Annotated in this window: 60 protein-coding genes, 1 tRNA gene and 1 pseudogene; 21 read left to right on the top strand and 41 right to left on the bottom strand. The window is 50.8% G+C overall.

All coding sequences use genetic code 11. The features are described from left to right. The first annotated feature begins 48 nt into the window (after positions 1–48). Both AC13H5_RS07630 and AC13H5_RS07625 read left to right on the top strand, forming a co-directional pair. On the top strand, positions 49–1272 hold the full coding sequence (locus AC13H5_RS07630) for an MFS transporter (RefSeq protein WP_483545538.1): 1224 nt from the start codon (positions 49–51) through the stop codon (positions 1270–1272). Between the two features lie 313 nt (positions 1273–1585). After that, positions 1586–2293, top strand: coding sequence for a class I SAM-dependent methyltransferase (locus AC13H5_RS07625; protein WP_034777564.1), 708 nt, complete (start codon positions 1586–1588; stop codon positions 2291–2293). An 82-nt stretch (positions 2294–2375) separates the two neighbouring features. Here the strand turns inward: AC13H5_RS07625 and AC13H5_RS07620 are convergent, their stop codons facing one another. Beyond that, positions 2376–3287, bottom strand: coding sequence for an alpha/beta fold hydrolase (locus tag AC13H5_RS07620; protein WP_483545537.1), 912 nt, complete (start codon positions 3285–3287; stop codon positions 2376–2378). 134 nt (positions 3288–3421) lie between these two features. Here AC13H5_RS07620 and pyrH point away from each other — a divergent pair, with 134 nt between their 5' ends. Together pyrH and AC13H5_RS07610 are read left to right on the top strand one after the other, a co-directional pair. Then, the gene (gene pyrH / locus AC13H5_RS07615) at positions 3422–4159 is read left to right on the top strand and encodes a UMP kinase (RefSeq protein ID WP_483545536.1); all 738 of its coding nucleotides are present in this window, start codon (positions 3422–3424) and stop codon (positions 4157–4159) included. Between the two features lie 208 nt (positions 4160–4367). Then, positions 4368–5204: a GGDEF domain-containing protein gene (locus tag AC13H5_RS07610; protein WP_483545535.1), complete on the top strand. Its 837-nt coding sequence runs from the start codon at positions 4368–4370 to the stop codon at positions 5202–5204. An 85-nt stretch (positions 5205–5289) separates the two neighbouring features. Here the strand turns inward: AC13H5_RS07610 and AC13H5_RS07605 are convergent, their stop codons facing one another. Genes AC13H5_RS07605 through AC13H5_RS07595 form a run of 3 tightly spaced genes read right to left on the bottom strand, consistent with a single transcriptional unit; the run spans position 5290 to position 7588 of the window. Continuing rightward, entirely contained in the window at positions 5290–5958 is a 669-nt protein-coding gene (locus tag AC13H5_RS07605; protein ID WP_034777560.1) for a hypothetical protein, read from the bottom strand. 35 nt (positions 5959–5993) lie between these two features. After that, positions 5994–7007, bottom strand: coding sequence for a phosphotransferase (locus tag AC13H5_RS07600; protein WP_483545534.1), 1014 nt, complete (start codon positions 7005–7007; stop codon positions 5994–5996). Positions 7008–7060: 53 nt separating this feature from the next. After that, positions 7061–7588 (bottom strand): Rossmann-fold NAD(P)-binding domain-containing protein, encoded by a 528-nt coding sequence (locus AC13H5_RS07595; protein ID WP_483545533.1) that lies wholly within the window; start codon positions 7586–7588, stop codon positions 7061–7063. Positions 7589–7679: 91 nt separating this feature from the next. On the opposite strand from AC13H5_RS07595, the gene AC13H5_RS07590 reads away from it, so the two are divergent. The 3 genes from AC13H5_RS07590 to AC13H5_RS07580 all read left to right on the top strand — a co-directional run bounded on the left by AC13H5_RS07590 (position 7680) and on the right by AC13H5_RS07580 (position 9093). Beyond that, complete coding sequence (locus AC13H5_RS07590; protein ID WP_251128550.1) at positions 7680–8126, top strand: GNAT family N-acetyltransferase; 447 nt, start codon at positions 7680–7682, stop codon at positions 8124–8126. A 140-nt stretch (positions 8127–8266) separates the two neighbouring features. Continuing rightward, a complete protein-coding gene (gene arr / locus AC13H5_RS07585; RefSeq protein WP_214824649.1) occupies positions 8267–8683 on the top strand; it encodes an NAD(+)--rifampin ADP-ribosyltransferase in 417 nt (138 codons plus the stop codon). A 17-nt stretch (positions 8684–8700) separates the two neighbouring features. Further along, a complete protein-coding gene (locus tag AC13H5_RS07580; RefSeq protein ID WP_251128549.1) occupies positions 8701–9093 on the top strand; it encodes a hypothetical protein in 393 nt (130 codons plus the stop codon). Positions 9094–9402: 309 nt separating this feature from the next. On the opposite strand, the gene AC13H5_RS07575 is transcribed toward AC13H5_RS07580, so the two are convergent. The 4 genes and pseudogenes from AC13H5_RS07575 to AC13H5_RS07560 all read right to left on the bottom strand — a co-directional run bounded on the left by AC13H5_RS07575 (position 9403) and on the right by AC13H5_RS07560 (position 13547). Continuing rightward, positions 9403–10461: an ABC transporter permease gene (locus tag AC13H5_RS07575; RefSeq protein WP_483545532.1), complete on the bottom strand. Its 1059-nt coding sequence runs from the start codon at positions 10459–10461 to the stop codon at positions 9403–9405. Continuing rightward, on the bottom strand, positions 10461–11321 hold the full coding sequence (locus AC13H5_RS07570) for an ABC transporter permease subunit (protein ID WP_034777554.1): 861 nt from the start codon (positions 11319–11321) through the stop codon (positions 10461–10463). The genes AC13H5_RS07575 and AC13H5_RS07570 overlap by 1 nt, the downstream gene beginning before the upstream one ends. A 428-nt stretch (positions 11322–11749) precedes the next feature. Then, a pseudogene (locus AC13H5_RS07565) lies at positions 11750–12887 on the bottom strand (RNA-guided endonuclease TnpB family protein). Between the two features lie 243 nt (positions 12888–13130). Beyond that, positions 13131–13547: a hypothetical protein gene (locus tag AC13H5_RS07560; RefSeq protein WP_483546537.1), complete on the bottom strand. Its 417-nt coding sequence runs from the start codon at positions 13545–13547 to the stop codon at positions 13131–13133. A 75-nt stretch (positions 13548–13622) separates the two neighbouring features. Between AC13H5_RS07560 and AC13H5_RS07555 the strand changes: the two genes are divergently transcribed. Beyond that, complete coding sequence (locus AC13H5_RS07555; protein ID WP_483546536.1) at positions 13623–14030, top strand: hypothetical protein; 408 nt, start codon at positions 13623–13625, stop codon at positions 14028–14030. A gap of 41 nt (positions 14031–14071) precedes the next feature. Here AC13H5_RS07555 and AC13H5_RS07550 read toward each other — a convergent pair whose 3' ends face one another. From AC13H5_RS07550 to AC13H5_RS07540, 3 genes are all read right to left on the bottom strand, one after another. Further along, a complete protein-coding gene (locus AC13H5_RS07550; RefSeq protein WP_214824633.1) occupies positions 14072–14830 on the bottom strand; it encodes a DUF817 domain-containing protein in 759 nt (252 codons plus the stop codon). A gap of 8 nt (positions 14831–14838) precedes the next feature. Beyond that, positions 14839–15699: a metal-dependent hydrolase gene (locus AC13H5_RS07545; RefSeq protein WP_483546535.1), complete on the bottom strand. Its 861-nt coding sequence runs from the start codon at positions 15697–15699 to the stop codon at positions 14839–14841. Between the two features lie 219 nt (positions 15700–15918). Beyond that, positions 15919–16914 (bottom strand): helix-turn-helix transcriptional regulator, encoded by a 996-nt coding sequence (locus tag AC13H5_RS07540; protein ID WP_034777546.1) that lies wholly within the window; start codon positions 16912–16914, stop codon positions 15919–15921. 115 nt (positions 16915–17029) lie between these two features. Here AC13H5_RS07540 and AC13H5_RS07535 point away from each other — a divergent pair, with 115 nt between their 5' ends. Next, positions 17030–17875, top strand: a complete 846-nt coding sequence (locus AC13H5_RS07535) for an alpha/beta fold hydrolase (RefSeq protein WP_483546534.1) — start codon at positions 17030–17032, stop codon at positions 17873–17875. Positions 17876–17898: 23 nt separating this feature from the next. Here the strand turns inward: AC13H5_RS07535 and AC13H5_RS07530 are convergent, their stop codons facing one another. The 11 genes from AC13H5_RS07530 to AC13H5_RS07480 form a co-directional block, all read right to left on the bottom strand. Continuing rightward, positions 17899–18318, bottom strand: coding sequence for a YhfM domain-containing protein (locus AC13H5_RS07530; RefSeq protein WP_214824624.1), 420 nt, complete (start codon positions 18316–18318; stop codon positions 17899–17901). A 24-nt stretch (positions 18319–18342) separates the two neighbouring features. Continuing rightward, complete coding sequence (locus tag AC13H5_RS07525; RefSeq protein ID WP_051627729.1) at positions 18343–18744, bottom strand: YhfM domain-containing protein; 402 nt, start codon at positions 18742–18744, stop codon at positions 18343–18345. 61 nt (positions 18745–18805) lie between these two features. Beyond that, positions 18806–19519 (bottom strand): hypothetical protein, encoded by a 714-nt coding sequence (locus tag AC13H5_RS07520; protein ID WP_214824621.1) that lies wholly within the window; start codon positions 19517–19519, stop codon positions 18806–18808. Positions 19520–19545: 26 nt separating this feature from the next. Next, positions 19546–19962 carry a YhfM domain-containing protein gene (locus AC13H5_RS07515; RefSeq protein WP_034777539.1) on the bottom strand — a complete coding sequence of 139 codons (417 nt, stop codon included), beginning with the start codon at positions 19960–19962 and terminating at the stop codon, positions 19546–19548. A gap of 81 nt (positions 19963–20043) precedes the next feature. Continuing rightward, positions 20044–20331 (bottom strand): hypothetical protein, encoded by a 288-nt coding sequence (locus tag AC13H5_RS07510; RefSeq protein WP_483546533.1) that lies wholly within the window; start codon positions 20329–20331, stop codon positions 20044–20046. Between the two features lie 107 nt (positions 20332–20438). Beyond that, a complete protein-coding gene (locus AC13H5_RS07505) occupies positions 20439–21857 on the bottom strand; it encodes a sucrose-6-phosphate hydrolase (protein ID WP_483546532.1) in 1419 nt (472 codons plus the stop codon). A gap of 18 nt (positions 21858–21875) precedes the next feature. Beyond that, positions 21876–23306: a sucrose-specific PTS transporter subunit IIBC gene (locus tag AC13H5_RS07500; protein ID WP_034777535.1), complete on the bottom strand. Its 1431-nt coding sequence runs from the start codon at positions 23304–23306 to the stop codon at positions 21876–21878. Next, positions 23303–24247: a carbohydrate kinase family protein gene (locus tag AC13H5_RS07495; RefSeq protein ID WP_483546531.1), complete on the bottom strand. Its 945-nt coding sequence runs from the start codon at positions 24245–24247 to the stop codon at positions 23303–23305. Before AC13H5_RS07495 ends, AC13H5_RS07500 begins: the two co-directional genes overlap by 4 nt. A 109-nt stretch (positions 24248–24356) precedes the next feature. Continuing rightward, positions 24357–25346, bottom strand: a complete 990-nt coding sequence (locus tag AC13H5_RS07490) for a LacI family DNA-binding transcriptional regulator (RefSeq protein ID WP_214824604.1) — start codon at positions 25344–25346, stop codon at positions 24357–24359. A 47-nt stretch (positions 25347–25393) separates the two neighbouring features. Beyond that, positions 25394–25870 carry a GNAT family N-acetyltransferase gene (locus AC13H5_RS07485; protein ID WP_138859460.1) on the bottom strand — a complete coding sequence of 159 codons (477 nt, stop codon included), beginning with the start codon at positions 25868–25870 and terminating at the stop codon, positions 25394–25396. Between the two features lie 86 nt (positions 25871–25956). Beyond that, complete coding sequence (locus tag AC13H5_RS07480) at positions 25957–26820, bottom strand: cation diffusion facilitator family transporter (RefSeq protein ID WP_214763998.1); 864 nt, start codon at positions 26818–26820, stop codon at positions 25957–25959. Positions 26821–27001: 181 nt separating this feature from the next. Between AC13H5_RS07480 and AC13H5_RS07475 the strand changes: the two genes are divergently transcribed. The 4 genes from AC13H5_RS07475 (at position 27002) to AC13H5_RS07460 (ending at position 30835) form a co-directional block, all read left to right on the top strand. After that, positions 27002–27313: a hypothetical protein gene (locus tag AC13H5_RS07475; protein WP_021067357.1), complete on the top strand. Its 312-nt coding sequence runs from the start codon at positions 27002–27004 to the stop codon at positions 27311–27313. Positions 27314–27351: 38 nt separating this feature from the next. Continuing rightward, entirely contained in the window at positions 27352–28137 is a 786-nt protein-coding gene (locus AC13H5_RS07470; protein WP_483546530.1) for a class I SAM-dependent methyltransferase, read from the top strand. A 144-nt stretch (positions 28138–28281) separates the two neighbouring features. Then, on the top strand, positions 28282–30654 hold the full coding sequence (locus AC13H5_RS07465) for an immune inhibitor A domain-containing protein (RefSeq protein WP_483546529.1): 2373 nt from the start codon (positions 28282–28284) through the stop codon (positions 30652–30654). Positions 30655–30764: 110 nt separating this feature from the next. Next, positions 30765–30835, top strand: a tRNA-Thr gene (locus AC13H5_RS07460). 146 nt (positions 30836–30981) lie between these two features. On the opposite strand, the gene AC13H5_RS07455 is transcribed toward AC13H5_RS07460, so the two are convergent. Both AC13H5_RS07455 and AC13H5_RS07450 read right to left on the bottom strand, forming a co-directional pair. Beyond that, positions 30982–31311, bottom strand: a complete 330-nt coding sequence (locus AC13H5_RS07455) for a tyrosine-type recombinase/integrase (RefSeq protein WP_255176312.1) — start codon at positions 31309–31311, stop codon at positions 30982–30984. A 271-nt stretch (positions 31312–31582) separates the two neighbouring features. Then, positions 31583–31894: a hypothetical protein gene (locus AC13H5_RS07450; protein ID WP_483546528.1), complete on the bottom strand. Its 312-nt coding sequence runs from the start codon at positions 31892–31894 to the stop codon at positions 31583–31585. Between the two features lie 308 nt (positions 31895–32202). On the opposite strand from AC13H5_RS07450, the gene AC13H5_RS07445 reads away from it, so the two are divergent. Beyond that, positions 32203–32505 (top strand): hypothetical protein, encoded by a 303-nt coding sequence (locus AC13H5_RS07445; protein WP_483546527.1) that lies wholly within the window; start codon positions 32203–32205, stop codon positions 32503–32505. 149 nt (positions 32506–32654) lie between these two features. Further along, on the top strand, positions 32655–33350 hold the full coding sequence (locus AC13H5_RS07440) for a queuosine precursor transporter (protein WP_483546526.1): 696 nt from the start codon (positions 32655–32657) through the stop codon (positions 33348–33350). A gap of 35 nt (positions 33351–33385) precedes the next feature. On the opposite strand, the gene AC13H5_RS07435 is transcribed toward AC13H5_RS07440, so the two are convergent. After that, positions 33386–33634, bottom strand: coding sequence for a hypothetical protein (locus AC13H5_RS07435; RefSeq protein WP_255176316.1), 249 nt, complete (start codon positions 33632–33634; stop codon positions 33386–33388). 146 nt (positions 33635–33780) lie between these two features. On the opposite strand from AC13H5_RS07435, the gene AC13H5_RS07430 reads away from it, so the two are divergent. The 3 genes from AC13H5_RS07430 to AC13H5_RS07420 all read left to right on the top strand — a co-directional run bounded on the left by AC13H5_RS07430 (position 33781) and on the right by AC13H5_RS07420 (position 35250). Then, positions 33781–34137: a PilZ domain-containing protein gene (locus AC13H5_RS07430; protein ID WP_034777480.1), complete on the top strand. Its 357-nt coding sequence runs from the start codon at positions 33781–33783 to the stop codon at positions 34135–34137. Between the two features lie 87 nt (positions 34138–34224). After that, positions 34225–34857: a hypothetical protein gene (locus tag AC13H5_RS07425; protein ID WP_138859467.1), complete on the top strand. Its 633-nt coding sequence runs from the start codon at positions 34225–34227 to the stop codon at positions 34855–34857. Positions 34858–34977: 120 nt separating this feature from the next. Further along, the gene (locus tag AC13H5_RS07420) at positions 34978–35250 is read left to right on the top strand and encodes a hypothetical protein (protein WP_235420191.1); all 273 of its coding nucleotides are present in this window, start codon (positions 34978–34980) and stop codon (positions 35248–35250) included. Positions 35251–35319: 69 nt separating this feature from the next. Here AC13H5_RS07420 and AC13H5_RS07415 read toward each other — a convergent pair whose 3' ends face one another. Continuing rightward, positions 35320–35454 carry a hypothetical protein gene (locus AC13H5_RS07415; protein ID WP_034777478.1) on the bottom strand — a complete coding sequence of 45 codons (135 nt, stop codon included), beginning with the start codon at positions 35452–35454 and terminating at the stop codon, positions 35320–35322. A gap of 56 nt (positions 35455–35510) precedes the next feature. After that, positions 35511–38174, bottom strand: coding sequence for a cation-transporting P-type ATPase (locus AC13H5_RS07410; protein ID WP_034777477.1), 2664 nt, complete (start codon positions 38172–38174; stop codon positions 35511–35513). A 251-nt stretch (positions 38175–38425) separates the two neighbouring features. On the opposite strand from AC13H5_RS07410, the gene AC13H5_RS07405 reads away from it, so the two are divergent. After that, positions 38426–39460 carry a PTS sugar transporter subunit IIC gene (locus tag AC13H5_RS07405; RefSeq protein WP_483546525.1) on the top strand — a complete coding sequence of 345 codons (1035 nt, stop codon included), beginning with the start codon at positions 38426–38428 and terminating at the stop codon, positions 39458–39460. 41 nt (positions 39461–39501) lie between these two features. Here AC13H5_RS07405 and AC13H5_RS07400 read toward each other — a convergent pair whose 3' ends face one another. The 4 genes from AC13H5_RS07400 to AC13H5_RS07385 form a co-directional block, all read right to left on the bottom strand. Next, positions 39502–40548 carry a lipid II:glycine glycyltransferase FemX gene (locus AC13H5_RS07400; protein WP_483546524.1) on the bottom strand — a complete coding sequence of 349 codons (1047 nt, stop codon included), beginning with the start codon at positions 40546–40548 and terminating at the stop codon, positions 39502–39504. A gap of 228 nt (positions 40549–40776) precedes the next feature. Continuing rightward, positions 40777–41775 carry a Gfo/Idh/MocA family oxidoreductase gene (locus AC13H5_RS07395; protein WP_215190137.1) on the bottom strand — a complete coding sequence of 333 codons (999 nt, stop codon included), beginning with the start codon at positions 41773–41775 and terminating at the stop codon, positions 40777–40779. Between the two features lie 60 nt (positions 41776–41835). Beyond that, positions 41836–42324, bottom strand: a complete 489-nt coding sequence (locus AC13H5_RS07390; RefSeq protein ID WP_034777473.1) for a GNAT family N-acetyltransferase — start codon at positions 42322–42324, stop codon at positions 41836–41838. Between the two features lie 79 nt (positions 42325–42403). Further along, on the bottom strand, positions 42404–42829 hold the full coding sequence (locus tag AC13H5_RS07385; protein ID WP_214755019.1) for an OsmC family protein: 426 nt from the start codon (positions 42827–42829) through the stop codon (positions 42404–42406). Positions 42830–42923: 94 nt separating this feature from the next. Between AC13H5_RS07385 and cls the strand changes: the two genes are divergently transcribed. Together cls and AC13H5_RS07375 are read left to right on the top strand one after the other, a co-directional pair. Continuing rightward, positions 42924–44381 carry a cardiolipin synthase gene (gene cls, locus AC13H5_RS07380; RefSeq protein WP_214755017.1) on the top strand — a complete coding sequence of 486 codons (1458 nt, stop codon included), beginning with the start codon at positions 42924–42926 and terminating at the stop codon, positions 44379–44381. Positions 44382–44614: 233 nt separating this feature from the next. Beyond that, the gene (locus AC13H5_RS07375; RefSeq protein WP_214755015.1) at positions 44615–45520 is read left to right on the top strand and encodes a sensor domain-containing diguanylate cyclase; all 906 of its coding nucleotides are present in this window, start codon (positions 44615–44617) and stop codon (positions 45518–45520) included. Between the two features lie 44 nt (positions 45521–45564). On the opposite strand, the gene AC13H5_RS07370 is transcribed toward AC13H5_RS07375, so the two are convergent. The 10 genes from AC13H5_RS07370 to AC13H5_RS07325 all read right to left on the bottom strand — a co-directional run bounded on the left by AC13H5_RS07370 (position 45565) and on the right by AC13H5_RS07325 (position 56674). Beyond that, on the bottom strand, positions 45565–47544 hold the full coding sequence (locus AC13H5_RS07370; protein ID WP_483546523.1) for a methyl-accepting chemotaxis protein: 1980 nt from the start codon (positions 47542–47544) through the stop codon (positions 45565–45567). 171 nt (positions 47545–47715) lie between these two features. Next, on the bottom strand, positions 47716–48183 hold the full coding sequence (locus AC13H5_RS07365; RefSeq protein WP_483546522.1) for an SRPBCC domain-containing protein: 468 nt from the start codon (positions 48181–48183) through the stop codon (positions 47716–47718). 86 nt (positions 48184–48269) lie between these two features. Then, positions 48270–48662, bottom strand: a complete 393-nt coding sequence (locus tag AC13H5_RS07360; RefSeq protein WP_161787531.1) for a hypothetical protein — start codon at positions 48660–48662, stop codon at positions 48270–48272. Between the two features lie 198 nt (positions 48663–48860). Continuing rightward, entirely contained in the window at positions 48861–49382 is a 522-nt protein-coding gene (locus tag AC13H5_RS07355) for a GNAT family N-acetyltransferase (RefSeq protein WP_034777467.1), read from the bottom strand. 133 nt (positions 49383–49515) lie between these two features. Beyond that, entirely contained in the window at positions 49516–51423 is a 1908-nt protein-coding gene (locus AC13H5_RS07350) for a PTS fructose transporter subunit IIABC (protein ID WP_034777466.1), read from the bottom strand. Then, a complete protein-coding gene (gene pfkB / locus AC13H5_RS07345; RefSeq protein WP_483546521.1) occupies positions 51420–52349 on the bottom strand; it encodes a 1-phosphofructokinase in 930 nt (309 codons plus the stop codon). Before pfkB ends, AC13H5_RS07350 begins: the two co-directional genes overlap by 4 nt. Beyond that, on the bottom strand, positions 52346–53092 hold the full coding sequence (locus AC13H5_RS07340; RefSeq protein ID WP_034777464.1) for a DeoR/GlpR family DNA-binding transcription regulator: 747 nt from the start codon (positions 53090–53092) through the stop codon (positions 52346–52348). The genes pfkB and AC13H5_RS07340 overlap by 4 nt, the downstream gene beginning before the upstream one ends. A gap of 139 nt (positions 53093–53231) precedes the next feature. Then, positions 53232–54143 carry an alpha/beta hydrolase gene (locus AC13H5_RS07335; protein ID WP_232939496.1) on the bottom strand — a complete coding sequence of 304 codons (912 nt, stop codon included), beginning with the start codon at positions 54141–54143 and terminating at the stop codon, positions 53232–53234. Between the two features lie 185 nt (positions 54144–54328). Continuing rightward, positions 54329–56146, bottom strand: coding sequence for a hypothetical protein (locus AC13H5_RS07330; protein WP_483546520.1), 1818 nt, complete (start codon positions 56144–56146; stop codon positions 54329–54331). A gap of 75 nt (positions 56147–56221) precedes the next feature. Beyond that, on the bottom strand, positions 56222–56674 hold the full coding sequence (locus tag AC13H5_RS07325) for a Panacea domain-containing protein (protein ID WP_483546519.1): 453 nt from the start codon (positions 56672–56674) through the stop codon (positions 56222–56224). Positions 56675–56850 lie beyond the last annotated feature (176 nt).

Genomic DNA, 56850 nt, shown 5'->3' with positions numbered 1-56850 from the left:
TTTTTGTGACATACTGTTCAAAATCTACTTTGAACGGGGACGATGGATATGCGTACTTGGAAACAACCTTTACTTTTACTAGCTGGTGTTGGCATCTCGAACCTTGGGGCCTGGGTGTACTTCATCGCCCTCAACTTGATCGTCCTTGAGATGACGCAATCGCCGTTCGCCGTGTCGGTCCTCTACATCCTCGTCCCGCTCGCGGCCCTATGCGCGAACGTTTGGTCAGGCTCGGTCATCGACCGTACCGATACACGCCGCTTGATGATGTGGCTTGATGCGCTCCGCGCCGTCGTCGTCTTCAGTCTCGCTTTCATCGACTCACTCGCGCTCATTTATGTGCTCGTGTTTCTGCTGAACATCGCGAGCTCTGTCTTCGAATCGGCCTCCTTCGTCTATATGACGAAGCTTGTCCCGAGCAGTGACCGGCAACGATTCAACGCGCTCAAGAACTTCGTCCAATCGGCCGGGTTCATCTTAGGCCCGGCCATCGCGGGATTGTTGTTCATGATCGGCACACCGACGTTCGCCATTCAGTTGAACGCGTTGGCGTTGCTCGTGTCCGTCGGAATCCTCTCCCTACTACCGAAGCTGTTCACGGCCAGCGACGAGGTCGAAGTGTTCAACCTGCGCATGATTCTCGATGATTGGAAAACGGTCGCCCGATTCGCATCGACCATGCGTTACGTCACACTCGTCTATGGCCTATTCTGCGTCATGACGATTTTCATGTCGGGGCTCGACTCGCTCGAGGCGTCGTTCGCGACGCAAGTGCTCAACTTCTCTGAGAGTCGCTACGGTTTTCTCGTTAGTGTCGCCGGAGCCGGGATTATCACCGGTTCCATCATCAACGCGACGTTCAGTGCCCGGCTAACGTTACCGTTCCTAATCAGTTTCGGTGCCATCCTAACACCTGTCGGCTATCTCGTCTTCGCCTTCTCCGAGTCATTCGTACTCGCAGCAGTCGGGTTCTTTTTGCTCACGTTCGCTCTGTCGTTCGCGAACACCGGCTTCTTGTCGTTCTATCAAAACAATGTCCCGACCGACCTGATGGGCCGCTTCTCCGGTTTGATCAACGTAGCGGAGTCCGTCTTGATTATCGGGTTGACGTTCGGCATCGGTCTCCTCGCTGAATATGTCGGGATTCGCTCGACGTATGTCGCCTTCTCGCTCACCTTCTTACTCGTCGGCTTGGTCACGGTTCGTGTAGTGCTAGAACGTTCGAAACGAGGACTGTATGAGGCGGTCGTCGTTGAAGAGAATGTCTCATAATTCTATACCGCTTCATTTGTAACATAATTATAATAGTTGTAATAAATAGGAATCATTGCTATCGGATCATTCACCTCACACTCTCAAAAACCTTTATTTAATCGATTGTGAATAAACTGCAATGGAGGACATGGAAATTGAGTTCACGAGCTATACTCCCTTCCCTGAGGCATTTACACACGATTTTCCGGTCCATCTACTACCTTCAAATCCGAGATGAATTAACCTGAATGTCATGTACCTGATATCCTCACATTTGGAAAAAATCGTATAATTAAGGAGTGTTCAAGAAACTATAAAAGCGGGGGATACCATGAAAGAGACGATTCGAACTGAAGAAGATTTATTGAATATGTTGGACTCTCTGTTGAGGGAACCGAGTGAGTTTTGGGACTCGTTTTACGCAGATCGAGACAAGCGCATCCCCTTCTTTGTGAACAAGCCTGATGAAAACTTGGTCAGCTATTTTGAGCGGGATATCCTAGCACCGTGTCACGTTTTGGAGTTAGGGAGCGGTCCTGGACGCAACGCCATCTATTTTGCGGAGAACGGATGTACGGTTGATGCCATCGATTTGTCCATCACGTCGATTGAATGGGCCAAAGAACGCGCCCTTAAGAAACAAGTGGAAGTGAACTTCATGCATGACAATCTGTTTGATGTGAAACTAAAAGAGTCCACCTACGACGTCATTTATGATTCAGGTTGTTTTCACCATATCGCGCCGCATCGAAGAAAACAGTATATCGATTTAGTCTGGAAAACGCTAAAGCCAGACGGTCACTTTGCAATCACATGCTTCGTGGAAGGTGGCGAGCTCGGCGGCTCGGACATCACGGACTGGGAAGTGTATCGCCGAAGAAACCTGAACGGCGGGCTCGGCTTCACGCCTGAAAAACTTCGGTCCATCTTCCATTCGTTCGAGGAAGTCGAGATTCGCAAGATGCGACAGGCCGACCGTTCTGAAGACGTCTTTGGGGTCCCGGCACTCTGGACGGCGCTGTTCAAAAAAACGGACTGAATTCTTATACTCGACACAGAAAGAGCCGATTGAGACCATTCTCTCAATCGGCTCTTTCTTAGTTGTTGCGGCGACATTCGGCTTATTGTATCGCTTCAGTCATCTGATCAATGTGTTCTTCTACCACAGCAATAATAACATCCGGACGATCTAAATGAATGGCATGCGATGCCTGTTCCGCAATCACCAGCTTGCTAGTCGTTGAGAGCATCGTTTGTTCACGAATGAGTTGATGCCACGTTGCTTCTAATAACCTTAACTCAGATTCAGGAAAACCGTTTAACATGCCTTGTTCGACTTCATGGTCGGCGTCGCGTCCAATCACATATAACGGCATCACACCGAGGTTTCCTAACTGTTTTATGAACCGGGCATCCGCATGCCAGTTCTTGACTTCATCAATCATCGTTTTATACAGATTCGGTCTTTGGAAAAATTGAATCAATTCTGCTTGAACATCACTCGGAAGCTTCAGCTGATTGGGTGTCAATACGGTTTGGATACGTCGCGTTAACGCTGATTCGGTTTGCTCTGCATACGCCTCACATTGTTTCAGCCAATCCTCATCCGACGCTCCCTCATTCATGATTGGCAAGTCTAGCGTATCAAGTCTCTCCAAGTCATGCGATGTGGAGTCAACGAGCACGAGTGCAGCCACATCAGATGGGTAACGCTTCGCGAAATGCTGGGCGCAAAGTCCGCCGTAGGAATGTCCGAGTAAAATGACGGGCTCGTCAATATCCAAAATATGCAACAGTTCTTTTAACTCACGCACAGTCGCCTCGGTGTTGCGCTCACGTTGACTCTGCTCACTTCTGCCAACCCCTGGCCGGTGATACAAGATGACCCGATTCGTTACACTTAGCTTCTCTGTCACCTCATGCCACTCCTCGAATGAACAACCCATTCCAGTCATGATGACAATCGGTGTACCATGCTCTCCTTTAAGCTTCACTTCAAGTTCTGTCTCAAACACTTTCACAAAATGCTTCATGTATATGTCCCCCCAATTCCTCTCCCATTTCCAACAATCTCACTTTCAATTATAGCTGGCTGTTAAAACTATTGCTAATTAATTGGAAAACCTATATAATTTTGGAGATTTGGAATCAGAAAGGGAGTGTAGCGTTGAACAACTATCAAAACGTGCTCATCAAGTTGAGCGGGGCGGCCATCGCCGGCGAGGACAACTCAAATTTCGATGCACACAACCTCGATCAAATTGCGGATGAAATCCTGTCATTGATCGACATGGGCATCAACGTCTCCCTGATGATCGGCGGAGGGAACATCTTCCGAGGCAACATGGCCGACGCATGGGGCATCGATCGCGTCGAGGCCGACAACATCGGCACGCTCGGTACCGTCATCAACAGCTTGATGCTACGCGGTGTGCTGAAAAGCAAGACCGACCGCGAAGTTCGGGTCATGACGGCCATGCCGATTCCAAGTATGGCCGAGCCGTACATCCGACTGAAGGCACTCACCCATCTGAATAAAGGATACGTCCTCATCTTTGCAGGCGGTAACGGTCAGCCGTTCGTCTCGACCGACTATCCGGCGGTACAGCGCGCGATCGAGATGCACTGCGACGCCCTGTTCGTCGCGAAGAACGGGATCTCCGGCGTCTATACGGACGACCCGAATCGTTCGAGCACGGCGAGACAATATACGTCGCTCCACTATAACGACTTATTGCGCCACGACTTGAAGGTGATGGATCAATCGGCACTGCTGCTCGCGCGGGACAATCAGCTCCCGGTCCATGTGTTCGACTTTGAAGAGACGGGCGCGATGAAGCGTATCTGTTCGGGCGAATCAATCGGCACGTTGATTCACGATGGCCAGACCAGCCTTGCCACATAACTGACGACACCACCGGCATCTGTGTCGGTGGTGTCGTTTACTTAATCACGAAGAACGCACTCGCCCCGATTCCAAAAACGGACTCGTCGATTCAATCTGATGTTCTATAATGGATATATACATCTTTGATTGGTTATTCCCCATGATTCACGGGTAATTGAGGAGGTGGCTCATTGCGAGCTGATTTATAACAGATGGAGGGATGAACATGAAGCAATGGACCAATGACTCGATTTATTTGTTCGTGCTCATCGCTTGTATGGTTGTCGGCACGATCGCATACACCGTCCTTTTGTCCGAAAGTAACACCGGCCTTCTCGGCTATTTGATTTTACCTGCCATCGTCTTATCTTCCCTTATCTTCGGGATACGGGCCGGGTTGACCCTGTCTGTCACGCTTCTCATCTTCCTATTCATCTATTTCCGTTGGTTCGCGTCCATCTATGAAGCAGGAAACGTTCAGTTTTTCAACGGCAGAGGCATCAGTTTTACAGTTCTGCTGCTCGTCATGTCCATTTTGTCCGGCCTCGTCCATCAACTCGTGAAGAACGTGCAGCTGTCACGGCTCGAGTTAGAGGAACGGGCACGACAGCTCGTGGCCGTTGATCCTGAGACATGGCTCGATAACGCCGAACGGTTTCGGATGGATTTGACTGCAGAACGTGATCGCCTCATTCGCCACGGTGACTCCTTCACAGTGTCGTTTATTCAAATCCAAGAGCTGAGACAATTCGAGGAGCGCTATGGACGGACAGAATATGAATGGTTCTTGAACTACTTCAGCGACGAGCTCCATCTGGCCACGAGACGAACAGATCATAAGTATCGCATCGCCCTAGACACGTTCGCCATCATCTATCCACATACGTCCCCAGAGGCCGCCCGCGTCGTCCATGACCGGATTCGTCCGTTACTCGAAAAGTACGAGCTCCAAAGCGGTGAACACGTGTCGTTGACGCATGAAGATACGTTTTATGACGTGAATCGAGAAAATGGAAACGCGGTCGTTGATGAAATCAATGCGAAAATTTCGTTCACTAGTTAAAATACATCCGATGAAAAAAACCTTGAATGATCAACACTGGATAGAAGTGTACATTCAAGTTTTTTTGTGTGCTCAAATCAACTCGTCATCCCCACTGAACCGTTCCGACAGGCGAATCCAGCACTTCGATTGTCCTTAAAACCGTATCGACAATCCGGGTACGCGTATCGTTTTTAGACAGCAATATCGCCTCGCCCGTCTCATCAAAGCAATATGCCATCGGAATCGAATGGCCACAATTTCGATACGACCCATCGGCATGGCTCGTCCCGAGAATGATTGAGCGTTGTTGCAATGCAATCTTTTTCGCTTCTCCAGACCAGTCAGTGTACTGCTCTTCACTGAACATGCCGACTCCAATCGGATTGAAGATGAGTTGGATGGGTTCTTCCGATTTAAGTCCTTCCAGCCCCATGAAGATTTCTCGACAGAGCACATATCCGTATCGGTGACCATCGTCAACGACGGTTGACGGCATGAAGAGCGGCATCGTTTCCGGTGTCTTGGCACGGTCCAACAGTGTCTCCCCACGCTTGTCGATGATGAGGGCCCGGTCCACGTTCTGCTCGTTCCGATAGCCCATCACGACCGCTGTCTGAAACGTCTTCGCGAGCTTTTTGACCTTGTCCAGATGGGTAACCTGACAATAGCCCTCTGGATACAAGATCAAGTCCACCGCAGGGTTCGCTTCGATATCTTGAATGAATTGCTCTAGGTGTTGCTCCATTTTTGGTTGACCGATTAAGATTTTCATTATTGCTGACAGCTCCTCAGTACGAATTGTTATGTTTAAGTTTCTTGACGTAACCAGGTTAGTAACCGGGGAATCTGCGCGTCATATGTATGTAAATCATCGATTGTCAATAAAACTTGGCTCGTGCCTTTGGCTCGGTCCGCACTGCTCGCACTCTCGATTTGAAGGGATCGTTTTAAGTTGTACTCCAACCAGTTCAACTTCCCGAGATAGCCATGCCACAAGACACCTTGCCAATCCAAATCGTCTCGTGTTCGTTTCTGTTCATAACCTTGTAAACATGAAAAGAATTTGGTCCGGTTTACAAGGCCTGCCTCATCTCGCGACCAATAGAGTGCCGTCTCCATCAAATCCTGCATTGGATGAATCGAACCGGCCGACTCCCAGTCGATGACAAGCGGACGGTCGTCGTGCCACAGCACATTTTTCGAATCCAAGTCGCGATGGCTGATGACACGATTTGACGTGAGTATGCTTGACGATTGGACTGCCTGTCGATGCCACGTATACAAGTCTTCGATGGTGTTTCGTAAGCGTTCGGCCCACTCGGCTTGTTGTTCGATTCCTTTTTGTACATAGAAATCCCAGTCAATTTCTTTTTCTTCGTCCACCACTTCATCAAACACGAGAGCCTTTGTGTCTTCGAGGCTATGGAGGGTTGCCAAGATTTCTCCAATTCGCTCACAATGAAACGGTTGTATCTCATGTGGCGGCAAACTCCTCCCGTCCACCCAATCGAAGACGAGATAAACCTGACCGTCAATCGTTTGAATCGATTCTCCGTCTACGATGTGGGCAGCCAATGCAGGAAGTTTTTTCATGGCCAGGTTGGCAATCCGCTCTGAATTGATAAAATTTTGGAGCGCCTCAGGACGCTTTATAATTTGCGGATTCAACAGCTTGATCGCGTACCTCCCGCTGTCTGTATCAATCTGATACATATCATGCAACAATCCACCTGATACGGCGGTCGGCCGACTTCTCAACTCCCCAAGCCGAGACGCTCGGCACACCACTGTAAAGAATTCTTCATTTCGTGCCAACTTCATCATAAACCCCACCTCTGCAATCTCTACGAACGCCGCCTCTGATCAAATCCGTTTTATACCGATTCGTTCTCGGTCATGCCGACAACGTGATACGTCTTGTTTCCTTGAATCGCCTCGACCACGCCTCCGGCAATCTCTTCATGCGTCAACCAGCGGCGCTCCCCATTCACGACTTGAAAACCGAGTTGCACTTGGTGATAACGGACTTCTTGAGGGATCGTCAGCCCTTTTCTCAAAACGCTCGAGTTGGCGCGGCTACCGAGAACATGGAACAGGTCCGTTCCCTCTCGTAATGCTGACAACATACACGTTAAGGCGTCAGCTGCGTCCGAATGAATCCAGGCAACGACCAAGTCGAAATCTCCGTGATCCGCAATCGAACTTCGCAGCGCCTCCTTGAGACGCCAGTCGTCCCGATAGTCGACCAATACGGCAGACAGTCGGGCGGGTGCTTGTTCGGTCAATCGGCTCATTTTCTCGGCATTCCGTCCAATGATGGACACGTGATAGCCAACCTCTGCCAACCAAAGGACAGTCCCCGCCAGCATCCCGCTGCCGCCGATCACTAGCGCATGTTTCACGATGTATCTGTCCCTTCTGTCCGTTTATAGGTATGGAAGGAATCCTGTCTTACGAGAGCGAAATCTACATACAACATCCCCACAAGGAGGCATGATTCCCATTCCATCGACCATCTATTCCATCAAACCAATCGAGTCGCCACACGAACTCGATGAATCGTTCCCAGTCATGAACCAACTGCGCACCGACCTGACGCTCGACGCCTATCGCGAGCTCGTCGCCGCCATGCGACCACAAGGGTATGAACTATATGCGTTATACGCCGACGATGCCATCGTCTCGCTTGCGGGGATCGAGCTCCGCGTCAATCTATATCTCGAGAAACACGTCTTCATTTACGACCTCGTGACGTGCGTGAACCATCGCTCGAAGGGATATGGCGAGATGTTGCTTCACTTCGTCCATGAATACGCACGCGACAGTGGTGCCAAATATGTCGCCCTCGAGTCCGGACTGGCCCGGACCGAGGCGCATCGCTTTTATAAAGACAAAATGGACTACGCCATCACGAGCTATTCGTTCCGAAAACAGCTTTGAATTCTATGTAACAAAAAAGGAAGAGCCGAACGCTCTTCCCGTCTTTATTATATCGCGATTCTCGAACCAAAAACAGACTGTGTTCTCCTAAATCCATCCACTATACTTTGAAGACAGCCTGACTGAAGGAGAGATAAAGCATGACCGATGACATGAAACCGCTCGACCCCGGCCCGTTTTTCCACGGAACGAAAGCCGAACTGAAACTTGGGGACTTGCTAGAACCGAAGCGACGCTCGAACTACCAAGACAAGCAGTCGAACTACATCTATTTCACGGCCACCCTCGACGCCGCCAAATGGGGAGCCGAACTGGCGAGCGGGAATGCCCGTGAACGAATCTACGTCGTCGAACCGACGGGTGACTTCGAGAACGACCCGAACTTGACGGACAAGCGCTTCCCTGGCAATCCGACCCGGTCGTACCGGTCGGGCGCCCCGCTCAAAGTCGTAGCCGAACTTGGGGCGTGGGAACGTCACCCTGACGATGTGATCGCGCATATGCTCGCCTCACTTGAGAACCTGCGGCAAGCCGGAGAAGATGTGATTGACGACTGACACGAAGGAGAAGCACCTTGAACAAATCCCACAACAAACGCACATATTTCTTGATGATCGGTCTCGTCGTGGGACTGTTGTATGCAACGACGTTTATCCCGCAACGGGTCATCACGACGTCACCATCGAGCGTGTCCCACATCCACGTGTTTGACGGTCAAAGCGGTTATGAACTCAACTTGAGTGACGTCACATTTCAAAAAGGAAAGCCTAGTATCGGCTATATGGGTTACTCGTATCGGGTCACCTTATATGATCAAGACGGAGATGAGTTAGACGAATTCATCATCAACAGTGAGGACACGCTCCGCTACCACGGTTTCTTTTACGCGGCAAAGTCAGGAAAAATCGACTATAACAAGCTTGACGCGTGGATGGCGCAAGTGAAGGCACAACCTGTTGAAGAATGAAGCGATGTCTATCGAAGCGATTGATTGGCTCTACGTCTCGACAGCAAGGTAATTAGCACCAGACTGGCTATCGCTGAGATTGCAATCTTAAGCTGAAATCCATTCGTCAATCCTTCGATCACATATCCCCTAAGTTGTTGGGACAGACTCGCTTCCGGTATCCAGTCAATCACATAGCCGATTCCTAGCATTGCAGGAAGACTCATTAACAAGTACACCGAGACAAAAACGAGCATAAACGACTTCGTGTTCACCATCTTTACCTCCTTAGTTTTACGATAATCAAGTACTAAAAGAAAGCGGATGACATCAGTGTGTGATGCCGTCCGCTTTCTTTTGATTCATCTTTTGAAATGAGCCATCCGCATGCACGAGTGTGAACGGCTCCGCGAGCGACGCGGCCGCTGCCTCGGCTTGAGACATCGTCTCTTCCGTGACGACCGCTTCTTGTCGCCGTAACCGGAACGCCCGCTCGAGGCGGCTTGTCAGCAAGTTACTGAGAAAGACGAGCATCGACAATCCAATCGCAGGGACGAGGAACATGTGACTCGTCATCCAGGTCGTCGCCGTGAACTGCTTGAAATAATAGCCGAACATCGACGACCATTCAAACAGTGTCGGCATCACACCTTCGAATAAGTAAATGGTCCCTCCGAAAAAGACGCCGAACAAAGACAGATGAATGAGTAACATCAATGTTTGCACAAACTGTTGCATGAAGACGATCACCATCGTCGGGACGAGGTGCGGCCACAGGTGTCGCCTCACTCGATGCCAGACGCTGCCGCCTAACGTCTCGGCGACAATCATAAACTCTTGTTGGAGCAACTGCCGGATTTCTGTAATCAGGTACAGCGTGACGGCAGGTAGACCGAGCAACACGAAGACCGTCAATTGAAGCGTCACGCGATCAACTAGCGGTGGCACCATCGTCGAGTCTGCGAACAACAGGGACGAAAACAGCATCATCATGGCAAGAAGGGAAATCGGTAGAATCAAAAACCCATCTAACAGCATTTTGAAAATTCGGTTCACCCTTGCCCCGCGAAAGGCGAGCGGAATCCCGACTACTAATCCAAGCGCCATCCGTCCGATCGCCACGGTCGCACAAATACCGACCGTCCATTTGAACCCTTCGATCATCATTTGAAACAAATCATTCCCAGCGCGGTCGGTTCCGAGCCACTGATCTTTGGACGGTTCGAGCGGTGGAATGCCAATCAACCGTCCCTCATCGGAGTAACGGTTCAGGAATTGATCGACTTGACCATCTCGAAAAATCGTATTTCCGATGCTTAACAATAGCAAGCCCATCAAAATCGTAAAGACGATTAAGAAAACTGGGTCACGTAGCAGCGCACGACGCATCAAATCTCCCCTTTCCATGATTTCGGGATAAGCCACTCCGCCAGTAAATCCAATATGAAGATCGGGATATAGACGACCAGCAAGATCACGAGTAGGATTGGCATCACAGGATTATAGACGACAAAACGGAAAATCCCTTGTACGTTGAACAAATATTCGATGATCAGGAGACTCGATAGCACCGTGATCAAATTCGAGCGGAAAAAGAGATAGAAGCGATACACCAAATTCGGAAGCAAGTGTTTCCAGAACAACCCTGCCGGCCGGACGCCTTTGGCCCGCGCCAGCTCGAGAAACGGTGTCGCTTCCTCCTCGAGGATATGTTTCGTCAACCATTTGAGGAAGAAGAATAGAATGGTTAGCGTCAACGTCAAAATCGGTAGAAAACGTATGTATTCGGCAAACCCGCCAGCGACTTCAATTCGATCAAATCCGGTCGTCTTATGAATCGTGATTGCAAGATATTGCGAAAAGATGAGCCAAAATAAATCCGGGATCATCTCGAGCGTCTGGCTCGTTTGTTGGAGCACCGTGCGCACACGCTTCCCGCTCCGATAAAAGAAATAGGCGTACATAAGGGCGAACACGACCGAAACGACAAGTGATGTCGTAAAGATAATAAGCGTCTCTTTCATAAGCGGACCGAGATCTGGCAATAACGGTAACTCTCGTTGCGCTGTGACGTTGAAGTATGTAATCTCATCGAGTTTCGCCAACTGACTGAATTGTTGTTGAATCCCGTACCAGTAATTCGATGGCACGAACTCGAGTTGCACGACGAGCGACGGCAAAGCACTGATTGCAATCAATACAAAAATGGTGATGAAAAACTGAGCCGATTTTTGAGCAATCAAGTTCATTAAGTTCTCCCCCTCTCAAAAAACAAATACATTCTTATAACCGTTTCGAGCTTGCTTATAGACCATAAACTATAGAATCCAAAAAGCCGATTCCAAAATAAAGCATATCCCTCATCCCAAAGTAAAATTTCCCCATTTACACTGTTATGATTTTATCATAATCATTTATGAATAAAAACAATATTCCGAAAATTTCAGAAATTTAAATAGTCATTTGCTTCGACGGTTTCCACATTGAAATCGGCGTTCTTTACAACTCAACGATATCCATTGCACTCACCCTATTGCTTTATCGAAAAAGTAGATTTCAAATGATAATTGAATTCAGAGGATGAATGGCAGAAAAATCAGTGAACTACTCACCACTTGCTTGCTTCGCAACCTGAAGTGGGAGCTTCTTGGGAAGACCGTGCTTTGAACAGCCACGGTTATGGACCAAGCTCGTCGGGCAGTCCCTGCCCTGAAGACATGATATCCTCAGCGAGGCGCAACAGGTTGAGGCTCGCGTTGACGTCGCGGTCGTGGTGCGCGCCGCACGCGGCACACGTCCACTCGCGGATGTCCAACCCCTTCTTGCCGCCGTTCTCGCCGCAGCTCGAACAGACTTGGGTCGAGGCGAACCACGGGTCGGCCTTGATCAGCGTCCGCCCGTAGAATTTACATTTATATTCGAGTTGTCGGACGAACTCGCCCCACCCGGCGTCCCCGATCGACTTCGCCAGGCGGCGGTCTTGCATCATCTCCCTCGTTCGGAGCGTCTCGACCACGACGACTTGGTTCTCGTCGACGATGCGTCGCGACAGCTTGTGGAGGAAGTCATGTCGGCGGTTCCGTACTTTTTCATGCTTTTTAGCCAAAAGGAGCCGGGCCTTCTCGCGGTTCTTGCTGCCGGGCTTCTTGCGGGCGAGGGCACGCTGCACTTGTTTGAGCCGCGCCTCGGCCTGTCGCAGGTTGCGCGGGTTCGCAATCTTCTCCGTGACGAGATCGTCGTCCGTCATGGTGGCGAAGTGTTCCAGCCCGAGGTCGATCCCGACCTTGTGCTCGGCCGGGACCCACGGCTCGTCAGCCTGCTCGACGAGGAGCGACACGAAGAACCTGCCCGTCCGTGTCATCGACACGGTCGCCGAACGGATATCCCCGTCGAAGCCGCGATGCTGTGTGAACCGGATGAACCCGACCTTCGGCAGACGGACTTTTCCCGCCTCAATGCGAATCGTTCCGTGCTGGTTGTTCGTCGTGTAGGACGCGCGCGCCTTCCGTCTCGACTTGAACACCGGGAAGCCGGCCGTCCCGGCGAAGAACTTCGCGAACGCCGCGTCGAGGTGCAGCTTCGCGTTGGCGAGCGCGAGGCTGTCCGCCTCGCACAGGAACGGGAACAGCGGCTTGTAGGAGGCCGGTGTCGGCGGTTTCCGCCTCGGCCCGCCGCTCGCCATCGCCTCCTCATGGATGGCGATGCGGTCCCTCGAGCAGCTTGTTGTAGATGAAGCGGGTGCAGCCGATCGTCTTGATCAGCAACTCGGCCTGTGTAGCCGTCGGGTGGAGCCGGTATTTGTAGCCCTTCAGCATGTCCGTTCCTCCTCTGCCCGGTCTCAGGATCATCCTCGTCCCATTCCGATACCCGCGGAGGGGACGAGGAAATCTGACGGAATCACGAACTTTTGTTCGTCGTCCTGTCACAGCGGTGGCCGAGGGCGTCGGGGATGGGCAATTCATCTCCCACCTTCGCTGGGCTTCGCCCGAGACGCTTAGAGGTGGGAGAATTCTCGCCTAAATCAGTTAAAAAAGTATCTTTCTAATCAGAAGAATACTTTAGTATGTTGAAAAGAGCGGATCGCCGTCTTTCGACTTCAACACATAGTCAACTCCAGTCGAATTCACTTTCGTCAACGTGACGGTACAATCAAACAACGTGCCCGGTCCATATGCGACGTCCTCCGGTATGTCCGGAAAATCATAAGAATCCTCTTCAAACCAGAGTGTCACGCCGCCTTGTTTCGACTGATTGTCAACGACGTAGCAATTCCCGGTTTTCGTCTCATAACGGCCAAGCGCGCGATCATATGTATCAGGTACGGCAATCATAAAACAAATGATTGCGATGCATATGCTGAATATAGTTCCTAGCAATTTCATCAGTTTGCGCTCGCTCCGCCACTGTGATGCATACATAAACGTCGAGAACACACACATGAATCCGACAAACCAAAACATAAATAATTGTGCCAACCTGATCACCTCTTTCATATTATACGAGCGTTACTGAATAATGTTTCATCATCCTATCAGATTAAGGAGTCCTATATGGCCCACTTCCTCAAGTTACAATCTATCTCCATTTTGCTCGCGGTCCTGCTATTATTGAACATTCAACTGCTCGCCAACAGCGGACGGCTCTATTTGATCATGGGTAATATTTATATGATGGTCATCACAGCTATCGGTCTTGTTTCACTCGTCTTGTTCACGCGAGTCATCATCAAACGTGTCAGGCAACTCGCCACCTCTACTTGGAATCTATCGCTATACGTCCTATGGCTCCCTTATTTGACGCTGTTCACATACGTCTGGACACGGATCGTCCCCGCTCCGAATGAAGCGGCATGGCCAAGTCGGGTCGTCGGGCTATTGATCATCGCGCTCACATTCACGTTCCCGCTCTATGTGTTCATCGTCCATATGGTCGCCCGCTCCAAACAACGAACGACGTAACCAAAAAACGTGTGCAACCCGAAGCGGGTGCACACGTTTTTTCATGAGAGCTCCTGTCTTCGTTTCTGCCACGCCACCAGCAAGATGCTGATGATGACGAGCAGGAACCACGACGACAGCTTGCCGAGGTCGACGAGCACCCAACCGCTCAACTGGTTCGGATACGCCCAACCGTTGTAGAACGTGACGATATTTTCCGCGAACCAGATGAAGCAGGCAATCAAAAAGAAGGCGACGACGACGGGCATCGTGAAACGGCGGTCGTCGAGCCGGTACGTGACGATGGCACGGCCGAAGACGAGAAAGACGAGACCGATCAACACCCAGCGCAAATCGAGCCAAATGTGATGCCAAAAGAAGTTGAAATAGATGGCGATCCCGAGTCCGAATGCAATGAGCGGTGGAGGCATCTTGAGAAACTCCAAATCAAGGCGACGCCACGACTGGACGACGTAGCTGCCGACGCTCGCATACATGAACCCCGCATAGAGCGGGACGCCGAACCATTTCGTCAACGCCTCGTCCGGATAGCTCCATGACCCCATCTGGACTTTGAACAGCTCGAGGCCGAGCCCGATGACGTGGAACCAACTGATGACCTTCACTTCTTCCATCGTCTCGAGCCCGGTCTTGACGAGCACGACTTGGACGAACAGACACCAAATGAGGAGGACGTCATAGCGCGGAATCGGAAAGTCGAACCATTTCGTCAACGCGAGCGCCCCGAAGATGGCGACCGGGAAGATGCAACTGAGTGCTTGTTCGTAACCGAAGATGAACAAATAACGGATGCGCCGCATAGAATCACCTACAATTCGATGTATTCGTAAAGGAATGACGACTCACCGTCAAAGAAGCGCGGATCGTAGAGGCCGAGCCGCTCATCATCCTCGACGACGACCACGAACGGGGACCACTGTTTGAGCGTGATCGCTTCTTTATTTTCGGCGAAGAGCGGATTCAAATCGGCATCGTCCGCACTCGTCAACTCGTATTGGACCTCGGGTTCTTGATAGACCGAGTCACTGTAAATCGACACCGACTCATCGGTCTTTGTGACGACCGTGAACTGGGTCGGGATGAACGAGGCCGACAGCGCCACTTCATCGTGATCGGCGGCATACGACTGATACAAGTACGCCCCTTGCGCACTTTGAATCAAGACGTGCACGACGATTGCTGCCCAGGCGTAGCGATACACCGTATGCCTGACGTCCGTTCGCCGTGCGATCAGCCAGGCGACGAGGAAAATGCCCCAATAGACGAAATCAACGATCGGGATGACACCGAACGTGACCCGGACATCCGATAACGGTTCGAAGTAACCCGTCCCCCAGGCGTTGAACAAGTCCGCCGTGTTATGGATGAACACGGACAAGAGCGCCCACCAGAAGTAACGGATATCGGTCACCTTGAACAAGAGGCGCACGAGTATGTAAATGAGTAGCGCGAACAACGGGACGAGGAAAATCGAGTGAGTGATGCCGCGGTGCCACATCTGGTACATGCCTTCCGTGTCCCACAGCCGCGAGATGACGTCACTGTCCGGAATTTGACTCCCGACGAGCGTCGTGACGAACAAGGCCCGTTTTTCGTTTGTTTGTAAGTCTCGCTTATCGGCCGCCCCGTAGAGCGTCAGACCGAACAGCGTATGGGTAATCGTATCCACCGGTCTCCTCCTTTTGGACGGAAAAGACATCCCCCTCATGACGAGAAGGATGTCCGTCCTAGCTTATTTCTCTTGGTCCATTTTCATGGCGCGTCTTGCGACGACAGCAACAAAAATGACAGCGACAATCGGAATGATTAATGGCATCCAATCTAACATCCGCCTGTCCCCCTTCTACAAGTGTCGCAAGCAGTATATCATACCTTCATTTCAATCGTTTCAGTGAATGCTCGCCTTCGCATATCGTTCGGCCATCGCCTCGATCGTCTCGCGCAAATGGTCGCGGAGCGTGATCGGTTCGAGCACCTCGACTTGCGTGCCGAGCGACAAGAGCCAGAAGACGAACCCGTCGGATACGGCCGCATCGAAGCGGATGAGGAAGCGTTCTCCGTCTTGCGTGATCGAGACGTCTTCTCCGAGCTTGTCGAAGATGACCGGGAGGACGCGCTCGTCGACGGCAAGGACGATTTCCTCGTCGAGCCCGTTGTACATATTGAACGACTTTTGGAAGTAGTCATCCGGCAAATGATGTTTCATGCGCGGCGTATCATCCTCGACAATCTCTGAGTTGACGATGCGGTCGACGCGATAGTTTCGGATTTCCCCGATCGACTCATCGATGCCAATCAAATAATATTGCTCATGGTTCCAGTGCAAGTCAATCGGATTGACGACGTAACGCTCGCCGTCACGGCGAAGCGGGAACGTTCGCTTCGTGGCGTCAAAGCCGACGACGTCCGTATATTGGAACGAGATTGCCTTTTGTTCTTGGATCGCGCGCTGGATGCGATCGATATGGTACGGAATCTGTCCGTGTTTCTTCTTCGGTGTCTTGATGATCGACTGGAGCGTTTCCGCTTCCGGAATACTCGTCAGTTTTTGAAGTTTTTCGACGATCCGCTCTGTCACGTCCTCCGAGATGAACTTCGCCGCGACGATGGCGTCGACCATCATCCGGAGCTCATGGATTTCAAACAAACGGGCCGAATGCCAATATTTTTTGGCGAGGCCGTTCTTCTCGAGCTCATCCTGCACCTCGAACCCCGAATCGGTCAATGCTTGGATGTCGTCTTTCACTGATTTTTTTGCTAACTTAGAAGTATCTCCAATGGTAGATAAATATTCGAGCAAGTCTTCTAACGTCTTTGGATGATTATCATCTGTGTGGCGTTCGAAAAACCGTCTCACCTCGAGTAACCGTTCTCGGTTGTTCACGGTTTAATCCCCTTTCACTTCTCTATGTAAAATATGTATAAACAGACAGTAGCATGTTATTTCCATGAAATAAAGTTATTTTCCATTACAATCGGTTTAAGGAGGCCATTCCGTTTTGAAACATTACGCGCACGTCAACGGCACGAAAATCGAATATATGGACCGAGGTCACGGTCCGGTCATCATCCTGATTCATGGGACCCAGTCGTCAAGCCTCGAACCGTACCATGTGGACCGGCTCGTCGTGTCCGGTTTTCGGGTCATTGTCCCATCCCGTCCCGGTTACGGTGAGACTCCGTACTCATTTTCAGCCTCACCGCAAGCATTCGCCGCTAGCTTACGTCGCATGATGGAAGTCATGGCGATCGATCAGTATCACGTGTATGGCATCTCGGCCGGGGGACCGACCGCCATCGAGCTCGCGTCGCAGAATGAGCATGCGCTCAGTCTCACGCTCGCGGCCGCAGTGACGAGTGTCGTCGACTTCCCGTATCGGCACTACGTCAGCCGTAACGTCGCCCAACCTGCGTTCATCGCGCTACAGTTCGCCATGAGAAAGTTCGTCCTCCGGGCGATTCAAAAACAGCCGTTCGAAGCGACGGCCCGCATGATTCAATCGACGAGCCTGCTCGCACTAGATGTCATTCGTGACGAAGTGACCCCGTACGATATCTTCTTATTGAAACGGGTCGCGAACCAAATGGCGTTCGGTCTCGGTGCCCAGTTCGACCTGCGGCAACAAGTGACCGATGAAACGCTGCTCGGGGTGACGTGCCCGACGTATATCGTCCACTCCAAAAATGACAAGGCCGTGCCGGTCCGCCATGCGCATCATGCGAAGCGGCTCATCCCCCACGCCCAACTCACCATCTTGAACAGCCCTGGTCATCTGATTTGGATTGGGCGTCAAGCGCGGAAGAGCGAGCAACAGATTGAGCGCTTTATCCGCCTCAACTCGTAAGACGCCATTCCAGGCGTCTTTTTTTAGTCGCCTGACTCGAGCAGATTGATCAATTCCTCCGTCACGTCCGCCGGGAGGCGGTAACCGATGTTTGTGTCGTCCGCGTCGTACAGGCTGCTGACGGATTTGGGATCATCGTTCAGCCAGAGGTAATAGCGGTCCGTCTCCCCGTCCTCGAAGCGGATCTCAATATCGTATTCCGGCCCGACCGAATTGGCGACACCGGGAAGTTCGTCTGCCTCACGCAGCATGTCTTCGAACACTCGAATCGCTTCCGACTCGTCGAAAGTGATGACATCGCGCTCTTGGAAACTGCTAAATCCGTCCGATTCCGAGACGCGGACTTCTTCAATCCCATCCGTCCGAAAATCGTTCGAGCCGCAACCCGATAACATAAAAACCATGACGGTAATTGCCCCGATTTGCCTCATTGCTTGCTTCATCAGCCATCACCTCGCTTTGAAAGTTTACCCTTGCTCGAGCAGTCTGATCAACTCATCTGTCACGTCTGCCGGGACGAGATACACCGTATGCGTATCATTCACATCCATGATGCTCGTCGGCATGCCTAAGTCTCCGAGCCAGACGTAATAGCGGTCCACTGTCTCATCTTGATACTGGACTTCCACATCATATTCAGGCGTTGCCATATTTACGACGCCCGGTTGCTGCTCCGCATTCCGAATCATGTCCGCAAACACTTTGACGTCCTCGAGCTCGTCATATGTGATGACATCGCGCTCTTGGAAACTGCTGAATCCGTCCGATTCCGAGACGCGGACTTCTTCAATCCCATCCGTCCGAAAATCGTTCGAGCCACAGCCGGTCAAAGCAATTGTCAAAACTGTTAGAGCGACTAAAGTACCCATCCTTTCTCGCCTCATAAGTCACCTCTGCCTCTTGTAATGAATAACTAAGCACTTATGTGAATCATTTGTATTCCCAATCAAAGTAGTCTTCATCCCAATCGATGTCATCCTCTTCAACGAGTTCTCGTCTCAACAGTACTCCATTACCAAACATGATTCTCGCCTCTTCGATACGCGATTCCAGATTGGACACATCTATCTGGTCCGTCAATTGATAGAAACATCCGCTTTCGATTCGTTCTCGATTAAACCACTCGAATGCGTCAATATCATTCACATCCCCAAAGGCCAGTAAATCATCGCTCCAATAATTGAACCACGAAACTTCTTCGGGCTTGAGAAACCAAAAATATTCCCGATCATAATCATAAAGCGAAGATTTGGAACCAGGGTCCATACACATGGCGGCTCGATATGGTTTAAGTTCGATACACATCGCTTTAAATAGAGTAAGCCATCGATTCGGCCGGTCGTTGTAATGAGCTTTCGACAGACTGAGCGAGATATACACACTAGCTGTTCCGTCATAACAAGGATTGATGACTAGAAAACTTTTTCGTTTATGCAGGCGCGCAAAAAAATCAGACATACCATCCTGTTCGATACCCCACATATTCATGAATCGTTCTCGCGAAAAAGGTATGTTGATGGGCTCAAAATAGCCGAGACAGCCAATTTCAACATCGTACTTGTCACACAATTGAAGGAGCTTTTCGCCATATGTTTTGTCAGAAAGGTCTTTATCGAAGCGAAATTTCAAATCAATGTAATCCATTTTTCATAACCCTCACGTTCCTTACCTTATTCGTCCACCGCGAGCACTTGAATCAACCGATTCGTCATGTCTCCCGACACGCGGTAGATGAGGTGTCGATGGGTCACATCCATCAAATAGCTCGGTTGCTGCTTCTGACCGAGCCAAAGCTGATACTGTGCCATCACGCCGCCCTTCCAATGAAGCTCTAAATCAAAGTCCGGTTCCCCGTGAATGGAATCTTCGAGCGCATCATCTGCATTGCGCAACATGTCCGCAAACGGTCTCACTTTCTCGATTCCATTGAACATGATGAAATCCGTCTCATTGAACGAACCAATCCCTGACGACTGAGCGACTCGCGCTTGAATCATTTCTTCTCTATCCAATTCACTTTCCTCCGGCTCTATGAAAGCCTTGAACATCGCCGAAGCCACTGTCAACATGGCTCGATTTCGTTTCATTCCCTCCACCCCATTCACGTTGATAGTCATCTTTTACGAAAATCCGGACGAAAGGTTTCACAATTTTTGACATCGAATCACTCATGCCTGTTTTCGCATTCGCTCCAAGAAAATCGGCAACAGGTTCAAGATGATCGAGATGCTAGTTAGTACCCATAATGCCCGTCCCATACCTGGTATGACATCCGCCAACGCACTCCAATCCTCCGCTTCGACCCAGACAGATAAATAGCTGTAATCCGCGCATACTGTCAATGCGGTCAAGGACAACGCAAGCGCCATCGGCAGCTTGTAATCTTTCCCGACGCTGAACGTATACAAATTGAACAGTGTCGCGCCAATCGCTAGTACTCCTAAAACCATCCACACGTAAATCATCCCCTATGCTATATGTAATTTATTCCCTATTTCTAGAATAGCATATAGAGTTCATTCTGTAGGTAAACAAAAAAGCCAAGCCGAAGCTCAGCTCTTCCTTATTGATACGTCCAACCGGTCAGGCTCGCAGTCGCGCCTTCGTAGCGCAACTGTTTCTCGAGCTCGCTCGGGAAGACACGGAGCGTGGCGACCGCCTCACCGTCATTGACGAAGCATTCGACACTTGACGAGTCGACGAACACGTGAAGCGACGTCACATGAATCGCTTTCGTCCGTGTCGTGCCAAACTCGGTCGCGAACGGCTCTCCGGCATTCGTCCGGTCGATCGTCAATTCGCCTGCCGTCGCGTCGTAACGAATGACGAGTGACTCATTCTCGACCTGAAGCAGGTCGAGCGTGAAGTCTGACCCATCCGTTTTCACCTCAAGCTCATACCGGTCCGGTGTCGCGACGCTGATTGATGTGCCGGACGCGTCGAGGAATGTGTCTTGGCGAAGCGTTGTCATCTCCGCCACCGGACGTTGCTTGAGCATCCCTTCCTCAATTGTGAGCACACGCGGTAACGTCAAGGCGTGGGCCCAACCGAAGCGGTCCGTCGGATACTCGATTTCAGGGAGTCCCATCCAACCGACGAGAACGCGTCGTCCGTCCTGTTCTGTCGTCTGTGGGGCGTAAAAATCAAACCCGAAGTCGAGCTCCTCGAACGCTCCGTGGGTGAATGTTAACGTCTCAACGTCGAGCTTGCCGATCAAGAACCCAGACTGATAGATGTTGTGATAGCGATGCCCGTCCGGTTCAATCCCTTGCGGCGAGAAGACGAGGACGTGCTGCCCGTTCAGTTCGAACACGTCGGGACATTCCCACATGTAGCCGAACGAATCGAGTCCCGTCTTGATTTCACCGAGGAACGTCCAGTCATCCAAGTCGACCGAGCGATACAAGACGACGCAACCCGTCTCGTCCGTACGTTGTGCGCCGACGACGGCGTAATAGGCGCCGTCCTCGAGCCACACTTTCGGGTCACGGAAATGTTCCGTGTACCCGGCCGGCACGTCCGGAATCGCGACATTGCGACGTTCGATCTTGCCATCCCGCAACACGCCGATCACTTGCGAGGCGTGACGCGTCCAGTCATCCGTCCGGTGATTGCCCGTGTACATGACGTGGAGTTCCCCGTCTTTCACGAACCCGCTACCTGAATAGGCACCGTGTGAATCTTCGGTCGTCTCCGGGACTAACGCCACCCCGCGGTCTGTCCACGTGACGAGGTCAGGTGATGTGACATGGTACCAATGTTTGAGACCGTGTACCGGTCCGAGCGGGAACCACTGATAGAACATGTGATATTCCCCGTTATAATACGTGAATCCGTTCGGGTCGTTCAGGAGTCCCGTCGGCGGTTGGATATGGTATCCGAACCGCCACGGGGAAGCCGCCGTCTTCGTGCGGAGCGTCTCCATCTCGAGGGCACTCACGTCACGTAACGAGCGGTAACGCTCTGCCTTCGTCCAACTCATAACATCACTTCCTTTTTCTTATGCTGCTTGTTTGACTGCTTCTTTTTTCGCTTGGCGTTTCGCGAGCACGAACGTCAATCCGAAGGCGACCGCGAAGGCGATGGCCATACCGATGATATACGAGACGATTGATGCCGGTGCGATCGAGATGATCCCTGGGAGACCTGCCGCACCGAGGGCGACGGCGAGGACTTCACGTCCGACGATGAACGCCGAGGCGATCCCTGAACCAATGATGGCCGCGATGAACGGATAGCGTAGTTTCAAGTTGACCCCGAACATGGCCGGCTCGGTGATCCCTAACAATGCCGAGATACCAGATGCCGAAGCGACACCTTTCATCTTCTTATCACGTGTCAAGAAGAAGACAGCGAGTGTGGCCGCACCTTGTGCGACGTTCGACATGGCTGCGATTGGGAAGATGAATGATCCACCCGTACGTGCGATATCGGCAAGAAGTTGTGTCTCGATGGCGATGAAACTGTGGTGCATCCCTGTGATGACGATCGGTGCGTACAAGAGACCCATGACGAGACCGCCGAAGAAGCCGAGTGAGTCGTACGTCCAAACGAGACCGTCGATGATCAAGTTACCCGCTTCGCGTGTGATCGGTCCGACGAAGGCGAACGTGACGAACGCCGTAATGAGGAGCGAGAGGAGCGGTGTGAGCAAGATATCGAGTGATGCTGGCATGAATTTACGGATATTGATTTCAAGTTTCGACAAGATATAAGCAGATACGAGGACCGGTAAAACTTGTCCTTGGTAACCGAGCTTCTCGATCTCAAAGCCGAGAATGTTCCAAACCGGGATATCGCCGACCGTCGCTTGGGCGTAGGCATTGACGAGATCCGGGTGAACCATGATCATCCCGAGCGCAGCGCCGAGGTACGGATTACCCCCAAACCGCTTGGCGGCGGAGAACCCGATCAAGACGGGCAGGAAGACGAAGGCGGCGTTGGCGAACGTGTTGATCATCGCGGCGAGATCGGCGATGCCTGGGTACTGATCGATGAGTGAGCTTCCTTCGAAGAACAAATCAGGTGCCGTGAGCAAGTTGTTGATCCCCATCAAGAGACCACCGGCGACGATGGCCGGGATGATTGGGACGAAGATATCCGACAACATCTTGACGAACTGTTGGAGCGGGTTACCTTTTTTCGCGCCGGCCGACTTAACGTCGCTTGTCGACATGTCGCCGAGCCCTGTCAATTGGGCGAACTCAGCGTACACTTTGTTGACCGTGCCTTGTCCGATGATGATTTGGTACTGGCCACCGGTCGAGAACGTTCCTTTGACGACATCGAGGGCGTCGAGTTTCTTCTCATCGACTTTCGATTCGTCGTTCAAGACGAGGCGGAGCCGGGTCGCACAGTGGGCCGCGGCGGCGACATTGTCTTTTCCGCCGATCGCCTCTAAAATCGCTTCTGCTTCTTGTCTGTAGTTCATGCTGGTTTCCCTCCTAGCGTTTCAAGCACGCGTTGTTGTGTTGGTATGGCCGGAATCGCGCCGTATGCCGTGCACGTCAAAGCGCCGGTCACATTCGCGTATTCGATATCCTTCAGTAAGCGCTCGTCATCGATTCCTAGAGTCGCTAAGCGATACAAGTAGGCGCCGACAAAGGCGTCACCCGCTCCCGTCGAATCGACGCTTTCAATTTTCACTGAAGCGATGACGTCTTTGACGTCTTTCGTCGCAATCAGTGTCCCGCGCGAGCCGAGCGTGATGGCGATCCGTTTCGCACCCGTTTCGAGAAGCGACGCGATCGCTTGATATAAATCGTCAAGCCCAGTCAACAAGTGCGCTTCTTCCTCGCTCAACTTGACGAAGTCCGCTTCGGCGATGAAATGGAGCGAATCTTGTTTGAACGCCTCGAGGTCGGTCACGAGCGCGTCGCGGTAGTTCGGGTCGAACGAGACGAACAGGCCGTCACGCTTGGCGAACTGGAGCAGTTTAAAGTAGGCGTTCTTTAACTCGCCGTCGAGGAGTGCCGTCGCCGATCCGAAATGGACGATGTCTCCAGGCTTGAAGGCCGACAAGTCGATTGACTCGAAGGCATAGTCGCCATCGCTGCCGCGTCGGAACGTGAAATCTCGTTCCCCGTCTTCTTGAATCGACACGAATGCGAACGTCGTGTCACCTTCCTCCACCAAGTTTTCGACGCCGACGCCGTTGTCGACGAGCGTCTGTTTTAAAAAGCGTCCGAACGGGTCTGCCCCGACTTGACCGAGGAAACTCGAATTTCCTCCGTGTTTACTGACGACCGCCGCGACGTTTGCCGGTGCGCCCCCCGCTTTCTTCACGAATGTCGTCCCGTTGACGAGGTCGCTCGATGCGTCCTCGCAAACCCAATCAATCAATAGTTCACCAATGCAATGTACGGTGTTCATCCGTCCACCTCCATGTCTGAATGTCGTGCTTCGTGTCATTTATCGAACCGGTTCCAAAAACAAATAAAAAATGTTGCGGAACCGGTTCCGCAACACAAATGTAATCGATTTAATTTAAAATGTCAACGCTTTCTCGCAGTTTTAATTCAAAAGTTGTGAACGTTTTCATCGGGATGGTTTCGCCTGTTAACAATTGGAGAATCATGTCAGCCGCACGAGACCCTGTCCGACGGTATGGAAGATGCACCGTCGTGATCGCTGGATGGAGCACTTCGGTGAAATCATAGCCGCCGAATCCGCTCACCGAGATATCCACCGGCACCGATTTTCCGCCATTGGCGAGCCCTTTCAAGACACCGAGGGCGATGTTGTCGGTCGCACAGACGATGAGCGTCGCGTCATCGGTCGCCTCGGCGATCCGTTCCCCAATCGGGATCGCGTCGTCAATTTTGAACGTCGTCGTATACGTCGTTACGTTCGCGCCTGCTTCTTTGAACGCATGCAGAAAACCATCGCGCCGTGCCTGTCCGACGGCGATGTCGTACGGACCGACCCCGACATACAGGACATCACGGTGCCCCCAGTCCATGAACTGCCGTCCGAGAGCGTACGCCGCGTCGAAATCGGGATAAACGAGGCTATGGACGTGTTCATGCTCTTGACCGATCAACAAAACCGGGATTTGGATGTCTTGGATCGCCTGCAAGTGCCGCGGCGTCACGGTCGTCCCGAGCCAGATGATGCCGGCCACTTTCTGCTTTGCCAAATTATACAACTGCTCGATCTCGCGTTCGGTCTGTTGGGCCGTGTTAACGACAAGCATTTGATAACCGCGCTCGGTCAACCGCTCGTCGATGCCCATCATCGTACGCGAAGCCGCATAGGAATCAAGACGAGGGACGATGACACCAATCATTTTCGTCTGTTTCGACTTTAAGCTTTGCGCAAACTGGTTCGGTTCATAGTTCGTCTCTTGAATGACCCGCTCGATTTTCTCGCGTGTCGCTTGTCCGACCGAACCCCCGTTCAAATAACGAGAGACGGTACTTTTGGCGACCCCGGCAAGTTTGGCGATGTCGTTGATTGTCACTTGTTTCATCGGTAAAACCTCCATACGAAAAAACTGACGCGTCAGACGCCGTCAGTTCAGTGGTTGATTACATATCGCTTTTTAAAGTTTAAATAGTAAAGGCCGTTCCGTTTCTCGAAGCCGTTCTTCTCAAGGACACGGCGTACCGCTTCCTGATGTGGACTCGTCGGCGGGATGCCGGCGCGGACGGTATGTCCTTCTCTTAAGTCGGATTGTTCGAGCGCGAGGCGCAAGCCTTCTGTCGCATAGCCATTGCCCTTGAAGGCGTCGAACACCATCAAATCGAGCTGATAGACGCGAGCGAGTTTCAAGAGTAACACTTTTCCGACGATTTGTCCGTCAACGAGGAGATCATAATAGAAGTCCTCCCCATAACTATGCTCATCGGCCGAGTATACCTGCTCTGCCCCCATCTCGACAAAGATGCCTTTTAACTCTTCGGCTGAGATGCCGTAAGAACTTTGACCATATTTTTTAAAATGCTCATATTCGATCTCATCAATCTGACGAATAGGTTGACGCACGATTTCCATCCCGTGCCCTCCTTAACAGTTATCTCATAGTCTTTCCAAACTCATTATATACGAACGGCGGCGTGAAGCGCAAAAGATAACCGAAATCAGACCGGTTCAATGTGAATATGGACCGAATCGACAGCATGATGTTCGTCGAGCTCCCGTTCGATGTCATCACACAAATCGTGCGCCTCCTCGACGGTGAGACTTCCTTCAACGGCAATCGTCACATCGAGCATGACATGGTTACCGAGGTGACGTCCTTTGATTTCACGCACTTCCTTGACGGCATCGAAATGCTGAATCGTCTCTTCGTAGGAATCGACGAGATCCGGCGGAAATCCGTCAGAGAGCTGATGTGTCGCATCGAGAAAGATTTGAATCGCGGTCCGGATGATCATTCCCGCAATCAAGACGGCGAGAACCGTATCCATCCAAGGCAGTTTAAAGTAAGCGAAGAGAACGCCGAGCGTAGCCCCGATCGAGATCATGGCATCGGCCAAATTATCTTTCGCGGCCGCTTTCAAGGCGAGCGACCGGGTTTTCTTGGCCAAGTTCGAATTGTACGCATACACGCCGAACATGACAAGTGCACTTAAGAACGCGACGACAGCAGCAAGCGGGTTCGGTTCGACGTATTCACCACCGATTAGAGTGGCGATGCTGTTCAATAGAACGAACACCCCGACGGCGACCATGATCAGCGATGCGACGAGCGCGGCGAGTGTCTCCATTTTGGCGTGACCGTATTTATGTTCGGCGTCTCGGGGCAGTGCGGCGATGCGAATGCCGATATAGACGGCGATTGATGCGATGATGTCGGTCGTATTATTGAATCCGTCGGCGAGGACGGCCTCCGAATTGTACACCAAACCGAAGACGACTTTTAATACAGATAAGACCAAATACGTCGTGATCGATAAAATAGCGCCTTTAAGCGCTTTTGGTGGATGAGTTGTCGACTGCATCCGACCACCTCCTTTTTAGCTAAGTCAGTATACCAGTTGAGATTCATGTGGGCATAGAGAAACAGTGTTTCCCACAGCCAATAAAAATGGAATATATTCCCGGTAGTTTCGTTGTTCGAAAATTATGGTAAAGTAAATGGGAAGAGACAACAGGGTTATCCCCATAAAAGAGGTGAAACAAATGTTTACGGAACGTGATGGAATCAAGCTTCGTTTGGAACAAATTGACAGATTGCTCGCTGATTTGAACCGAGAAGCAAAACAATTGATGGCTCGTCTTCGCGAACTCGACGCGAGCGGTGAAAACCCGCATGAGGTCACCCTCAAGCCGGAAGATCGTGACACGCTCAAATCGTCAATCGATGAGACGCTCGAGGCGCTCCAGAGCCGCTCGAAACGCCCGATTAACCCGAACGACGAGAAGAAGAAAGAACTTGCCTCCCACAAGGCACTCATCGACGAGTTATCGGATTTACTCAGCAAGAAAAAATGAGACGCTTCTGCGTCTCATTTTTTCAGTAAGGAGAAACTATGACTTATATCGTTACAACTTGTTTACGCCCGACTGAGGCAACCATCGAACGGGCCGAGGCCCATGCGGCGACTTATGACGCCCATTTCGTCACCCGTCGCAAACATTCCATCGACACGTTAAAACAACGTCACCATGCCGGGGTGCTCGTATTTGATAAACGTCGCGTCGAATACACCCCTCTCGCCGGAGATGAACCGTTCTTTTTCCACCCATCGAGCTCGGTGTTCCGTGTGAAGCAGCTTGCGCGTGGCGGGAACGATCCGCTCGTCGATGCCGCCGCAATCAAACCGGGTGACCGGGTCCTCGACTGTACGCTCGGGCTCGGCTCCGACAGTATCGTCCTCAGTCATGCCGTCGGTCCGTCGGGTCGCGCCGTCGGGATCGAGAGCGAATTTGTCACAGCGATGCTCGTCAAGGAAGGGCTAACCGTTTGGGAAGAAAAAGAGCCCGCCGTCAATGAGGCGATGCGTCGGCTCGAGGTCGTTTGGACGGATGCCCTCACCTATTTGAAGACATGCCCGGACGATTCATTCGATGTCGTCTACTTCGACCCAATGTTCGAAAAGACGATTTCAGAATCGGTTCACTTGAACCCATTACGAACCCTCGCCAACACGAATCCGCTGTCTCTTGAACTGATGACGGAGGCCCGTCGTGTTGCATCCAGACGAATTGTCCTAAAGGCTCACTTTGAGAGTGAGACGTTTGAAACGTTTGGTTTTAAAAGGATTGTTCGTAAAACATCCAAATTTCATTACGGCATCATCGATGTAGAGACTTGACCCCTTAGGTCTTTAGGACCATTCGGGACGAAAGTCTCTTTTTTAAGTTATTATTTTCTGAATATTGACATTAATCAGACACAAGTTTAACGTTGGATTCAAGCTCTCACAATTTCCCATTATTTTTATAGGAGGTTAGTACAAATGAAAAAACGTTCCATCCGTCGTACGACGCTCGCCGTCGCATTGACATCGGTCATGAGCGTCAGTGCGATCCCGGCCGTCGGTGCCGCTCCACTCGCCGCCTCACCGTTGCCAACCCCAAGCTCGACCGCTCCATTCGATCACAACATCATCGATGAGGATCGGCTCGCCAAAGCGCTCGAGAAACGAGGCGTCATCAAAAAAGGGCTTTCGGCCACTGAGCGCCAAAAAGCCGTCGATGCCTATATCGAGAAGAAACAAGGCGGTGCGAAAGACGTCCATAAGCACGGCTTGAACGATAAAGCCGCTGAAGCGAAAGAGAAGATACATAACCAATTCGAGAAAGAATCGAAGCGTCTCCTCGACAAAGCGAAAAAAGGACAAGCGAACTATCGAAAAGGCAAGCCGAACGGCCAAGTGAAAGTCGACCCGGCCAAGCAAGCTGGCTATAACGGCGCCGTCCGTGAAGACAAAGTCCTCGTCCTTCTCGTCGAGTACAGCGACTTCAAACATAACAACGTCGTTCAAGAAGAAGGTTATCTCTATAGCGACAACTTTAGTAAAGAACACTACGAGCAATACATGTTCGGCGACGAATCGTTCGAACTGTTCAACGGTGAGAAAGTCCAAACGTTCAAGCAGTATTATGAAGAACAGTCGGGCGGCAGTTACACGGTCGACGGCACTGTCTCAGACTGGTTGACCGTCCCGGGCACAGCGAAAGATTACGGCGGTGACAATCCGGCCGGCGGGAATGACAACATCGGGCCAGGTCCGCGTCAACTCGTTAAAGACACGTTGAACGCTGCGGTCGCTTCAGGCATGGACCTCGCCGAATACGATCAGTACGATTTATATGACCTCGACGGTGACGGCGACTTCAACGAGCCGGACGGCTTGGTCGACCACTTGATGATCATCCATGCTGGTACCGGCCAAGAAGCTGGTGGCGGTGTCCTCGGTGACGATGCGGTCTGGTCACACCGTTGGGTCGTCGGCAACAGCCCTTACCGCGTAGCAGGTACGGAAGCAGCTGTCCCATACTGGGGCGGTCAAATGGCGGCATTCGATTACACAATCCAACCTGAAGACGGCGCAGTCGGCGTCTTCGCTCACGAATACGGTCACGACCTCGGTCTTCCAGATGAGTACGATACACAGTACACAGGTCAAGGCGAACCGGTCCAATCATGGTCAATCATGAGCGGCGGCAGCTGGGCTGGTAAAGTGGCTGGTACAGAGCCGACGAGCTTTTCGCCACAAAACAAGGAATACTTCCAAAAATTGATGGGCGGCAACTGGGCGAACATCACGGAAGTTGACCTTGAAGACATCACGCAACAAGGTTTTGTTTCGAAACTCGATCAATCGGTGACGAAATCAACCAACCCTGGATTGTTGAAAGTGAACCTTCCAGACAAGAAAGTAAAAGGCATCGAACCAGAATACGGCGAGTATTACTACTACTCGACAAAAGGCGATAACTTGCATACTGAACTCTCGACACCGACGGTCAAACTTGGAGCGGACGGTACACTCGCTTTCGACACACGTTTCGATATCGAGTTTGACTACGACTACTTGTACGTGAAAGCACTCAGCGGCGGCAAAGAAGTCGTCCTTGACGTCTACGGCGATGACAACACTGGAAACGGTGCGGAATCGACGAACGGCGCTTGGGTGAACAAATCGTACGACTTGTCACAGTTCGCTGGACAAGACGTACAAATCGTCTTCGAATACGTGACGGACGGTGGTCTTGCCCTTGAAGGGTTCGCCCTCGACAACTTGTCGATCACGTCAGGCGGACAATCGCTCCTCGCTGACGATGCGGAAGGCGCAGAGAAAGTCACGCTCGACGGCTTCGTCAAGTCGGACGGCTATGACACGAAACCGCACTACTACTACCTCGAATGGCGCAACCATGAAGGCGCTGACACAGGTCTCTTGAACGGCCGTGGCGTCAAGTACAACACAGGTCTCGTCGTCTGGTATGCGGATGATTCGTTCTCAGACAACTGGGTCGGCGTCCATCCGGGTGAAGGTTTCCTCGGTGTCGTCGACTCGCACCCTGAGGCACTGATCGGCAACTTGAACGGTCAAGAGACAGTCGCTGGCAGCACGCGTTACCAGATCGCAGACGCGGCGTTCAGCTTAGACAAGACGCTCCCTTGGTACATCGATTCACCGAGCCGTGGCATCTATGACTACAAAGCTCAACCAGGCGTGAAACAGTTCAACGACGCCAACACGTACATCAACTCGCTCATCCCAGATGCGGGCCGTAAACTTCCACAATACGGACTCGTCGTCGACGTCGTCGGCGAAGCGAAGGACAACTCGGCTGGAGCTGTTTGGGTCCGGACGAAGTAAGCTTGATTCAACTCACCCCTGCCCTTCTCACTATGAGGAGGACAGGGGTCTTATTATTCTAAAAAAGCTTGAAATTTCACGACAGACTGTGTAACATACTAGATGTAACCGCCTCTGTAGGTTAGTGGCAGACCTCAGCAATGGTAATGCTGCAGCACGAGTTCGATTCTCGTCGGAGGCATCAAATATACCGCTCAACCAAGCGGTGTAGAGCACTTCCTGTTTATGACAGGAGGTGCTTTCTTTTTGTCATTGCACAGAAATTGCACAGTTTCTAGATTTTCGTGTTGTCGACAAGGCTAAACCATTTGTCTAACTATTATTATCTCAATCAACGGTCTTTTGCTCCATCATGGCACCAAACGTTTCGGCCGTCTGCTTCTGCAGCGTCATCGTGACATGTGTGTACATATCCATCGTGACGCTGATATCCTTGTGACCCAACCGTTCCTGAACGACCTTTGGCTGTTCTCCTAGTTTGAGCAGTAGCGTCAAGCGAGTATGCCGAACGACTGGGACATCTTTAGCTGCGAAGGACGCGTTTGTGCCAATGACACAGGTATGAGCGGTGACGAGGTTTACTTTCGACTGTTTAGAAGTGTTCTCAAGCTCGTGATAGTTCGCTTTGCTTTCAGCGGTATATTCCGAATGTTGCATTTGTTTGACGGCGGTATCCTCTAATTACTCTATGAACGAATTTTTCTGTTCATTGTGCTCTTTGATGACCCGTTAGTGGATTGCAATGTGTTGATTTTTTAAATCCCGTTCACCTCTCCTTCGTGTAACAAGGGATGAAACCAAAGCTGTAATGTGTGTAGTAATTAAATTGATTTCACAGAAAAGGACGTTTCTCCGCCTCCAATCCTCCTGTATATAAACCTATCTGGTTTTCCTGGTCCACAAAAAAGAGCGCCCACTTAAGGGACACTCAGAATCGTTTGGAACGTTCTTGCTTACCTGCTAACAACTTTCCCTGCGCTTCTCGTCTTGCTTTATCTTGAATGAAAAGTTGATACTGTTCAATCATCCGCAACAGCTTCATTTTGTCTAAATCTGTATCTGGCATGAAGCACGAGTCATCTCTAGCGCAATAGACATCAATATCCTCTTGTTCTATACTGGTGTAAAATACCCACTCTTGGTCAGTCTCCTCATCTCGAATCCAGAAGTACAACTTACCTTCCTTTTCCTCCACCTTTCGGCAAACAATCTTCGAATTCCTACCCGTGTTTCTTTTCACAAAGCATTCCTCCATTAAATGAGATCGTCGCTCTTTCGAGGACACCTTTATCTCAAGCGATTGATTCAAGTACGTCAATAGTTTTTGATTATAATTTTTGTTTCGATCGATTAAAAATGAAACACGTAACCTACATGTTCGTCCGTGTGAACTAATTGACTCCATCTGACAATCGCACTTCAGCACGACGGATTTTAATCGACCAATTACAAAGATACGAACTGTTATGAACCTTGACAAGGCTAGTCGAATTCGAGCCTGATACGTTAATACGATTTTCATCCATACACAAAATGGAACGTGTTGATATGCAGCATTCCCTTGAGACCGATGATTTGAAGGTCGGCGTCAGTATCAACAATTCGCATGGAGACTTCCGTGCCGACATTAATGAGATTCTCCCGGCGCTCGATCACCTTGTCGCATCTGACGCGTCAGGCATCGACCGTGAAGGGCTGACCAGCGTATTGAATGAACTCACAACCGTTAGTGAGGGGTTGACGCAGTTTTTAGAGACTGACGATTGGGCTTATTGGGAAGATGCCCGTAGCCGATTGAATTACTTGTCATCGGTTATGAAAGGCATCGCCATTAATCTAAGTGGTGTATGACAGCATATTAACTAAATTAATCGCTCTCATCCAAAACTCGGGTGAGAGCTTTTTCCGTTCAGTCATGGAAACTGTCTTGACACGGTTTCCGTTCCTCTATAAACTTGTAAAGTTGACAGAATGAATGATTTGGAAGGAGTACGATCCCCATGCTCAATGAATGGTTATGGATTCCTTCTGCCTTGCTCACGCTCGGTCTGCTCGTCCTCAGCTACAAGCTGTTCGGACGCGTCGGACTGTTCGCCTGGATCGCGATGGCCTCGGTCGTTGCCAACATCCAAGTGACGCAGCAGATTGTAATCGGTGGTTTCATCTTTACACTCGGGAATATCGTCTACGGTTCCCTTTATTTAGCGACAGACATCTTGAATGAAAAATATGGTCGTCACACCGCCCGTAAAGGCGTCTGGCTCGGCTTCTTCATCTTGATCGTCTCGACCGTGCTCATGCAATTCGCATTGCTTTATGAGCCGTTCGAAGAGGCACTGTTCATGCATGAGAGTTTTGAAGCACTGTTCTCGATGCTACCGCTCATCACGCTCGGTAGTCTCGCCGCGTACCTCGTCTCGCAGCTATTCGACGTCTTCATCTATTCGAAGATTCGCGCCAAGACCGGTGAGAAGAAACTGTGGCTCCGGACGACCGGTTCGACCGTCGTCTCACAGTTCATCGACACGCTCACGTTCTGTACAATCGCCTTCTGGGGCATGGAATGGGACATCTGGTGGAATATCTTCATCACGACATACGTCGCCAAGTTCATCATCGCTTGGATGGCGACGCCGTTCATGTATTACGCAAAACGGACCGTCCCACAGGATGATGAAACTGAAAAAGCAGCCTAATTTAGTAAAAACCGCGAGCCAAAAGGCCCGCGGTTTTATTTTCCTCTGATATGAAGCCGCACTGCATAAGGCCGTGCATCTTCAAGCGACGATTTCTCCCGACAAACGGTGAGCGCCACGTACGCGTCGATGGCGAGCGCCTCGATGGCCTCGTCCGTCGCCTCGACCTCTAGTATGGTGTAGGGCGGCAGTTGCTCCAACTTGACCCACTGCCCGTGTAGATTTTTCGCGTAGATGATTGGTTCGTCGATCGAATAGCGTCGGAGTAAGTCCTTGACGTTCATACGATCCCTCCTCTATCCACTCTGTCTTCTCATTATAGAAAGCGATTGCATTTCTGTAAACCGCGCTTCCTAAATTTTGGTGCATTCAACGCTTCACGATTCGCCAAAAATAGCCGATAATCAAGGTAGAGAAATGAGGTGAACCGATGCGCTATCGACGACAAGAAACGTTTCGTTATATTTTACCGAACCCCCGCTTCATCCCATATCGCCTCATCTGGGAAGACAAAGAACTTCATGACGGGGAAGCACAACTGCTCAATATCAGCGCCCACGGTCTGAAGATGCGGTGCGACTACTTATTTCCACTTTCTGAAGGATTGAAAGTCCAAGTCAAACTCGACCTCGTCCCGTTGATTCAACCGCTCGACCTGACGGGTCACGTACGGCACCGTGGACAAATGGGGAGCCTGTATGATTACGGGATTCGACTCGATTCGAACTCTGACGAGACCCAGCAACTCGTGACGATGATTAAAGCGTATGCGCGCGAAAACCAATGAGAACGTGTCGATTGACACTTCTCATTTTTTGTTCGCTTGATTCCGGGGTATACTAAAAGAAACAGAGACAGACTCGAGGTGTAGGGCATGACTAGAAAGTTTTTACTCATTCCGTGGGCCGCTGCGATCGCCATCGCGCTCCTCGGTCCGAACGAACCGTTCTCGAGCCGGTTTTTGCTCGATTTCATCACGTATAATACGGACGCCTATGAAGGGTATTCGCTTTCCCTTTTCAGCATCCTAGGCGTTTACCCGCTCGCCTTGTTCCCGCTTCTTTGGTCCGAGGTGAACCAGTTGCGCCCGAACCCGCTCTTACCGGCAGCGACCGGTTTCGTCGTCGGCGGCTTCATCATCGCCCCGTATTTGGCGTTCGCGCGGCAGTCGCCTTATCCGACACCGATCAAACCGCTCCCGACACGATTGCTCGGGGTGTTGCTCTTGCTCGTCACAATCGGCTTGTTCATCGCCGCGTCGACGACCGGGAACGTGGCCGAGTATTGGTCCTACGTCGAACAGAACCAGTTCGTCCGGACGATGACGGTCGACTTCTTCTTGCTCGCCTTCATCCAAATCACGTTGATGAATCGGGATGCCAAACGTTATAAGATGAGTTTGTGGCCGCTGCCTTACATTCCCTTGTTCGGTTTGTTGTTCTGGCTGATCATTCGCCATAAACAACCGTTCAACGAGGCACCGCCAAGCCGACAAAAAATGAAATGAACCGAGCCCCTTTCGTATTCGCGTTAGGGGCATTTTTATCGAAAATGGGATGACGGTTCCCAAATCGGGCCAGCTCCTATATACTGAGAATTCAGCTTACAGACGAAAGAAGGTACACATATGAGATTTTTTAAAGTGATGACGCATACGAACGATAAAGCCGAAGAGATCATCTTGAGCGAATATTTCAAGATCAATGACAAACAGGCCGATCAATTTTTGAAAGACACGCTCGAGCTCGACATGTATGACCAGAAAGTGACACTCAAAGAATGTCAGGTCGCGAAAGACCGTTGGGAGTGCCCAGTCGGAGATTTCGTCGTCGTCGAATACTTCAATGAAAAAGAGTTCGACAAAATGAATGAGTTTCGGACCCCGGCACCGAAAAAATAATGCCATAAAAAGGCTTTCCGATTTTTGTCGGAAAGCCTTTTTTGTGGATACTCCCTCATTGAAGTCTCCTTATTTTGATTCTTTGTCGTCTTCTTCAGGTGCCGGGTCCGGATGTTGCGTCGGAGCCGGTTTTGTAGCCGGGTTTGATTCCTCATCCGGTACTGGGTCCGGGTGAACCCCTGGTTGTGATTCATCACGTTTCATTGAGCATCCCTCCTCTGCATAATGGACTAATTCCACATTAGGCAGTGGGCAAAACATCAGTGTATGTCTTTGTTGCCGATCACACGACGCGAGATGGCTTTCTCGATTTCGACGATGACAAAGACGATGAGACCGAACGCGACCGGATAAATCCAGTCTTGCAGTTCAAGTGGTGCCGTACCGAACAGCGTGTGCATGAACGGGACGTACGTAATGAACAGCTGGAGCCCGATCAAGAGTGCCGACACGAGGAAGGCGATCTTGTTGTCAAAGAAGTGACGGTTGAACGCCGGCGCGAGCTCGGTCCGACAGTTGAACAAGTGGAACAGTTGTGCCATGACAATCGTATTGAGCGTGATCGTCTGCAACTTGTCGGTCGAGTAATCGAAATCGCCGAGCATATAGTTGATGACTAGACTACCGCCCCCGATTAAAATCGAGACGAACGTGATGCGGAAGACGTAGTAGCGACTCAGCAACGGCACGTTAGCGGGACGCGGCGGCCGTTTCATCGTGCTCTCTTCGAGCGGCTCGAAGGCGATGGCGAGCGAGAGCGTGATGGCGACGACCATGTTGACCCAAAGGATTTGGACCGGACTGAGTGGTGCCGCGGCGCCCAATAAGATACTCATTGCGACAAGGAGTGCTTGTCCCCCGTTTGTCGGGAGCAAGAACAAAATCGTCTTCTTCAAGTTGTCATAGACGCGACGACCTTCACGGACGGCGTTGTAGATCGTCTTGAAGTTATCGTCGACGAGCACCATCTGTGAGGCCTCTTTCGCAACTTCCGTTCCTTTGATTCCCATCGCGACCCCGATGTCGGCCCGTTTCAAGGCCGGGGCGTCATTGACGCCATCACCGGTCATCGATGTGATTAAGCCGTTCTGTTGCAGTCCTTTGACGAGACGAAGTTTATCGTTCGGGCTCGTCCGGGCGAAGACGTCATTATGGACCGACGCCTCTTTGATTTCTTCATCGGACATGTTCGTCAATTCTTTCCCTTCGAGGGCGCCCTCGACTTCCATTCCGAGTTCTCGGGCGATGGCGACGGCCGTGTCTTTATGGTCGCCGGTGATCATCTTGATACGGATCCCCGCGTCACGACAAGCCGCGACCGCTTCGATCGCTTCTTGTCGTGGCGGATCGACGATGCCGTAGAGGCCGAGGAATGTGATGCCGTTCTCGACGTCTTCATGGTCGACCGTCTCTTTCGAGGCGTCGACGCGTTTGAAACCGCCCCCGAGCACGCGTTGTCCGCGGTCGGCAATTTCTTTTCGTTTTTCATCCCAATAGGCACGGTCGAACTCCGTGTCTTCCGCCATATCGAACAGGCGGTCCGGTGCCCCTTTGATGAAGATCATCCGCTCGCCCTTATAATCGACGAGCGTAGCCATATATTTGTACTCCGAATCGAATGGAATCTTCGAGATGACGTCCAAACGTTCGATCGGCCGCTCCGCTTTCTCAGCGAGCGTGAGCAAACATGCTTCCGTCGGGTCACCATTGACGACCCATTCGCCGCCCTCTTCATACAGCTGGGCGTCGTTACATGTTTTCCCGACCGTGAGAAGGTCGATCATCGACTCATCATCATCTAAATCGAACGGTTGACCGTTCAGTTCTAAATCACCGTCCGGGGCGTATCCACTCCCTGACACTTCGATGTCGTGTTTGGCCGTGACGACTTGTTTGACGGTCATCTCGTTTTTCGTCAACGTCCCGGTCTTATCGGTACAGATGACCGATACGGCGCCGAGCGTCTCGACCGACGGCAAGCTGCGGACGATGGCTTTTTTCTCAGCCATGTTCCGGACACCGAGCGCGAGGATGATCGAGATGACGGCCGGTAATCCTTCTGGAATGGCGGCGACGGCAAGACCGATCGTCGTCAACATCAACTCGATCGGGTCAAAGTCACGGACGAAGTAACCGAACGCGTATATGACGACCGAGATGACGAGGATGGCGATGGATACCGTCTGACCAAACTTCGTCGTCTGGCGGATGAGTGGCGTCTTGACCGTCTCGACTTCAGCAATCGAGGCGTTGATTTGGCCGAGCTCCGTGCCTTCTCCGATGGACGTGACGATTGCTTTCGCACTTCCCGTCGCCACGCTCGTACCCGAATAAATCATGTTCTTGCGATCACCGAGGACGGCGTCTTCCGGTACGACTTGAATTTTCTTCTCGACCGTCGTCGCTTCACCTGTCAACGCCGATTCCTCGACTTTGAATTTCTCGGCTTGAATGACACGGGCATCAGCCGGCACTTTATCACCGGCGGCAAGGACCAAGATGTCCCCGACGACGAGGTCGCTCGAGTCGACTTGGATTTGCTTGCCGTCACGGATGACGCTCGCCTTCGTCTCGAGTAATTTTTTGATTCCTTCTAACGCCTGCTCGGCCTTGTTCTCTTGGAGATATCCGACGACGGCGATAACCGTCACAACGAGCACGATGACGATCGTATCGATGTACTCCCCTAAAAAGCCGGTGACGACAGCGGCACCGAGCAAGACGAAGACGAGAATATCATTGAATTGACGCAAAAATTTTATGATTTCAGGTGTCTTCTCTTTCTCGGGCAGCACGTTTTTCCCGTACTGTTCCTGCCGACTTGACACTTCTCCTTTCGACAGACCACTAGATGTGTCCGTCTCGAGCGAACTCTTTACCGCATCCGGTTCGAGTGCGTGCCAGTTTTTTGTCTCCATCTGCATCTCTACTCCTCCTTGGTCATTCCTATATGGAAAGTCTTTCCCCTTTCTCTTCCCACTCCGGGCCGGACTGACACATTTGAGCTTGTTTTTTCGCTAATTTTACAGCTGAATTCGTTCACAATTTTCCAATTCGTCAGTTGGAAACGCTACCATCAAAAAAAGTCGTGTCAGATGGATGAAATGGCTTTACAGAACCGTTCGGATGGTTAACTATAGAGGAAATATAGAACAGAGAGAAAGAGGTACACCGTATGATCATTATTCAAGGTATCGCACTTTTACTGTTGATTCTTGCCTTATTCACGTTATTCAGTTACAAAGCCCCGTTCGGGATGAAAGCGATGGGCGCCTTGGCCGGCGCCGCCATCGCCAGTTTCTTGGTCGAGGCGTTCAACGCTTACGCCATCGGCGGTTTGCTCCCGCTCCCTTTATATGAGGAAGTCGGACAGGCGGCTGGTTCGTTGTCCGGCCCTGCCGCAGCCGCGCTCGTTTCGATTGCACTCGGGATCAATCCGGTCTACGCGCTCATGCTCGGTCTATCGGTCGCCGGCTTCGGCATTCTTCCTGGCTTTTTCGCCGGATACATCCTTGCCCTTGTCGGTCGTAAACTAGACCGTCATTTACCGGCCGGTGTCGACATGATTTTCTACGTGATCGTCATGGCTCCCCTCGCTCGCCTCGTGGCGACAGGAGTCGATCCGCTCGTCTCGAACACATTGTCGCAAATCGGTGCGGTCATCGAACTTGCCGCGACGCAAAACCCCGTCGTGATGGGACTTGTCCTTGGTGGGATTGTCACAGTCGTCTCGACGTCGCCGCTCAGCTCGATGGCACTCACCGCCATGCTCGGTTTGACGGGTGTGCCGATGGCCATCGCCGCCCTCGCGTTGACAGCGTCGATCTCGATGAACTTCTTGCTGTTCAAGCGTTTGAACATCGGGACGAAGAAAGATCAACTATCGGTCGCGATTGAACCGCTCACGCAAGCCGATCTCATCTCGGCGAACCCGATCCCAATCTACAGCGTCAACTTCGTCGGTGGCGCCATCGCCGGACTCATCGTCGCGATGACCGGCATGGTGAACGACGCGCCAGGTTCTGCTGCCGGGATTCCGGGATTGCTCGTCATGTACGGCTTCAATGATTGGCAGACCGTGACCGTGACGGCGCTCATCTTGTTCGGCGTCGGCATCGTGTCCGGACTCGTCGGCAGTAAACTGTTCAGTAATTTCCCTATCACTCGCCAAACCGAAAAAATGGCCGCTTCCGACGAAGAGGCCGCTTGATACAAAAAGGTTCTCACTCCATCTCGAGTGAGAACCTTTTGTTATCGTTCTGCTTGCACCTCGGCGACCGTCTCTGTGACCGGTGTCCGATAGAGTGGAAAGAAATCAGATGGTCCGTAGCGGAGCAAATGGTCTTGATTCAACCGGTGGTAAACCGCCTCATCGAGCACGGACTGTCCGATATAGTATGTGAGCGGCTCATCCCCTGAGAAGCTCTGCTTGAAGTCATAGAGTGCATCTTCTCCGGTCGCTCCGCCACCGAGATGTACGTATGCTTTCTCTTTCTCGGCCGCGCGGCGGATCATCTCGCGGAACAAGAAATGGTTCGGTCGCAGCGCCAAGTAGTTCGCATCCGAGCCTCCGAGATGATAATGCGCCCCATCGTCCCCGAACAACATGAACACGCCTGCCACGATGACACCCTCATGGACAGCGAATAACAGCTCCGTTTCGCATGTATCGCTGTTCCACAGGTCCTCGAAGTATCGGTCCGAGAAATAGTACGCCTCGTTCGCTGCTCGACGGTCCATCGTCGCCCGATAAAGCCGGATGAATTCACATAGTTCATGGGCCTGCCCTTGTACCGCCGTCACTTGTTCACGGATAGCCCGCTTCACGTTTCGTTTCGTCATTTTACTGAAGCGTTGCTCGAGTTGGTCGAACGGGTCATCGAGCCGGACGTGCACCGTTTGACGAATCGGGACGGCTTGGCCGAAGGCACACATCAAATCATGGTCGAAGCGGCAAGGATGATATCGAATCGTCTCAGTAACCGTGGCTTGATTCTCAGGACGTTTTAAAAAGAGACGTCTAGCCTCTGCGACGTCCTCGTTCGAAAAGTTGCCTTCACGGAACGGGCCGCCATAACCATACGCCGTCACGAGATCATCATGACGATGTGCAATTGGACGACGGATGTATGGATACAACAAGATGCCGTCCTCTTTGGCCGCAATATACAACTCAGGCTGCTCGCCCGGTTCACAGTTGGCCAATACATAATCGTAATGATCGTACGAATCACAACTGACCTCCCGCAACCAGTTCTCCCACTCCCATCGATTTTTCACAATCTGATTGAACATCATCCGTTCCCCTCTTCCTTTAAGTCGTCATTGTTTGAAGTGTGACAGGACAGTCTGGAGTCGTTTCCTATGTCCTGTTCCCATTCAAAGCTGACTATTTGAAGGAGGGGAATAGCTTTTTGTTGTTAACAAACATGAAGCGAGTTTGTTCATTCACAATAAAATCATAGCGATTTCTTTGAGATTTTAAAAAGGACGACCTCGCCAATGGCATCAGGTCGTCCTTCATGATTATGACTTGAAGTCGAGGACACGTTGAAGCCGTGATGCTTCACGAGCCGTTTCGATGACTCTCGTCGTCAAGAGCGCTTCCCGAAGCGGCACGAGCGGATGACGTGTCATATAACTATCCGCCAGCGCCCGGTAGAAGGACAAATACTCACCTGCTTCGATGTCGATTGTCGATTCAACGTCTGTGACGACCGTTCCACTCTCACGGTCGGGACATCGCACTTCCCCGTTCCGGAGACACGCCTCTTGCGGATCGAGTCCAAACTTCAAGAAACTGCCTTCCGTCCCGTGCACTTCGAACCGCGGCGCCTCGACGGCTATGAACGGGTTCGAACGCAGATATACCCGTTTTTCTCCATAATACAGGGTCAGATGGAAGCCGTCGTCAGACTGACCTCCTTTACGTTGAATCATAACATCTGCCGACACTTTGTCGGGTGCACCGAACAAGACGAGCGCTTGATCGATCAAATGGCTACCGAGGTCAAACAATATCCCTGCTCCCGGCCCCGCATTCTCGCGCCACCGATCCCGGACGACCGGACGGAACCGGTCGAACCGTGACTCGATCACTTTCCAATCGCCGAGTCGTTTTTCCTCGAGCAGTCGTTTGACCGTCAAGAAGTCTCCGTCCGTCCGTCGATTATGGAAGACGTTGACGATTCCGGCACTGGCCTGTTCGCGTGCAATCAACGCCTCTCCTTCCTCTGTCGTCAAGAACGCAGGCTTCTCGACGAGAACATCCTTCCCTTCCTGTAAACAACGTTCCACCATGTCCTTATGTAAATGGGACGGCGTCGTGACGATGAACAAGGTCGCCTCAGTCGCGAGAGCCTCGTCTAGCGTCGCATATACCGCGACATCGCCAAGTACGGCTTGTACGTCCTCAGGTCTTGATGAGACGACACCGGCGATCTGGAAGTCATCCAGCTCCTGTAAAAATGGTAAATGAAATGTCGTCGCGGAAAAACCGAAGCCGACAAGAATCGTTTGAATCATACCGTTCTCCTCCTATCCATTCGCTTCCCAGTATATCAAAAAAAGGAGTCAATCGACCCCTTATGCACTGACACTCTCATCCATGCTGTATTCAAACGTGTTATACCCGTCCCGTGAGTCCACGAAGACGAAGCCAAACCGTGGATAATAACTGTTCAAGAAATCATTATCAGCCACACAATCAAGCCGGACCGGCTCCTGTGTGTCGGCTTCACGTAAGACGTGCTCCATCAGTTGTTGACCGACGCCTCGCCCTTTCAGCCGTTCACTGACAACGATTCGATGGATGTATTGACCGCGCTCGCCATCTTCCCATAGGCTATGGTCCCAGTCATCTGCCGGAAGTAAGGCGATCGAGGCCAATACCGTTCCATCTTGCTCGTACACATATACATATCCCGAGGTGATGTCTGTCTGCACCCGGTCTATGAGGTCTTGCTCCAAATATTCCGCCCATTGATCGCTACCTTGTTGTTTTAGCGCTACGGCTCGTTGTTCGATTAGGTCCGCGATGTGTTTGGCATCGCGTTTCGTCGCGAGTCGAATCATAACGTCCTCCTTTGTATTACAGTATTTGAAATACAAATATAACGGACCGTTTCGACTCTTTTCAACCATCCTGCTCACATTACGTAAATGGGACGACTTCGCCGCCGTTCAAACGATAGCTGTACGTCATCGTCGCGTCGAGACTGTGCGACACCGAACAGTAGCGATCGACGGACAACTCGATGGCGCGGCGGACCCGTTCTTCGGGCATATCCCCTTCGAGGACGTATAAGATGTGGATGGCCGTGAACTTCTTCGGATGTTCCGTCGCCCGGACCCCGTCGACTTCCATCTCGAACCGCTCGAGCGGCAACCGCATCTTATGAAGAATCGAGACGATATCGATCCCCGTACAAGCGGCCGTCGCCTGCAGGAGCATCTCGGTCGGACGCGGACCCGTATTGAGACCACCGACATCTTCCCCGGCGTCAAGCGTCACATCATGACCCGAAGGCGTCGTCGTCTGAAACGCCATCCCTTGTTTCCAATTCACTTGTAAATGCATCTTTGTCTCCTCCTTACGTTTCGATAGCTTACTATTCCCTTGAATGATGTATTATTAATCTATGTAAGGAAATTGTCGTTTAGGAGTTGGTCGCATGGAATGGTCGGTCATTATTAGTTGGGGGCTGTATATCGTCCTCGGATTGAATTTATTGTTCGCGTTAGCCGTCATCTTCGCGGAGCGCCGCGATGTCGGGGCGACGTGGGCGTGGCTTCTCGTCTTGTTCTTCTTGCCAATTATCGGGTTCATCATCTATCTCTTCCTCGGCCGACAGTTGAAGAAGGACAACTTCTTCAACTTGAGCGTCGAAGAGCGCTCGTTCCACGCCCTTCAAGTCGACAGTCAAATCGAACAGATTCGCCGGAAAGAGACCGTTTTGGCTCAACCTGTGTTCGAAAAGTACGAGCAATTGCTCGAGATGAACTTGCGCTCCTCAAAGTCTTTGATTAGCGTCCACAACAAATCTGCCATCATGCATGATGGAGAACAGAAGTTCAAAGCGCTCATGGACGATATCCGCAGCGCCGAGACCGAGATCAACATCCAGTACTACATCATTCAACGGGACGCGCTCGGCAAGGCGCTGATCCATGAACTGATCGAACGCGCCAAGGCGGGCGTCAAAGTCCGGCTGTTATATGATGCCGTCGGTTCGCGCAGCCTCCGTGACTCCGACTTTAAAGAGCTGATCGCCCACGATGGCGAGGTCCGCGTCTTCTTCCCGCCGACGCTCGGGTTGATCAACTTCAAGTTAAACAACCGAAATCACCGGAAAGTCGTCATCATCGACGGCAAGATTGGTTATGTCGGAGGCTTCAACGTCGGCACTGAGTATCTCGGCCTGGTCGAGAAGTTCGGGTACTGGCGTGACACGCACCTCCGCGTCGAAGGGGACGTCGTCTACCATTTGCAACATCGATTCATTCTCGATTGGAACTATTCCGGCAGCAAACATCATGACCCGGAGAACTCATTCTGTTTCGCACGCCACGACATCAAGGACAAGTCGCCGATGCAAATCGTGACGAGCGGACCGAACTCCGACACGGAACATTTGAAAAACATGATGATCAAGATGATCATGTCGGCGAAACATCGCGTCATCATCCAGACGCCTTACTTCATCCCGGACACGAGCTTCATGGACGCCTGCAAGATGGCACTTTTGTCCGGCGTCAAGATGGACATCATGATTCCAGGGAAGCCCGACCACCCGTTCGTCATGTGGGCGTCGCTATCGTTCCTCGGCGAATTGCTCGACTACGGGGCGAACGTTTATATGTATGAGCAAGGCTTCCTACACGCCAAGACGCTCGTCGTCGATGATGAGATTTCGACCGTCGGGACGACGAACTTGGATGCCCGCAGTTTCCGATTGAACTTTGAAGTGAACGCCGTCATTTATGATCAGCGGGTCGCGCTCGAACTCGCATCGCTGTTCGAGTCAGACGTCGCCGTCAGCCGCAAATACACGGTCGACGACTATGCGGCCCGGAAATGGACCGTCCGGATGCGTGAAGGCGTGTCACGATTGCTCAGTCCAATCTTATAAGTTCTGATTACGCTAACTACCCCATCGTATCGGCCAAATGTGCCAACGCGATGGGGTATGTTTCTGTTCGGAAGTCGAGAGCTATGCACTCACACCAAGCTGTGACGATTTCTCGTCATATTCTAAAAATTGCTATCTTTTAAAAGAATACTCGCTAGTTCCTTCCCAAATTAGGGTATAAAGTATCAGTACGAACGTCCTACACTACCGCTTCGGCTAGGAAAGGAGGAAGTATGCGTTCACGCATATGTCATACAATGGCTGATCAAGAACGGACTCATCATGACACTCACACCACGAAACCCGATCCTTCCTCATGGGACCAGCTCCCGATTGGCCTGTTCGCCTTCAATCGTGACGGGCAAATCGTCAGCTATAACGAATCATTCGTTCATTTACTCGGGATGCTTCCGACCTCGAATGTGATGTTCGAGCGATGCAGCTCTTCTTCGTTCGACTTCTCAGGCGCCATTCGGAACGTCTTGAACGGGGAGACGATTCGCATGGCCGGCTGGTATAAAGCACCAGAACGGCAGGCTCGCTTCATCCGAACGACGATGTCTCCGAGTTTTTCCGCGGACGGACAACTCGATGGCGGCGTCGGCATTTTAGAAGACGCGACCGAGCAACGTCGCTATGAAGAACGCATGGAACACCTGTCCTCGCTCGATCCGCTGACAGAGCTGTATAACCGGAAGAAAGTCGGGGACGTTCTCTCGTCGACGGCTCAGGAAACGGTCGACACAAGGGCGCCCGCCGCCGTCATCATGCTCGATATCGACTATTTCAAACTCGTGAACGATACGTTCGGCCATCCGACCGGAGACCTCGTCTTACGTTCGATCGCCCAATTGCTCAGGCGCAACATCCGCAAGTCGGACTCGATCGGCCGCTGGGGTGGTGAGGAATTTTTAATCGTCGCCCCGCAGTCAACGCTTGCTGACGGGGTGCAACTCGCCGATAAGCTCCGACAAAAGATTAACGCCGAGCCGTTCGGTCCCGTCCCGCGCGTCACTTGTTCGTTCGGCGTCAGCGCCCTTGAAGATGGGAAGACGGTCGAACAGGCGCTTCAAGACGCCGATGAGGCACTGTATATTGCCAAGAACCGCGGCCGGAATCAAGTATCGAGTAAACGTTAACTAACTGATGCCACCAAAAAGAGGATGCCGCAGCATCCTCTTTTTTATACGTTGAAGCGTGAGACAAGCTCCTGCAACTCTTCCGCCATATCCGCGAGCGCCTTCGCGGACTGTGCGATTTCTTCCATCGAACCGAGTTGGTCCTCGGTCGTCGCCGCCACTTGTTTCGAGGCGACCGAGTTCTCGTCGGCGATATGGGCGATCTGTGTCGCCGCAGCCGATACTTCCTCGACGTTCGCCGCGATCTCTTCAACCGTCGCCGTCACGTCCTCGATGCGCGGCGTCATCGCTTGCGTTTGCGTCATGATTTTCTGGAAACGCTTGGCCGTGTTCTCCGTCGTCTCGAGCCCAGCTTTCGTATGGGCCGACACTTCTTTCATCAACTGGACCGAACGTTCCGTCTCTTGTTTGATATTATCAATCAACTCGGAAATCTGTTTCGTCGACTGTTGTGACTGTTCGGCAAGCTTTCTGACCTCGCTCGCAACGACGGCGAAGCCTTTCCCGTTCTCGCCGGCCCGTGCCGCTTCAATCGCGGCGTTCAAGGCGAGCAAGTTCGTCTGGGTCGCGATGCCGTTGATGACATCGACGATATTGCCAATCTCGTTCGACCGTTCGGCGAGCGAGTGAATGACTTTGCCGAACGTCTCGACCGACGAGTCGATCGCTTGCATCTGGACCACGTTCTCTGTGACAGCAGTCGTCCCGTCCTCAGCCTCGAGCGCGGTCTCGCGCGACAGCTCGGACACATCCGTCGAGCTCTCGGCGATGCGCATGATGCCGCCCGTGATCGCTTGGAGCGAGACGGCGTTATCATCAAGTTGACGTTTCGAATCATCCGCACCGGCGGCCATCTGTTGGACCGCTCCAGCGATTTGTTCCGAGGAGGCCGTGTTCTGAGCCGAGTTGGCCATCAATTCCTGCGACGAGGCGGCGACTTGTCCGATCGATTGATCAAGACTTTGAATGATAGCGCGCAGAGACCGCGTCATCTCATTGAAACTCGCGGCGACACGCCCGACTTCGTCATTCGATTCGACGACGATGTCTTCGGTCAAATCTCCGGCTTGAATTCGTTCAGCCCCGACGGTCAAACGATTCAATGGACGTAAAATCGAACGTAAGATGACGTAGAGCAGGCCAGCTGCCAAGACGAGCATCAATCCGATCACCCCGACTGTCGTCCATAAGATTCCAGACGTCTCATCTGTGATTTCCTCATCGTAGAGCGTCCCGGCAATCTTCCACCCCGTCAACTCGTTTGTCATGAAGTCCATCTGTTTGCCTTCATTCTCAAACTCATAAGCAAAGCGGCCCGCTTCTCCCGAATAGAGCGGTTCAATCCACTCGCCTTCTGCCTTCTCTCCGGCTGCCAGCGTCGGATGGGTGACGAACTGTTGCAACGCATCAAGAATCGTCACGTAGCCTTCTTTCCCGATTTGAATGCTCGCCGCGACGGCTGCGATATCGTCGACCTCGACGTCAACCGCGATGACCCCGCGACCGTCCGTCCCTGTCTGAGACAGCGTGACCATCATCTTGTTCGAGGCCGCATCGACGTACGGGTCCGTCACAACGACGTTCCCACCGGCCGCTTCGGCCGCCTCATACCATGGACGAGTCCGCGGGTCGTAATCATCCGGTAACTCTTGTGCCGGATAAATCGTCATCTCCCCTCCCGTCGAGGCGTAGTAGATATTCGTCACGTTCGGATGCGTCTCCAAATACTCAAGAAACTTCTCTTCCAAATCAAGGTTCTCTGCCCCCGACTCATAGAGGGACGAATCAATTCGTCCGGCAAAGAACGCAACATCACGTTGGATTGGTTCAATCAAGTTGGTGATTTCATCATTCATCCGCTCCACCCCCGCGTGGGCCGACTGCATGATTTGTTCGGTGATCTTTTGTTTCGCCTGATTGTAGGCGACAAATCCAATCAATAAAGAAGGGATCAATAATAGCACCAACGACATCGTAATCAATTTTTGTTTAATGGTGATCGTACGGTCGTGCTTTCGTCTCATAAAACATCTCCCATTCCCGAGAAAACTCGTTATGTTAACCTTTGTATCGGACAGTTGGAAGAGGATGTTGACACCCTAGACAAAAAAACATCACCTTTTTCTATTTTTCGTTACTGAAACCCTTTTCATACACAAAAAGACCGTCTGCTTGCACGAGGCAAACAAACGGACTCAGTCGTTGGTCAAATAGCGGGCCAGATTGTCGAGTGTGGAGCGAAGTCCGACATCATGATCTTGTTTCCGGATGCCCGGCGGCACGTTCTCACAAACGATTGTGACGCGTGTCCCTCCATCGAGCGCCTCCAAATACCACGTCTGAATCATTTCACCAGCAAAGGCCGGGTCTGCTGACTCGAATGTACCCACCTGCACAATCTTGAGACCGGGGACGAGGTCCAAAAAGCGTCCGTTCGACACATCGGTCCGGTCCGTCGTTTTGCCGGAGATGAGATCGGCTTCTTCATACGTGAGGACGAGCTGATACGTGCCGCCGACCCATGGCTCGAACACGGTCGCACGAGCCGACATCCCTTTCGGTGGAAGCCACTCGACGAGCTCATCAGAGTTGAGAAATGCTTGATAGATCCGTTCTGGAGTTGCCTCAATCCATGCCACGGCTGTATCGATACGTCGATTCATATCGGATCACTCCTTTAGCGCGTGCTACAGTACAGTCAGTCGTGCGGAACTTCCTTTTAAATTTCTTCTTAAATTTCTTCGCCAAATCAACTCTCAAGATACATATCCATGCGCAACAATTCGTCTCGAAGCGGGGATAAATCTATTACCGAATGGACGCCCATCATATAGTCGTATCCAAAGAACACTTTGAACCTATACTCTTCGTCTGACTCATTCACTTTAGACTCTAACTCAGCGTAAAGCGCATTCCTTAACATGAGTCGAAGCATGTTCGGGATTTGGTCTCGTGACAGTGCCTTCCCTGGCCTCACTTTTTTACGAAGATCTCTCATCCGGATTGGATAAAGCGCATTGAACGCGCTTTTCGAAGAGGGGCGATACGCATAATCACGTCGTTCAAGATAGGAGACAGTCAATGTCTTCACTCCTAAATAACTCATGATTCGCTCAATCGCTTCAACGTAATTCGATTCCACGCGGAGATATTCCTCCAACATGAAGACGACACCGTCAAACGTTCGGAGGATGTCCGTGATTTCCGTCCACTCGTCAATTTTTCCTCTCGTTTCAGGATGATATTTGGTTATGCTATAGATGTTCACATAGTCACCTAGCCTGTTCCTTTGTTTTGTGTGTAGTCTAAAAAAAGGACACGACAGTAGAGTCGTGTCCGATTATGCGCCGACAATCGCGTCGTGATTCCCTTTTGTCCATCCGTAGGCGACTTCACGGAGGGCAAGTTCCCCGAACAAGCGCTCTTTCGCATCGATGACTTGCCCGTCACGTTGCTCATAGAACGTGCGGTAAGGGTTCAATTCGAGCGCCCAAATGATGAGCCCGTGATTCGACATCGCTTGAATCGCTCGCTCCAGCAATAGCGAACCAATCCCGTTACGCTGATGGTCCTCTAGAATGTAAATCGCATAAATCTCATTCGGATGGTCCGGATATTCGCCCGTCCGTTCTTCCCCGTAAAGAACGAACCCGACGATTTCCTCTTCGACGATGGCGACAAACCCTTCGACTTCTCGTTTCGCGAGGGCGCTGCGGACCTTTTCAGACCACTCGATCGCGTTCGAACCGAGCTTCAAGAGAAAGTCGGCCGGCACAATTCCCCGATAGGTTGTGCGCCATCCGTTCACCCTCACCCGCGCAATCCCGTAAGCGTCTTTTGGCTCGGCTTTCCGTATGAGCATCCGTACCCCCTCCTTAGCGTAAGTTTTACAAGTATTTTACCACAAATCACCCAATCGAAATCAGACTTCTTCCAGATTTGACTGACAATCATTTGACAAAAAACGACCGTAGGAAATCCTACGGTCGTACTGGTCAAGCGACGTTACGCGTTGTTGTAGCTTGCGTCTCCGTCAATGGTTTTTTCAAGAATGAGAGGAGGAGTGCTCCAATCAAGGCTCCGGCGAGAATCGCGAGGGCGTAAAGTCCCATGCTCATGACGACGTTTCCAGCTCCTTCAAGGAGTGGGAAGACGAAGATCCCACCGTGTGGCGCTGGCAATTGGATAGCGAAGAAGGCTGACAACCCACCTGCAATCGCAGATCCGAGAATCGCTGACGGTAATACCCGAATCGGGTCGGCCGCTGCAAACGGGATGGCTGCTTCCGTGATGAACGAGGCACCCATGATATATGCTGTCTTCCCGGCTTCACGTTCTTGTTTCGAGAACTTTTGACGAGCGAACACTGTCGATGCGAGTGCGACGAGAAGCGGTGGTACCATCCCACCGGCCATGACGGCTGCCATGACTTCTTGGTTACCGGCAGTGAGTGCTGCTGTACCGAAGACGTAGGCTGTCTTGTTAATCGGACCGCCCATATCGACGGCCATCATTCCACCGACGATAACACCAAGCAAGATGGCGTTCGCGCCACTCATACCGTTAAGTGTCTCCATCAACCAAGACATGAGTGCGGCGATTGGTTCGTTGACGACGAGAAGCATGATCATCCCAGAGATGAATGAACCGAGTAACGGGTACAACAGGACCGGCTTGATTCCTTCAAGTGTGGCTGGCAATTTCGCGAGCGCTTTCTTCAAGAAGAGGACGACATAACCAGCGAGGAAACCGGCGATGAGTCCACCGAGGAATCCGGCGTTCCCTTGACTGGCGAGTGCTCCGGCGACGAGACCTGGTGCGAGACCTGGACGGTCGGCGATTGACATCGCGATGAAACCAGCAAGAATCGGGACGAGGAATCCGAACGCTGCGCCACCAATCGTCATAAGTTGGGCGGCGAATTCGTTGTACGACGGGTCATCCGGGTTGGCGGAGTTGATGCCCCAGAAGAAGCTGAGGGCGATCAAGAGACCACCAGCCACGACGAGAGGAAGCATTGCAGATACCCCGCTCATCAAGTGCTTGTAGATACCGGTCCGCTGTTCTTTTTGCTGACCTGATTTACCAGTCGCTTGGTAGACAGGTCCGTCTTGTTTCACGGCCCGGTTGATCAACTCTTCCGGCTTCCGGATGCCTTGGGCGACCGGGACTTCGATGACATGTTTGCCAGCAAAACGATCCATTTCGACGGCTTTGTCGGCTGCGACGATGATGGCAGTCGCTTTCGCGATATCGGCTGCTGTCAATTCGTTTTTGACGCCAGTCGATCCGTTCGTCTCGACTTTGATGTCGACGCCCATCGCGTCTGCTTTTTGCTTCAAGCTGTCGGCGGCCATGTACGTGTGGGCGATACCTGTTGGACACGCCGTGACGGCAAGGATGTAAGGAGCATCAGCTTGAACCGGTTTCGAAGCGACAGGAGCCGCCTCGGCTGCTTCTTTTTCTTCGATGGCCCGGATGACGTCATCTTCTGACGTGGCCGCATAGAGACGTTCTTGGAAAGCTGGGTCCATAAGGAAGACGGATAATTTCGAAAGTGTTTCCAAGTGTTCGTTATTGGCGTGTTCTCCGGCTGCGATCATGAAGAACAAGCGGCTGTCTTGGCCGTCGAGTGCCTCGTAATCAATGCCTTCCGAGCGTCCGAAAGCGATGGCCGGTTGTTTGACGGCTTTCGTCTTCGCGTGCGGGATGGCAATCCCTTCACCGAGTCCAGTCGTGCTTTGTGCCTCACGTGCGAGAATGGCGTCGCGATAGCCGTTGCGGTCCGATAGTTTGCCGGCGCGGTCGAGCACGTCGACGAGTTCTTCGATGACTTCGGCTTTCGAACGGCTGCGGAGATTCAGTTGAATCGTGTCTTTTTTAAGAAGATCCGTGATGTTCATGTTGTTTCCTCCAATCGAGATAGTGGGGTGACGCTGACTTCGCCGACCAAGCGGTCCACGTCTTGTTTTGTGCACAGCCCGAACGTATATGCAGACGCGCTGCCGGTCGTGACCGCATAGCGGAACGCCTCGGTTGCGTCGTGGTCGAGAATGTTGGCGACGAATCCGGCGACGAGTGAATCGCCTGCGCCGACCGAGTTGACAAGTTTACCGCTCGGTGTATTCGCCGTATAAGCGCCTGAAGCGTTGACGAGCATGGCACCACCACCGGCGAACGAGACAATCACGTTTTGAGCACCGCGTTCGACCAACTGCTCCGCGTATGGGAGCGCCTGTTCAAACGTCTCGATGTCTGTATCGAACAGTTCACCGAGTTCATGGTGGTTCGGTTTGATCATAAGCGGTTTGAGTGCGAGCACTTCGAGCATTGCTTCCTTCGTCGTATCGACGACGAACTCGGCACCGTTCGCGCGGACCGTCTCAGCGAGCGTCCGGTAGAGCGTATCCGGCAGGTTGCCCGGGATGCTTCCAGCGAGCACGACGATGTCGCCCGGTTGGACGTGATCGAATTGACGCGTCAACTGTTCAAGTTCCGTGTCCGAGATGACGGGACCACTTGCGTTCAATTCCGTTTCTTCTTGCGCCCGGATCTTGACGTTGATCCGCGTTTGTCCGTCGACTTCGACGAAATCGGTTTGGACGCCTTTGTCCGTCAACGCCTTCTTGATGAAGTCTCCAGTCGTACCGCCGACGAATCCTAACGCGACCGTGTCGACATCGTATTCGCGTAAGACGAACGCGACGTTGATTCCTTTTCCGCCGGCACGCTGTGTCGTCTCTTGAATTCGGTTGACTTCTCCGAGGACGACTTCAGGGAGAGTGACGTAGTAATCGATTGAGGGATTGAGGGTTAATGTGTAAATCATTGGGCGTTCACCACCTTTGTGATTGATTGGATCGAGCTGATGTATGGCGTGTCACCAAATGTGACGAGTGTGGCTGCATCGAGTGATGCCACACGGCTGAACGAACGTTTCCCGAATTTTGAATCGTCCGCCAAGATATACGCCTCACGGGCCAAGTCGATCGCTGTCTTTTTGACGAGTGCCTCTTCCGGGTCCGGGGTCGTGTACCCGGCTTCTAAGTCTACGCCGTTAATTCCGAGAAAGGCGAGGTCGACCCGATAGTTCATCATGCTCTCGCGAGCGTTATAGCCGACGAGTGCCTGTGTCGACCGTTTCAACTCGCCGCCGATCACGAACGTTTTAATATCGAGATCGAACAAGTCGTTGGCGATCGGTAAACTGTTCGTCACGACGATGACGTCTTTTCCGTTTAAGAAAGGAACCATCGCTTGCGTCGTCGTCCCGGCATCGAGATAGACGGACATCCCATCTTCGATGAATGTCGCGGCCTTCCGTGCGATCGCGACTTTCTCATCGACGTGTTGATCTCGTTTCTCCTCGAACGTCGGCTCTTCTTCGTAGCGGGCCACGAGCGTTGCACCGCCATGAACCCGTTCGAGATAACCTTCGGCTTCAAGGTCGGTCAAATCCCGGCGAATCGTCGACTCCGACGATGCCGTCAACTCGACCAATTCTTTCAATTTGACGATCTTTTGCTCCGACAGACGTTGCAAAATCAGTTGATGTCGTTGTTTCGTTAACATCGTATTCCCTCCGTAGCTCTAATATAAAGCGTTTTCATTTAAAAAACAATCATAAACATTCAAAAACATTCATCTTTTTTTACGTTGTCACAATTATAACATAAAAAACGGTCACTAAGTGACCGTTTTTGACAGTTCGTTATCGTTTCATCAACCAATCGTTCAATCGGCGGATGAGTTCGGGGTGTAGCGGCGCCTCAATGGCGTCCCGATATTCCTTATGCAACGTGAGCAACGCGTGCGGACTCGTCCGTTCAACGAGCAAGTGGTTCATGTCGTGGATGATGTGGCTGTCGACGTCCCCTTTGGTCCGAATCGAGTGGACATGTTCCGGTGGGACTTGGACGTCGCGATCACCGGTGAGAGCGAGCACGGGAACACGCACATGTTCGAGCCGTTCGCGGACGTCGTACGAGGCATGCTCGCGAATCCATTTGGCGTTCACGACTTGGCCGCGGTACTTGAAGGCGGCGACGTTCGTCCGCAGCGACCGTTCGAGCAAATCGTCTTGGCGCTGGCGAATCTTCTTCGGGACGCCGGTCAATCGATAGAACACGCCCTTGAGTCCTTTCACCGAACCGACTTCAGTTGCGAGTGCGTCGGCTTGCAGCAAGAACATCTTCTTCGAGGAATCGTTGAATCCGGCGAGAAGGATCAGCCCGGCCGCATTCGTCTCGAGCTGAACAGCCGGGGCGATGACGGCCCCTTCGCTGTGACCGAGCACATACATATCCCCTGCGTCCGGCTCCTGTTTGATGGCGTTGACGACGGTGATCGCATCTGTCACCAAATCGTGCAGCCCGACTTTATTGAAATCACCGTCCGATGCACCGATGCCTTGTTTGTCATAGCGGTAGACGTTGACACCCATCTCAAAGAGCGCCTCGGCCAGTTTTTTATACGTGCCGAACTGGGATGGTCCCAAATTGCCGTCCCGGTCGCTCGGCCCGCTCCCGCTGAGCAGGACGACCGTCTTCCGGGGTTCGCCGTGGGTCATCCACGTACCGGCCAGTTGTCCATAATTGGTTGTCACGTTCAGTTGTCGTTCCATCGTATCGCCTCCCCTTTCATCATACCGGACATCGCGAAGCGTATCGAGTAAAACTACAGCGTTCACGCATCGGTTACCTCAACGTGAAATTGTAAGGAACGTATAAAATTTTTGTTAACTGTATTCTCACAAAATAAAAAGTCCTCACTATTTAAAGTGAGGACTTTGCAATACATATAGTAAAATCACTGTTTTACTTCTCTGGACTCTTCGTCTAATTTGAACAACTTTCTTACCAGCAACAGCGCAGTGGCTGAAATATTACTTTCAGGCTCTTTTGATTCAGGATATTTAAGTCTTAGCTCTTTATATACACTCCTGATAACCGTTTCATCTTCAAAGAAGAGCAAGCCATATTTGCCAGAGTCAACTTTAACTTTCGTTAAAATGTACTCCGCATATTCACACTCTTCAAATTCTTTTCGCAGCTCAATCTCTTTTCCTGTTTCTTTTTCATCTACATACCATAATTTATTTTGTATAGTGAATAAATGTTGGCCGTAAAGCAAAATGAAAGCTTTTTGATAGCAATAGGTAAAAGTTTCTCCGTTTGATACTATAGCATATGCTTCATTTTCGTTAATTCCTTCAATTACCTCTTTGTCTTCCAGCACACTCGTAAATGATTTCGGATTTCTCTTTAAGCTTTTTAATCCCCTGCTTACTTCTTTACCTGCAAAATTTGTAAATAAAAATTTCACAAGGAAACCTGTAATAGCTGGATTTGAAATCTCGATACTTTTTAATAAATTTTGAATAATTATAATTACCACTGATATTGTATATAATTTTTTCTTTTGAATATTGTTTTTAAAAATATAGACAACATTCGTAAGATTTTTCAATTGATTTTTGTTGACCAATTTCATAAGTAAAAAATTAAATGCTACATGTGTTTTGTTTTCAGGTAATGCTTTTAAACACTCAACATATATAGATATTTGTCTTTCATCATTAACATCAATTACATCTAAAAATTCTACTAAACTCTTTTTATATATTTTTACCAATTCAACATCATTTTCGTTATACATTTTAGTATGCAGCGAAACTAAAGTTTTGGCTTTGTTGTAGTGCTGATTTTTTAGCATACTTGCTATCAATGACAAATTACTTCTTATCGCTGATTGATATGCTTGAGAAAATTTCACTTCATCATGATTTAGTAAATATGTCGATATATGAATTGCTTCTTTTTCTTCTGAGACTGTATTGTTTAAAAAATCAAATATATTTTTAAACTCTTCAATGTTTTCTTCAAATTCTTTATTCATATTATGATCTGCAGCAAATTTCAAATTTTGAAAAACGCTTTCCAAACTAAAATGAATTTTTTTATAACTGTCATCCAATAATTCTGCATACTTATCTATTCTATGAAAGTGATATATTGAATTTAAAATTTCAAAAGTCTGTTCAACTGAATCAGATAGCATTTTATCTACTTGCATAGTACGGAACAAATACTTTATCAATATTAAAATTTGCCAGATTAAAAATATGATAGATATTCCAATTACAATTAGTTTCAAAATTAAGTGCTCTGTAATTCTTAAAGAAACAAAATAATCAGGTGCGCTTAACAAATTATTGTACTCATTAGTTATTAGCCAAGTAAAAGTTAGATTTAAAATAATTAAGGATACTACTTTCGCCACAAGTGTATTTTTATATACATCAGTTGAAGCTGAAGGAGATATAGTTTTTTGCTCTCTGTATGTGAAAACATATATAGCTGAAAGCAATGAAATCAATATCGTAAAAGAGCCGGTTAAATAAGTAATTGTTTTAATTATTAAACCATCATTCAAATTGTGAATTCCAAATAAATTCGCAAAAAATGATAAATCATAATTAATGTTAGGAACTGCCTTATAAGTTAATAAAACAATTATAATGACTGCTAGAAAAGTAACTAAAATATTTTTTTGAATACAGTTTTGAATTATTTTATGCTTCCAGTAAGCGTTGCGAGTTTGTTTACGTCTTTCTTTTTCACTCACTATATATCTCCTTTATGCGGAAAATTTGGAATTTAAATTTAAGCAAATAAAAGAGGCAATAAATTGCCCCTTTATTTAATGCTGATATTGATTTTCAAAATATTCTCGAATCAACTCAACGTCAATTTTTTCGTTTATGTCAGTGTTTAGCCAAGGATCTTCTTGATGTGTTAATTCCTCAAGAGTTTTTCCGTCTAAATTACCGAAAGCGTCCCACACTTCATCAATTGTGGCTATTTCTTCTTCACTCAACAATTCATCTCCAAAAAGTGGGTCTTTATTAACGAATGGTTCAGATGGGATTACATGATACCCAAAACTTCTGTAATCATTGTATATTTTACGCACAACGGGACCATGAGTCCAAGCTTCTAATTCAGCTTTGAAAAGTCGGTCACCTGTATTAATTAAATGAAATCCTTGAGCATAATAAAGCAACTTTTGCAATTTCAAAGGAGTGATAGCATAAGGAGTACTTTCAACACTTAAGTCGATAAAGTATCTTGCTACATCTTTGACTTCCGCCATTAATATCTCCTCCTATCTATAACTATTGTAATACATATGTTCCTATTTGTGAATTTTTATTTAATTCAATTAGTAATAGTTCGGTTGACATTCTACATGTAAAAGTCTAAGTAGACGGGATACTGTCTTTCTAATATCCCATTTCAGCTACTCCGATTTTGCCTGTTTTAAAACGC

This window comes from Exiguobacterium sp. FD-YE-25-4, assembly GCF_057004685.1.
The sequence above is the reverse complement of the archived record's forward strand: the minus strand, read 5'-3'. Positions and strand labels throughout refer to the sequence as shown.

What these genes read in the sequence shown, in the direction of transcription:
- AC13H5_RS07530 (WP_214824624.1), bottom strand. Translation starts at nt 18,318, where the DNA reads ATGAAGCAAGCAATGAGGCAAATCGGGGCAATTACCGTCATGGTTTTT.
- AC13H5_RS07340 (WP_034777464.1), bottom strand. Translation starts at nt 53,092, where the DNA reads ATGTTAACGAAACAACGACATCAACTGATTTTGCAACGTCTGTCGGAG.
- cls (WP_214755017.1), top strand. Translation starts at nt 42,924, where the DNA reads ATGGAATGGTCGGTCATTATTAGTTGGGGGCTGTATATCGTCCTCGGA.
- AC13H5_RS07440 (WP_483546526.1), top strand. Translation starts at nt 32,655, where the DNA reads ATGCTCAATGAATGGTTATGGATTCCTTCTGCCTTGCTCACGCTCGGT.
- AC13H5_RS07390 (WP_034777473.1), bottom strand. Translation starts at nt 42,324, where the DNA reads ATGATTCGACTCGCGACGAAACGCGATGCCAAACACATCGCGGACCTA.
- AC13H5_RS07410 (WP_034777477.1), bottom strand. Translation starts at nt 38,174, where the DNA reads ATGCAGATGGAGACAAAAAACTGGCACGCACTCGAACCGGATGCGGTA.
- AC13H5_RS07480 (WP_214763998.1), bottom strand. Translation starts at nt 26,820, where the DNA reads ATGCAGTCGACAACTCATCCACCAAAAGCGCTTAAAGGCGCTATTTTA.
- AC13H5_RS07385 (WP_214755019.1), bottom strand. Translation starts at nt 42,829, where the DNA reads ATGCATTTACAAGTGAATTGGAAACAAGGGATGGCGTTTCAGACGACG.
- AC13H5_RS07370 (WP_483546523.1), bottom strand. Translation starts at nt 47,544, where the DNA reads ATGAGACGAAAGCACGACCGTACGATCACCATTAAACAAAAATTGATT.
- AC13H5_RS07485 (WP_138859460.1), bottom strand. Translation starts at nt 25,870, where the DNA reads ATGGAAATCGTGCGTCAACCTATTCGTCAGATTGATGAGATCGAATAT.
- AC13H5_RS07355 (WP_034777467.1), bottom strand. Translation starts at nt 49,382, where the DNA reads ATGCTCATACGGAAAGCCGAGCCAAAAGACGCTTACGGGATTGCGCGG.
- AC13H5_RS07495 (WP_483546531.1), bottom strand. Translation starts at nt 24,247, where the DNA reads ATGAACACCGTACATTGCATTGGTGAACTATTGATTGATTGGGTTTGC.
- AC13H5_RS07490 (WP_214824604.1), bottom strand. Translation starts at nt 25,346, where the DNA reads ATGAAACAAGTGACAATCAACGACATCGCCAAACTTGCCGGGGTCGCC.
- AC13H5_RS07400 (WP_483546524.1), bottom strand. Translation starts at nt 40,548, where the DNA reads ATGATGTTCAATCAGATTGTGAAAAATCGATGGGAGTGGGAGAACTGG.
- AC13H5_RS07350 (WP_034777466.1), bottom strand. Translation starts at nt 51,423, where the DNA reads ATGAACATCACGGATCTTCTTAAAAAAGACACGATTCAACTGAATCTC.
- AC13H5_RS07415 (WP_034777478.1), bottom strand. Translation starts at nt 35,454, where the DNA reads ATGAAACGTGATGAATCACAACCAGGGGTTCACCCGGACCCAGTACCG.
- AC13H5_RS07420 (WP_235420191.1), top strand. Translation starts at nt 34,978, where the DNA reads ATGAGATTTTTTAAAGTGATGACGCATACGAACGATAAAGCCGAAGAG.
- AC13H5_RS07555 (WP_483546536.1), top strand. Translation starts at nt 13,623, where the DNA reads ATGGCCCACTTCCTCAAGTTACAATCTATCTCCATTTTGCTCGCGGTC.
- AC13H5_RS07375 (WP_214755015.1), top strand. Translation starts at nt 44,615, where the DNA reads ATGCGTTCACGCATATGTCATACAATGGCTGATCAAGAACGGACTCAT.
- AC13H5_RS07365 (WP_483546522.1), bottom strand. Translation starts at nt 48,183, where the DNA reads ATGAATCGACGTATCGATACAGCCGTGGCATGGATTGAGGCAACTCCA.
- AC13H5_RS07465 (WP_483546529.1), top strand. Translation starts at nt 28,282, where the DNA reads ATGAAAAAACGTTCCATCCGTCGTACGACGCTCGCCGTCGCATTGACA.
- AC13H5_RS07575 (WP_483545532.1), bottom strand. Translation starts at nt 10,461, where the DNA reads ATGCGTCGTGCGCTGCTACGTGACCCAGTTTTCTTAATCGTCTTTACG.
- AC13H5_RS07395 (WP_215190137.1), bottom strand. Translation starts at nt 41,775, where the DNA reads ATGATTCAAACGATTCTTGTCGGCTTCGGTTTTTCCGCGACGACATTT.
- arr (WP_214824649.1), top strand. Translation starts at nt 8,267, where the DNA reads ATGACCGATGACATGAAACCGCTCGACCCCGGCCCGTTTTTCCACGGA.
- AC13H5_RS07425 (WP_138859467.1), top strand. Translation starts at nt 34,225, where the DNA reads ATGACTAGAAAGTTTTTACTCATTCCGTGGGCCGCTGCGATCGCCATC.
- AC13H5_RS07525 (WP_051627729.1), bottom strand. Translation starts at nt 18,744, where the DNA reads ATGGGTACTTTAGTCGCTCTAACAGTTTTGACAATTGCTTTGACCGGC.
- AC13H5_RS07625 (WP_034777564.1), top strand. Translation starts at nt 1,586, where the DNA reads ATGAAAGAGACGATTCGAACTGAAGAAGATTTATTGAATATGTTGGAC.
- AC13H5_RS07590 (WP_251128550.1), top strand. Translation starts at nt 7,680, where the DNA reads ATGATTCCCATTCCATCGACCATCTATTCCATCAAACCAATCGAGTCG.
- AC13H5_RS07435 (WP_255176316.1), bottom strand. Translation starts at nt 33,634, where the DNA reads ATGAACGTCAAGGACTTACTCCGACGCTATTCGATCGACGAACCAATC.
- pfkB (WP_483546521.1), bottom strand. Translation starts at nt 52,349, where the DNA reads ATGATTTACACATTAACCCTCAATCCCTCAATCGATTACTACGTCACT.
- AC13H5_RS07500 (WP_034777535.1), bottom strand. Translation starts at nt 23,306, where the DNA reads ATGAACTACAGACAAGAAGCAGAAGCGATTTTAGAGGCGATCGGCGGA.
- AC13H5_RS07515 (WP_034777539.1), bottom strand. Translation starts at nt 19,962, where the DNA reads ATGAAACGAAATCGAGCCATGTTGACAGTGGCTTCGGCGATGTTCAAG.
- AC13H5_RS07620 (WP_483545537.1), bottom strand. Translation starts at nt 3,287, where the DNA reads ATGAAGCATTTTGTGAAAGTGTTTGAGACAGAACTTGAAGTGAAGCTT.
- AC13H5_RS07505 (WP_483546532.1), bottom strand. Translation starts at nt 21,857, where the DNA reads ATGAGTTGGACGAAGGCAGAGCGTTACCGCTCGTTACGTGACGTGAGT.
- AC13H5_RS07325 (WP_483546519.1), bottom strand. Translation starts at nt 56,674, where the DNA reads ATGGCGGAAGTCAAAGATGTAGCAAGATACTTTATCGACTTAAGTGTT.
- AC13H5_RS07430 (WP_034777480.1), top strand. Translation starts at nt 33,781, where the DNA reads ATGCGCTATCGACGACAAGAAACGTTTCGTTATATTTTACCGAACCCC.
- AC13H5_RS07630 (WP_483545538.1), top strand. Translation starts at nt 49, where the DNA reads ATGCGTACTTGGAAACAACCTTTACTTTTACTAGCTGGTGTTGGCATC.
- AC13H5_RS07455 (WP_255176312.1), bottom strand. Translation starts at nt 31,311, where the DNA reads ATGCAACATTCGGAATATACCGCTGAAAGCAAAGCGAACTATCACGAG.
- AC13H5_RS07335 (WP_232939496.1), bottom strand. Translation starts at nt 54,143, where the DNA reads ATGGAACGACAACTGAACGTGACAACCAATTATGGACAACTGGCCGGT.
- AC13H5_RS07600 (WP_483545534.1), bottom strand. Translation starts at nt 7,007, where the DNA reads ATGAAGTTGGCACGAAATGAAGAATTCTTTACAGTGGTGTGCCGAGCG.
- AC13H5_RS07605 (WP_034777560.1), bottom strand. Translation starts at nt 5,958, where the DNA reads ATGAAAATCTTAATCGGTCAACCAAAAATGGAGCAACACCTAGAGCAA.
- AC13H5_RS07475 (WP_021067357.1), top strand. Translation starts at nt 27,002, where the DNA reads ATGTTTACGGAACGTGATGGAATCAAGCTTCGTTTGGAACAAATTGAC.
- AC13H5_RS07570 (WP_034777554.1), bottom strand. Translation starts at nt 11,321, where the DNA reads ATGAACTTGATTGCTCAAAAATCGGCTCAGTTTTTCATCACCATTTTT.
- AC13H5_RS07520 (WP_214824621.1), bottom strand. Translation starts at nt 19,519, where the DNA reads ATGGATTACATTGATTTGAAATTTCGCTTCGATAAAGACCTTTCTGAC.
- AC13H5_RS07610 (WP_483545535.1), top strand. Translation starts at nt 4,368, where the DNA reads ATGAAGCAATGGACCAATGACTCGATTTATTTGTTCGTGCTCATCGCT.
- AC13H5_RS07550 (WP_214824633.1), bottom strand. Translation starts at nt 14,830, where the DNA reads ATGCGGCGCATCCGTTATTTGTTCATCTTCGGTTACGAACAAGCACTC.
- AC13H5_RS07470 (WP_483546530.1), top strand. Translation starts at nt 27,352, where the DNA reads ATGACTTATATCGTTACAACTTGTTTACGCCCGACTGAGGCAACCATC.
- AC13H5_RS07445 (WP_483546527.1), top strand. Translation starts at nt 32,203, where the DNA reads ATGCAGCATTCCCTTGAGACCGATGATTTGAAGGTCGGCGTCAGTATC.
- AC13H5_RS07405 (WP_483546525.1), top strand. Translation starts at nt 38,426, where the DNA reads ATGATCATTATTCAAGGTATCGCACTTTTACTGTTGATTCTTGCCTTA.